Genomic DNA, 49,774 nt, shown 5'->3' on the forward strand with positions numbered 1-49,774 from the left:
CGTCGTCGTCGCCCCCACCGAGAAGGGGCTCGCGGAGCTCGCGGCGTGGCGCACCCACCTCGCCGAGGTGCTGACCCCGTGGTTCGACGACCTCGACGACGATGAGTGGGCCGCACTGCACAAGGCGGCGAGCATCCTCGAATCGCGCACGCGCACGAAGGAGGTCGCCCGATGAGCGGCGCTCCACGCAGCACCGTGTGGCGTCAGCCGGCGCAGGTCTGGGCCGTCGCCTTCGCGTGCGTCGTCGCCTTCATGGGCATCGGCCTGGTCGACCCGATCCTGCCCGCGATCGCGGATTCGCTCGACGCGACGCCGGTCCAGACGGAGCTCCTGTTCACCAGCTACCTCGTCGTCACAGGGATCGCGATGCTCGTGACGAGTTGGATCTCGAGCCGACTCGGATCGAAGGCGACCCTCCTCATCGGCCTCGCCTTGATCGTGGTGTTCTCGCTCTTCAGCGCACTGAGCGGCAGCGTCGACGCGATCATCGCGTTCCGTGCCGGATGGGGGCTCGGAAACGCCCTGTTCATCTCGACGGCGCTCGCGGCGATCGTGGGCGCTGCGAGCGGCGGCAGCGGCGCGGCGATCGTCCTCTACGAGGCGGCTCTCGGCCTCGGCATCGCGGTCGGTCCGCTCCTGGGCGGCCTCCTCGGCGAGTGGACATGGCGAGCCCCGTTCTTCGGCGTCGTCGTGCTCATGGCCATCGCCTTCGTGGCCGTGCTGACGCTCCTGCGGGGCCCGACCGAACGTCGCGCACCGGTCCCGTTCTCGGCTCCGTTCCGCGCGCTGCGGGTGCCCGCGCTCGCAGTTCTCACGATCACGGCGCTGTTCTACAACATCGGCTTCTTCGTGCTGCTCGCCTTCTCGCCCTTCCCGCTCGGCTTCGGCGCGATGGGCATCGGCCTCACGTTCTTCGGATGGGGCGTGGGGCTCGCGGTGACCAGCGTGTGGCTCGCACCCATCCTCGTCCGCCGCATGGCGCGCACGACGATCATGCTCATCACGCTCCCGCTGCTCGCGCTCGATCTCGTCGCCGCCGCGCTCGTCGTCGCGAATCCCACGGGATTGGTCGCATGCATCATCGTCGGCGGACTTCTGCTCGGCGTGATGAACACGGTGCTGACCGAATCCGTCATGGAGGCGACGGATCTCCCTCGCGCCGTCGCCTCGTCGGCGTACTCGGCCGTGCGGTTCCTCGGCGGCGCCGCCGCTCCCCCGCTCGCCGCACTGCTGTGGCACCTGTACGGACCCGCGGTTCCGTACGGCTTCGCAGCCGTCTCGATGCTGATCGCGACCGCGACCCTCCTGATCGGGCGCCGGGCTCTCGCGGGTGTCGACGAACGCGAACCGGATGACGCGGTCGAGGGATCCGCGGTGCTCCTCGGCGACGCCGCCTGACCGAGACGGGCTACGTCAACCCCATCGACGGACCCCCGCCTGCCACGCAGGCTGGGGTCCGTCGAGAGGAGCTCCCATGAGCGACAACGAGAAGAACCTCCCCGAGGGCCTCATCAACGCCGACCCGGCCGGCGGGTGGGATGAGACGGGCGACCGCGAGGCGATGGAGCGCAACGCCGCCGCAGCCGGCGACATCGAATCGGCGGACGTGACGCAGGGCGCCGACCCGGATCTCGCGACCGACCAGCAGGTCGACGACGACGACATGGAGGACTGACGGTCGGCGCCCCGATGTGACGGCGCGCCCGCGGACGCCTCAGTCGTCCGAGCCGCGCGAAGCGTCGGCGGCGGCGCGTGCACCGACGCCGGCGCCGTAGAGGACGAGCCCGAGCATCACGACGCATCCGGCCATCAGTCCGGTCGTGAGGACGGGCAGAGGGAAGGGCAGCAGCGCGAACACACCCATCGCGATCGCCGTGAAGCCCGCGATCTCGGTGGGCCCCTTCGCGCGCACATGCGCCGCGAGCCAGGCGCTGTCGCTCGCCATCGTGCTGGGCAGCCGGATGCCGGCGAAGTGATTGCGCTTCAGGCGCCCGGAAGCCGTGGCGCGAGCCATCCAGACGATGAGCACACCCGCGCCGACGAGGACGACGAGGAGCACGATCCGAACCACCGTCATGTCGTCCACCGTCGCGATGGTAGCCGACCGATCAGCACTGCTGCGGACCTGAGAGAGAGATGGTCCGCCCCCAGGGACTTGAACCCTGAACCCACTGATTAAGAGTCAGTTGCTCTGCCGATTGAGCTAGAGGCGGATGCTTCGCACGCGGCGAACCGAGGGTCAACAGTACCATCACGATTGTGTCACCGTGAAATCGGCCAGGTCGTGCGCCGCTTATCCTATCCGTGTGACTCCCCCCGCCACCCCGCCTTCTGCCGTCGCGGCCTCCGGGGGGTCCTGGCAGGTCGACCTCGACCTCGCACTGCGTCTTGCGGATGCCGCGGATGCGGCATCCGTCGCCCGCTTCGACGCCGCCGACCTCGAGATCAGCGTCAAGGCCGACGCGACGCACGTGACGGAGGCCGACCTCGCGACCGAGCGCGCGATCCGCTCGCTGCTCGAGCAGGAGCGTCCCGGCGACGGGATCTTCGGCGAGGAGTTCGGGGTCTCGGGCGGCACCGACCGGCAGTGGATCATCGACCCCATCGACGGCACCGCGAACTACCTGCGCGGCATCCCGATGTGGTCGACGCTCATCGCGCTCGCGGTCGACGGCGTGCCGCAGGTGGGCGTCGTGAGCCAGCCCGCGATCGGCCGCCGGTGGTGGGCCGCATCCGGTCTCGGCGCGTGGACGAACACTCCCGACGGCGGCGAACGCCGGATCGCCGTCTCGACGGTGGACTCCCTCGACGAGGCGAGTGTCAGCTTCCAGAGCATCGGCCAGTGGCGCGACGCGGGGCAGCTCGACGCGCTGGAGCGCCTCACGTCGTCGGTGTGGCGCGACCGCGGCTACGGCGACGCGTGGCCGTACATGCTGTTGGCCGAGGGCCGCCTCGAGCTCGTCGCCGAGTTCGACGTCAAAGAGTACGACCTCGCTGCCCTCGTCCCCATCGTCACGGAGGCCGGCGGCCGCTTCACGGCCTTCGACGGCACCCCTTCGATCTCCCGCCGGTCGTCGCTCGCGACGAACGGCGTCCTGCACCAGACGTTCCTCGACCTCCTTCACTCCCCCACCCCCGTCCCCCCGGAGAACGACCGATGAACCGCCAGCTCCCCCGACTCGGCGCCGCTCTCGTGATCGCCTCAGCCGCCCTCTTCGTGTCGGCGTGCGGATCAGCCGAGCCGGATGCCGCACCCACCCCCGATGCCAGCGAGACGTCGCCCGCGCCCGAGCCCACGCAGCCCGAGCAGACGGCCGAGCCCGTTCCGGCCGGCGAGGAAGCCGACCCGACGTGCGAGACGATCATCGACGAGACGACAGTCGCCGACTTCGAGTCGATCGGCTGGACGTCGCGGGCCGATCCGTTCTACATCGGCTCGCACGAGGTGCCCGACGGGCTCGTGTGCGTGTGGGCCGACTTCAACGCCCCCGCGAGCGACCACCTGCAGATGTTCGGATGGGCTCGCGTCGACGACTCGCTCGCGCGCACCGCGCAGGACGAGCTCGTCGGGCAGGGCTGGATCCGCGAGCAGGCGCCTGAGGGCGTCTACATCACCGAGAACCCGCAGACGACGATCGCGACCGACGCGCAGGGCTACGGCATGACGTACCTGTTCGCCGACGGCACGGTCAAGCTCGCTGACACGAAGCAGGGCCTGCTGCTCGTCACGTGGCCGAAGGGCTGATCGGACCGACGGCGCATGCCGCCGTCTCTGCACGGCCCTAGTGGGTGACGATCGCCTTCAGGAGGACCAGCACGCCGCCGAACGACGCCGTGATGAGGGCGCCGATGAGACGCGCGGTCCAGTGCGTGCTCCAGCGTGCGATCGCCCACCACCCAAGCGCCCCGAGGATGATCGTGTTGGCGATGAGAGCCAGCCAGATCGCACGATGATCGTCGAACACTCCGAGGGTGCCGAGCAGCAGGATCGTGAGCGGGACGATGCTCACGAACAGCAGACCGAAGGTCTGGCGCGCCGCCGACCCGACACTGGCACGGATGCCGGACCGCCCGCCCGATGCGGCGAGGCGCGCGAGCGCCCCGGCGAACACGTGTGCGGCGAAGAAGACGACCACGGTGAGCGCAACCGTGACGAGCGCGTTGAGCGCGGTTCCCGCGTTCGTGCCGCTGATGACGAGCATGCCCGAGACGAGGATGAGCCCGTAGACCGCCTCTTCGGTCATGAGGATGCGCGAGACGGGCGTCGCGACCTCGAGCTCGTCGTCGCCGCTCATCGCGCGGGCACCGCCTCCGCATGGGCGCGGCGGCGCGTACGCGTGCGCCGGATCCACTTCTCGAGCTCGATGACGACGGGCACGATGAGCGCGAGGCCGAGCACGAGCAGCCACTGGCGGCCGTCGAGGCTCGTCGTTCCGACGATGTTCTGCAGGAAGCCGAGCTCGACCGTCGCGATGGTCAGGACGAGCGGGATCGAGAGCCACTTGATCGCCGCGAGGATCGGCGGCTCGAGCCCCGACTCGGGATCGCGTCGCGTGACGAGGCCCGCGAAGATCGAGCCCAGCGCGGCGACCGCGAACGTCATCGTGACGGGGACGTTCGGCTCGGTCGAACTCGCCTGGTCGGCGAAGAGCAACAGCGGCAGGAGCGCCGTGAGGAAGATGAGCAGACCGTAGAAGAGCCACTGCGCGACGGCGAGCGGGTTCGCGATCGTCTTCTTCGGGTCGCGCGGCGGCTTCTGCATGATCCCCTCGGGCGCGGGGTCGACCATGATCACGATGACCGGGAAGATCGTGATGAAGAAGTTCAGGAAGAGCACCATGATCGGCGTGAGCGGCACGCCGTCGTTGATGTCGAAGAGGCTCGCGACGAGGAACAGCAGCACGAGCGAGAACAGCAGCGCCATCTGGTAGCGCACATAGCTGACGATCTTGTCGTAGATCGCGCGGCCCAGCTGCACGGCCGTCACGAGCGTGCCGAAGTTGTCGTCGACGAGGATCATCTTCCCCGCCTGCTTCGTGACGTCGCTGCCCGAGCCCATCGCGACGCCGATGTCGGCCTGCTTGAGCGCTGCGGCGTCGTTGACCGCGTCACCGGTCATCGCGACGACGGCGCCCTGCTCCTGCATGAGCCGTGCGAGGCGGAGCTTGTCTTCGGGCGTCACGCGGCCGAAGACGTGCAGGATCGGCAGCGCGGCCTTGAGCTCGTCGTCGCTCATCGCCTGGATGTCGGCTCCGCTCGCGGCCCCTTCCGCCAGGCCGAGCTTTTCGCCGATCGCGGCGGCCGTGATCGAGTGATCACCCGTGATCATGCGCACTTCGATGCCGGCCTCGCGCGCGATGCGCACCGCCTCCTTCGACGACGGGCGCAGCGGGTCGATGATCCCTACGAGGCCGACGAAGGTGAGGTCGGTGACGGCCGACATCGGATCTGCCGGCACAGGCGTGCCTTGCGGGAACCGTCGCACGGCGAACGCCAGCACGCGGAGTCCCTGCTCGGAGAGCCGGCGGTTGGCGGCCAGGATCTCGTCGCGGCGTGACGCGAGATCGACCGGGCCATCGGGCGTGAGGGCGTGCGCGCAGCGTTCGAGCACGACATCCGGTCCGCCCTTGACGATCGCGATGAGCCGCGTGCCGGCGCCGTCCGGGATCTCGTGGAAGGTCGCCATGAACTTGTACGCCGAGTCGAACGGCACCTCGGCGGCGCGCGGGAAGCGCGCGCGGGTGATCTCGGCGTCGGCGCCCATCTTGGCGGCGAGCACGACGAGCGCCGCCTCGGTGGGATCGCCGATGACGTCGCCCTCGTCCGACACGGTCGCGTCGCTGCACAGCGTGAGCCCGAGTGCGAGGTTCGTGAAGTCGGGCATCGCCCCACCCGCGACTCCGCGGATCTCACCGGATTTCTCGTACCCGGAGCCGCTGACCGAGAACCACTCCCCCGCGTAGTACAGGGACTCGACGGTCATCTCGTTCATCGTGAGCGTGCCGGTCTTGTCGGAGTTGATCGCGCTCGTCGCGCCGAGAGTCTCGACGTCGGTGAGGTTCTTCACGATGGCGTTGTGCTCGGCGAGCTGGCGCGAGCCGTACGAGAGCATCGCCTGCACGAACGACGGCATGCCCGTCGGTATCGCCGAGATCGCCATCGAGATGCCGAGCAGCAGCACCGACGCGATCTCCTGCCCGCGCAGGAGCCCCGCGATGACGATGATCGCGACGGCGCCCCACGCGATCCAGCCGAGCACGACGGTGAGCGAGTCGAGCTCGCGCTGCAGCGGCGACTTCGCGGGCTTGACGGCCGACAGCATCGATGCGATGCGACCCATCTGGGTGTTCATGCCGGTGTCGGTGACGACGACCGTCGCGGTGCCGCGCGTGACCTGCGTGTTCTGGAACACCATGTTCGCGCGGTCACCGAGGGTCGTCTCAGGGTCGTCGATCCTCCCCGCGTCCTTCGCGATCGGCGCGCTCTCGCCCGTGAGCGCCGCCTCCTGCGTCTCAAGCGTCGCGGAACGCAGGATCCGGGCATCCGCCGGCACCATGTCGCCCGCCTCGAGCATCACGATGTCGCCCGGCACGAGGCTTGTCGCGTCGACCTGCTGGAGGACGCCGTCGCGCACGACCTTCGCCTGCGGGATCTGCATCTTCGCGAGCGCGTCGACCGACGCCTTCGCCTTGAGCTCCTGCCGTGTGCCCAGCACGACGTTGAGCACCACGAGCCCGCCGACGAGGATCGCGACGCTCGTCTGGTCGATGAACAGGCTCACGATCGCGACTGCGACCAGCATGATGTTCATCGGATCGGCGAGCTGCCGCAGCGCGACCTGCCACACCGACGGCGCGGGCTCCGCCGCGATCGAGTTCGGCCCGTACGTCGCGAGGCGCTGCTGCGCCTCGGCGTTCGTCAGTCCGCGCTCGCGGTCGGTCCCGATCGCCGCGACGACGGCATCCGCGTCCTGAGTGAACCACGGCTCTGCGGGCGTGGTCTGCACTGTGCTCATGGCTCGAACGATACTGGCCTTTCGCGCGGTTCATCAGGAGTCCATCGCGCCGGATCACCCTGTCGGTATGACCTTCGCGACGCGTCCTCGCGTACTGTCGGACTCGTCGGAGCGAGGAGGTCATACGTGGCGCAGGATTACCCGAACATCGCGGACCATGGGCTCATCGGCGATCTGCAGACAGCGGCGCTCGTCGACGTCAACGGCACGATCGACTGGTTCTGTCTTCCACGGTTCGACTCGCCGAGCGTCTTCGCGTCCCTGCTCGACGCGGAGAAGGGCGGCCGGTTCAGCGTGCGGCCGCTCGTCGACGACTACGTCACGCGCCAGCTCTACCTGCCTGACACCGCCATCCTCATCACGCGCTTCATGAGCGAGGCGGGAGTCGGCGAGCTCATCGACTTCATGCCCGTCATCGAGGGTGAGGCGACCGATCGCCATCGGCTCGTGCGGATGGTCCGCGTGGTGCGCGGCGAGATGACGTTCCAGGCCGACATCCAGCCCCGCTTCGACTACGGCCGCACTCCTCACGAGATCCATCCCGTGCCCGAGTCGGGGGTCATGTTCACGACCCCCGATCTGTCGCTCACGCTCCACCGCGTCGGACCTCCCGTGATCCACGGGTCGCAGCGGGCCGGGCGGATCGAGCTCGTCGACGGCGGCATCCGCATCACCGGGACCCTCAAGGCCGGCGAGCTCACCGGCGTGATGCTCGAGTCGGGCGGCGTGCCGCCGACACAGGTGAGCGAAGAGGAGATGATCGAGCTGTTCCACACGACGCGCCGATTCTGGCGCGACTGGAACAACCGCTCGACCTACCGCGGGCGCTGGCGCGAGGTCGTCGCGCGGTCTGCGATGACGCTCAAGCTCATGACCTACGCGCCGACGGGCGCCCTCGTCGCCGCGCCCACGGCGGGGCTGCCCGAGCAGGTCGGCGGCGAGCGCAACTGGGACTACCGCTACACGTGGATCCGCGATGCGTCGTTCTCGGTGTACGCGCTCCTCGGACTCGGCTACACCGAAGAGGCCGAGGCGTTCGTGAAGTGGCTCATGGACCGCATCCGCGAGAGCGCCGGCACCGGGTCCGGGCCGCTCAAGATCATGTACCGCGTCGACGGCTCGTCCGACCTCGAGGAGGAGACCCTCCACCACCTCGCGGGGTATCGCGGCTCGACGCCCGTCCGCATCGGCAACGGCGCGGCCGACCAGCTGCAGCTCGACATCTACGGCGAGACGATGGACTCGATCCACCTCGCCGACACGCACGGGCTTCAGCTCCCGCACGCGGGGTGGGTGCAGATCGCCGAGATGCTCGACTGGGTGTGCGACAACTGGAACACCCCTGAGGAGGGCATCTGGGAGACCCGCGGCGGACGGCAGAAGTTCACGTACGGGCGGTTCATGTGCTGGGTGGCGCTGGACCGCGGCATCCGCCTCGCCCAGCTCCGGGGCAGGCCCGCCGACCTCGACCGGTGGATCCGCGAGCGCAACGCGATCTACGCCGAGATCATGGCGAGCGGCTGGCACGAGAAGCGCGGCGCGTTCGTGCAGCACGAGGGCTCCGACGTGCTGGACGCGTCGCTGCTGGTCATGCCGCTCATGGGGTTCGTCGCGCCCAACGACCCGATGTGGCTGTCGACGCTCGATGCGATGGACGACGAGCTCGTGTCGGACAGCCTCGTCTACCGGTACAACCCCGCCGCAGCGCCCGACGGCCTGCGCGGCTCGGAGGGCACGTTCACGCTGTGCTCGTTCTGGTACGTCGACGCGCTCGCGCGCTCGGGCCGCCTCGACGAGGCGCAGCTCATCTTCGAGAAGATGCTCACGTACGCGAATCACCTCGGGCTCTTCGCCGAGGAGATCGGGCTCACCGGCGAGCAGCTCGGCAACTTCCCGCAGGCGTTCAGCCACCTCGCACTCATCAACGCCGCGGTCAACCTCGACTACCAGCTCGACCACGGGTCGGGCGTCGTCGACCCGGTGCTGACGATCGGCCGGCGTCGCGGCCGATGACGGCGAGACGGATCCCACGGCTCACGCGTCGCGCGAGGCCGCGTCGTGCGTGTGGATGCGCTCTCCCTCCGCGTTGAAGATGCTGATCACCTCAGCGGGGCGCGCGCCGACGGCGCTCATGGCGTGCGGCGTGCGCGTGTCGAACTCGGCCGCCTCCCCGCGGGCGAGCACGAGGTCCTGCTCGCCGAGCCGCAGGCGCAGACGCCCGCTCAGCACGTAGAGCCATTCGAACCCGTCATGCGTCTTGAGGGGCGGGAGCTCACGAGCCGGCGAGTACGTGATCTTGAAGGTGCTCACGGGCGAGTCCTCGAGCGTGAGGGGCGCGATGACCATTCCGTTGCGACGGACCGCCGGACGCCGAACGCGAGGGTCTGCCGACTCGGGCCTGACCAGGTCGTCGATGCGGATGCCGAGCTGGCGCGTCACGGGGATCAGCAGCGCGAGCGTCGCCTGCCGTTTCCCCGACTCAAGCCGAGAGAGTGTGCTGACCGACATGCCCGACCTGCCGGCGACCGCCTCGAGCGTCAGTCCCTTCGCGAGGCGTGCTTCTCTCAGGCGCGGCCCCACCCGATCGAGCTCCTCCATGACTCACGACCCTTCTTGCTGATTTTGCAAACGCGCTTGCCATTATCCATCCTGCCATCCACGCTTGAGCCATGGAACAGTGGGATGCGATCGTGATCGGTGCCGGCGCAGCCGGCCTCAGCGCCGCGCAGATGCTCGGGAGATCGCGCCGACGCACGCTCGTCGTCGACGCCGGCGCACCGCGCAACCGGTTCGCCGAGCACATGCACGCCGTCCTCGGGCAGGACGGCACTCCCCCGCCCGACCTGCTCGCGCGCGGCCGCGCCGAGCTGGAGGTGTACGGGGTCGCGGTGCGGGCGGCATCCGTCGTCACCGTCGATGAAGGGTCGACGAGCGTCGCGGTGTCTCTCGATGACGGCACCCGGCACGCAGCCCGGACGCTCGTCGTCGCGACCGGGATCACCGACGAGCTGCCCGAGCTTCCCGGTGTCTCGGAGCGATGGGGCCGCAGCGTGCTGCACTGCCCCTTCTGTCATGGGTGGGAGGTGCGCGATCAGCGGCTCGGGGTGCTGCTGCTCTCGCCGCTGCAGCTGCACCAGGCGCAGCTCGTGCGGCAGCTGAGCGACGACGTCACCGTGTTCACGGGAGCGCTCGGCGATCTGGACCCCGCCGTCGAGCAGCGCTGGCGGGCACGCGGCATCGCGATCGAGCGCGAGCCCGTCCTCGAGCTCCTCGGCGACGCGCCGGACCTCACCGGAGTGCGACTTCGCGACGAGCGAACGATTCCGCTCGACGCGATGTTCACGATGGCCACGCCCCGGCCGCACGACGGGTTCCTCGCGGGCCTGAACCTGGTCCGCGTCGAGACGCCGCACGGCTTGTTTCTCGCCGTCGACGCCGGCGGCCGCACGAGCTCCCGCCGCATCTGGGCCGCGGGAAACGTGGTGAATCCGATGGCGAACGTCCCTCAGTCGATGGGCGCCGGAGCAGTGGCGGGCGCGGCGGCGCACGGAGCATTGGTGGAGGAGGACTTCGAGCTCGCGGTCGCGGCTTCGCTGCGGGCGTAAGGGGCGGGCTGCGGCCCGTCTGGCGGGACCGCGGGTTTGCATCTGCTCGCTGATGCGTGAGAGTGTCGAAGGCGGCCCGAAAGGGCTTACCCGACCAGTCCGCGGCCGCTGGTGATTCCCGGGGAAGGGATCAGACCGGCGGGCGTACGGTCGGCGGTCTTTGCTCGGATCCGAAATCCGCAGCCGGAGCGCCGTTTCCGAACGAGCGCGAGTGATCGCCACCCGGGCGTTACCGATGCAGCCCTCTGCACCGGGCTGCCGAGGTTGCACAGTGACCGCTCCAGCAATCCGGGTCGAGCACGTCTACAAGGTGTTCGGCCGCCACCCCGAGAGAGTCGTCGAGCGCCTGCGCGCAGGCGCGACGCGCGCGGAGGTCGCCGATGCCGGCACCGCGGCGGTCATCGACGCGAGCTTCGACGTCCACCCCGGCGAGATCTTCGTCATCATGGGCCTGTCCGGCTCGGGCAAGTCGACCGTGATCCGCATGCTCAACGGTCTGCACGACGCCACCACGGGGACGATCACCGTGCAGGGCGAGCCGATCACCGGCGTCGGCGCGAGCCGTCTGCGCAGCATCCGCCGTGACCGGATCGCGATGGTGTTCCAGCACTTCGCGCTGCTCCCTCACCGCACGGTCGCCGACAACGTCGCCTACCCGCTTGAGCTGCGCGGAGTCGCGAAGGACGCGCGCCGGGCGAAGGCCGAGGAGATCCTCGAGCTCGTCGGCCTCGGCGGGTGGGGCGACAAGCTCCCGTCGGCGCTGTCGGGCGGCATGCAGCAGCGCGTGGGGATCGCGCGCGCCCTCGCCGCCGACACCGACATCCTCCTGATGGACGAGGCCTTCAGCGCCCTGGATCCGCTCATCCGGCGCGAGATGCAGGAGCAGCTGCTCGAGCTGCAGCAGAAACTGCGCAAGACGATCGTGTTCATCACCCACGACCTCAACGAGGCGATGCTGCTCGGCGACCGGATCGCCGTCATGCGCGACGGGCGCATCGTGCAGGTCGGCACGCCCGAGGACATCCTCACCGACCCCGCGAACGACTACGTCGAGCAGTTCGTGCAGGACGTCGACCGCGCCCGCGTCCTCACAGCCGCGAACGTGATGGAGCGCCCCCGTCCGGTCGTCTCGGAGACCGCGGGGCCGCGCACGGCCCTCCGCCAGATGCGCGACAGCTACACCTCGGCCGCGTACGTCGTCGGGCGCGATCGCACGCTCGTCGGCATGATCACGGATCGCGACGCCGTCAAGCTCGCGCGCGCCGGCGCCGTGTCGATGGCGCCCGTCCTGCGTCCCGTGCCGCAGAGCGTGCGACAGGACGAGATCCTCATGAACCTGTTCGTGCCGGCCGTCGAGTCGCCCCTCCCCCTCGCCGTGACCGACGATGACGGGCATCTCGTCGGCGTGATCCCGCGCGTCACTCTCCTCGCGGCGCTCGGACCCGGCCCCGGTGCGACGGAGGAGATCCCGGTCCAGCCGCAGCCGATCCCGGTCTCCGTGATCGACGAGGTGCTCGCCGGGGGCGAAACGCCACCGGGATCGGGTGGCATCGACCGAGAGGCGGTGCACTGATGGACGGCTTCCGCATCCCCCTCGGCACGTGGGTCGAAGACGCCGTCGCGTGGCTGCGCGACAACCTCGACGCGCTGTTCGACGTCATCACGGTCGTCGTGCGCTTCCTCGTCGACGGACTCACCGACGGCCTCCTCGCGATCCCAGTGCCGCTCGCGATCCTGCTGTTCGCGCTCATCGGATGGGCGGTCCGGTCGTGGCAGATGGCGCTCGGCACCGCGCTGACGTTCACGCTGATCGTGGCGATGGACCTGTGGGAGGCGTCCATGCAGACGCTCTCGCTCGTCCTCATCGCGACACTCGTCGCGGTGGTGATCGCCATCCCGCTCGGCATCTGGTCGGCGCGCAACGACACCGTGCGGGCGATCCTCAAGCCGGTGCTGGACTTCATGCAGACCATGCCGGGGTTCGTCTACCTGATCCCCGCGATCACGTTCTTCAGCATCGGGGTCGTGCCCGGCGTCGTCGCGACGGTGATCTTCGCGCTCCCGCCGGGCGTGCGTCTGACCGAGCTCGGCATCCGCGGAGTCGACGCGGAGACCGTCGAGGCCGGCAACGCGTTCGGCGCGAAGCCCGGCCAGATCCTGCGGGGCATCCAGCTCCCGCTCGCGATGCCCACGATCATGGCCGGCGTCAACCAGGTGATCATGCTCGCCTTGTCGATGGCGGTGCTCGCCGGCATCGTCGGCGCCGACGGCCTCGGAAAGCTCGTCGTGCAGTCGGTCTCGACCGCGCGACTCGCGATCGGCGTGGAAGCCGGACTCGCGGTGGTGATCATCGCGGTCTACCTCGATCGCGTCACCGCGGCCCTGGGTACCCCGACCGATCACCCCTCGTCCCTCATCGGGATCGCCGCTCGCCGACGCGCGGCCGCGCGCACGGCGCAGCCCGCGTCCGCGCAGTCACGAGGGAATCAGACTCAGGCGAAGGAGAACGACGCTTCGTCCATGAGGCAGCCGGTCAAGACCGGCTGACGGCCGCGCGCGGGCATGCGACCCGCGCCGCCACACCGAGAGAGAAACGAAACGAGTGAAGAACATGCGTGACCGAATGAATCACATGACGAAGCGAAACCTCACCGGCGTCCTCGCCCTGGGCGCCGCCGCGACGCTGGTGCTGACCGGCTGCGGTGCGAACGACGGCGGATCGGATGCCGCGGACGGCGGCTCCGGTGAGAGCTGCGACACGATCACCCTCGGCTTCCTGCCGTCGTGGACGGACGGCCTGAGCACGGCCTACCTGCTGGAGAACCGGCTCGAGGCGCTCGGCTACGACGTCGAGATGGAAACGCTCACCGAGGCGGGCCCGCTCTACACGGGTCTCGCGCAGGGCGACGTCGACATCTACCCGTCCGCGTGGCCCGAGCTGACCCACGCGTCCTACATGGAGCGGTACGGCGACTCGATCGAGGATCTGGGCGCGTACTACGACAACGCGAAGCTCACCATCGCCGTCCCGAGCTACGTCGACATCGACTCGATCGAAGACCTGGCCGGCAACGCCGACCGCTTCGGCGGCCGCATCGTCGGCATCGAGCCGGGCGCGGGCCTCACGGCGCAGACGCAGGACTCGATGATCCCGGCATACGGCCTCGAGGACGAGTACGAGCTCATCACCTCCTCCACCGTCGCGATGACGACCGAGCTGTCGAACGCCGTCGCCGCTCAGGAAGACATCGTCGTCACGTCGTGGCGTCCGTTCTGGGCGAACGACGCGTACGACCTGAAGGACCTCGAAGACCCGAAGGGCGCGATGGGCGAGCCCGAGTCGCTCCACTTCCTCGGCACCGAGGGCTTCTCGGCGCGCTGCGCCGAGGCCGCGGACCTCATCGGCGGCATCCGTCTCGACGACGCCGAGTACGGCACGCTCGAGGACCTCGTCGTGAACGAGTACGGCGAGGGTCGCGAGGCCGAGGCCATCGAGGCCTGGCTCGAGCAGTACCCCGACGTCGTTCCCGTCGACGAGAGCTGACGATCCGACGAAGGCCCGGTCTCGCCGATCGGCGGGCCGGGCCTTCGTCGCAGTCAATCACCGCCGAGCCGCAGGAAGAGCCCCGGATACCGAGAGCTCGCCGAACGGTCCGAGTTCGGCTCGTCGACGCCGATCCATCGAAGAGTGGTCACGGCCCCATCATCCGCGAGCGTGCGGGCTCTCAGAAGCATAAAAGACCGATGAAAAGGGCCCGACCCCCACCGAATCGGCGGGAGCCGGGCCCGAAACTCCTGTGACAGCGGCACCGTGGAGATGGGGGGAATCGAACCCCCGTCCATCGCTGAGAGCCTGCGGCTTCTCCGGGCGCAGTCTGTGAAGGCGTTCTGCTCGGCTCCGACCTTTGTCACAGACACCTAAGTCGACGAGCCCAGCCTGATGAGAGTCCCGCGTGACGCTCAGGCGTCGTCACGCAGCAAGATCCCTAGATGACGCCAGGAACCGTGACGGGATCAATCACGGACTGACGGACTCGGGCTCGCTGCTCAGGCAGCGAGGGCGAAGTCAGACTGCTTCTGTTCGGCAGTTATTGGTTTGCAGGGGGCGTTCACGAGATAACCCTGCATCCTCGGCCCGCTTCACGCAGATTCACAGGCGATGTCGAAACCGATCATCCCCGTGCCCTGAAGTCAGGGAGTGCTCCTCATGGAGCGGCCGCTGTCACACTGTGGAGTTGTCAATGCTCGATGCCGGGGCATCCGAGCATCACAGGATACAACGGATGCCGCACCCGCGCCATTCCCGCTCACATGACCGCATCCGGCCGCCCTGTCAATACCCTGTGCCCCATGTCGCGGCGGGTGCTCGACTGGACTCATGACGCAGTCAGCTCCGCAGAACACGCCCCAGCAGCGGGCGAAGCAGCCTCGCACACCGCTGGCCGGCCCGTACGGGCATCCGTTCCATCCGATCCTCGTGACGATCCCGATCGGGGTGTGGGTCGCGAGCCTCGTGTTCGACATCATCGGCTTCGCGGCGGAGGACCCCACTCCGTACGTGACCGCCGCGTGGATCCTCATCCTCATCGGCCTCATCGGCGCGGTGCTCGCGGCGATCTGGGGGTTCCTCGACTTCCTGCAGCTCCCCCGCGGCAGCGCCGCACACCGCACCGCGCTGATCCACATGTCGCTCAATCTGGGCGTCGTGGTGGTATTCCTGATCAACCTCATCGTGCGGCTCAACTCGGACGACGACGAGGTGAGCATCGTCGGGTTCATCCTGAGCATCGTCGCCCTCGCGGCGCTCGGCGTCTCGGGGTGGCTGGGCGGCAAGCTCGCCTATCGCTACGGGGTGCGCGTCGCCGACGAGCGCACGCAGCTGGAGGGTTACCGCTGACCCGCGCGTGAGACGAGCCGACCGCCCGCGACGAGCAGCGCGAAGATCGCCGACACGGCGGCGGCCGCGCCGATCCTCGCGCCGACGGATCTCCATCCGCCGGTGACCCCGCCGGCCGCGGACGGCGGCTCGAATACGGTGCCCACCGTCAGATCCGCATCCGTCCCCCGCAGCTCGACCCTCTCCTTGGAGAGCCTCACTGCGGTGTCGTAGACCCTCGGGGCCATCCGGTGCGGCAGGAGCGCCACGGTCTGGACCCGTCCCACGAATCGGACGGTGCGCCGCGTGTCCGGCGCACGCACGATCGCCCGTGCGACGCGCCGGGGAGAGCTGGCCGGCGGAAGCGGGTGCACGTGCCGGCCGGTCACATTGGCGGCGTTCTGGTAGATAGGCGTGTCGACCGTAGCGGGCAGGATCACGCGAACCCGGATGCCGCTCCCCCGCAGCTCCTGCCTGAGCGACTCCGCGAACCCGAGCACGCCGAACTTGCTCGCCACGTACGGCGAGATCATCGGCGAGCTCACGCGCGAGTACAGCGAACCGACGAGCACGAGCGTGCCCGAGCCCTGCCGCCGGAAGTACGGCAGCACCGCCCGCGCGCCGTGCACCTGGCCCATGAGGTTGGTCTCGATGACCTGCCGGAACACGGCCTCGGAGAGCTGCTCGAACGACCCGTATGCGAAGACGCCGGCGTTGCCCACCCACACGTCGATGCGCCCGAACTCGGCCACGGCGCCCACCGCGAGCGCATGCACGTCGGATTGCTGCGAGACATCCGTCGGGATCACCCGCACCTCGGCGCCGAGAGCCCGGCACTCCTCGGCGACCGTCTCGAGCGAGTCCTCGTTGCGCGCAGCGAGCACGAGCCGCGCACCGCGTCGCGTGCTCGTGCGCGGTGGCGCGTCCGATGCCGCTCGATGCCCCGGTGATGACGACGACGGGCCCTTCCTCGCTCATGACGAGCCTCCTGTGCGCGGCGAGAGGTCGGGCAGCGCACGCGTGCCGAACTCGTGCCGCAGCGCGCTGCGCGCCGCGTACCAGCCGGGGAGACCGTGCACACCGGGCCCGGGAACGGCGGATGCGGACGCGAGGTATACGCCGGGGATCGGCGTGCGCCACGGGTCGGTGCTGAGCACCGGCCGGCGCACCATCTGCCACAGCGTGGGGGCTCCCGCCGCGATGTCGCCACCGGGATAGTTCGGGTTGTGCCGCTCGACGTCGACCGCGGTGCGCGAGCTCACCGCGAGGATCGTGTCGCGGAAGCCCGGCGCGAAGCGCTCGATCTGCCGGATCACCGCCTCCTGCCGGTCGGCGGTGCTGCCGGCCGGAACGTGCGTGTACGTCCACAGCGTGTGCTTGCCGTCGGGCGCACGACTCGGGTCGAAGAGCGACGGCTGCGATACGAGCACGTACGGGCGATCGGGCAGGCGCCCGCGGTCGACCTCGTTCTCGGCATCCGCGACCTCGGCCCGTGTGCCGCCGAGGTGCACGGTCCCCGCCCGCCGCACATCGGGATCGGCCCATGGAACGGGCTCGCTCAGGGCGAAGTCGACCTTCGCGACGCCGCCGCCGTAGCGGAAGCGCTCGAGCGCGCGGCGGTAGCCGTCGGGCATCGCATCGCCCGCGAGGCGCACGAGCGCGCGCGGCGTGACGTCGAGGAGCGTCGCGTGAGCGCTCGGCAGCTCCGCGAGGGCCGTGACCGGATGCTCCAGCACGACGTCTCCCCCGTGCGCGCGGAGGTCGTCGACCAGCGCGTCGATGATCGACTGGCTTCCGCCGATCGGGATCGGCCAGCCGCCCGCGTGGGCGTACGTCGTGAGAGCGAGTCCGGCGCCCGCGGCCGCGAGGCTCGGAAGATGCAGGATCGTATGCGCCGCGACGCCTACGAGCATCGCGGGGGCCGCGTCTTCGCGGAAGCGCGCGTTCCACACGGGCGTTCCCTGTTCGAGTGCCCGCAGGCCGAAGGCGACCGCCGTGACGGGGTCGGGCGGAATCCGCAGGAGCGACGAGCCCGTGAAGTCGGCCACGCGCGTCGAGCGCTCGACGAGTGGACCCAGCAGTCCGGCATATGCGCGGCCGTCGGCACCGAGTGCCTCGGCCGTGCGATCGAGATCGCGATACGCGATACCCGCACGACCGCCGTCGAGCGGATGCGCGAACGACACCTCCGGGATGGCGAACTCCACGCGCCGGCGAAGGCCGAACTCGCGGAAGAAGCGGGATTCGAAGGCGAGCGGATGCACCGCCGAGCACACATCGTGGTGGAAGCCCGGCAGCGTGAGCTCGCGTGTCGACGCGCCGCCGCCGGCCTGGTCGGCCGCTTCGAACACCCGCACGCGGAGCCCTGCGCGCGCGAGCGTGACCGCCGCCGCGAGTCCGTTCGGACCCGCGCCCACCACGACCGCGTCGAATTCCGTCGATCCGCGGCGCGCCGCCATGCTCACCCCTTCTTCGGCCCCTTCTGCCCGTTCGCCTGCATCTCGCGCTCCCCCGTGCTCTGCTCGGCGCTGCGCTGACCCATGCCCTCGGCCAAGTATGCGAGACGGTGCAGGGTCTCGTCGTTTCGCCAGTGCAGGAGGACATCCATGATCGGTGTGGGCACGAGCATCCCCGGCCCCGCGATCGGCTCTTCCTGGATGCGCACGACGCACCTCTCGCCGCGCGGCTTGACGTCGATGGTCACGCGCGCCTCGCCGAGCGGCCAGCCGTGGGCGCGAAGGACCAGTCGACGGGGCGGGTCGCATTGCTCGACGACCGTCTTGTCGTTGATGAGCAGGGGCCACACGCCCACCGAGTGGTGCAGTTCCGCGCCCTCCTGCGGCCAGGCCTCGTCGACCTCGCGCATGCGCGACGCGCCGACGACCCAGGACGGGTAGAGCCAGCCGTCGCCGAGCACGCGGAACACGTCCTCGGGGGTGCAGCGCAGCTCCCTCACGTTGCGAGACATCGTGCCTCCCGGACGAACTCGTACGTTCCTCTGCGACCGACGCTAGAGCACCCGGCGCGGCCGCGGGTCGGGGTTGCGCCGACGCGGGTGGTGTGCCACCCCCGCGCGGCGACGGCGGGCCGCGGCATCCGGAACGGTTACGCTCGATCGGTGACGACCACCCGCCTCTGGATCATCGCCGGCGGCGCTGCCGCCGCCGTGGCCGCGCTCGTGCTGATCCTCGTGTTCGCCGTGCCCCGTCCGACGCCGACCGCGACGCCCACGGCGACCCCGACCCGCACGACGTCGCCGTCGCCGACGCAGACGCCGACCACCAGTTCCTCACCCACACCGACGACGGCACCGACGCCCGCGGCGGCGACGTGCGAGAACACGTCGACGTCGGAGTTCCAGGCACTCGCCCGCTCCAACGGCTGGATCTCGTGGAGCACGGTCGACGAGCCGATCGGCGCGCGTCCCTTCGACGACTTCCCCGGCGGCACGCCGGAGGGTTTCATCGTGTGCCGGTGGGGCGCCGGCCCCGAGGTCGCGACCGACAACGTCATCGACCTCGCTTGGGCCCGCATCGACTCCTACAACGCCGTGAGCGCGATGCTCCACCTCGAGGAGACGGGGTGGACGAGGAGTGAGACGGATGCCACGGGCTCGACCCTCTTCACGAGCCGGACGAGCGGTCCCGGCGGCGCATTCCTGTTCACGCCCTTCGCCGTGCGGTGGGCCGCCGAACCCGAGTACCTCGACTACATCACGTCGCCCGACGCCGGCCGCTGACACGCCCCCCGCCGCGTAGGCTCTCGTCCATGAGCGAAGTCACGATCTCGGTGCGCGGTGAGCACGAGACACGCCTGCAGCCCGAGCGCGCGGTCGCGCACCTGACCGTGCGCGCGGAAGGCCCCGAGCGCGGAGCCGTCGTCGAGCGCATGGCCGCGCTGAGCGAGCCCGTGCGCGACGACCTCGCCACGCGCAAGGCGGACGGGACGGTCGAGGAGTGGACGAGCCGGCGCGTGTCGGTGTGGTCGGAGCGGCCGTGGCATCCGGAGGGCCGACGCCTCGCGCCCGTGCACCACGCATCCGTCGACTTCACCGCCACCTTCCGCGACTTCACCGCGCTGTCGTGGTGGGCGGGCGAGGTGGCCGAGCGCGAGGGCGTCCAGCTGGGCTGGATCGAGTGGCAGCTCACGCCCGAGACCCGCGCTGCGGTCGAGCGCGACACCGCCGCCGAAGCCGTGCACGTCGCCGTCGCGCGAGCGACCGCATACGCGTCGGCGCTGGGCCTCGGCACGGTGTCGCCGCTGCAGATCGCCGACGTCGGGCTCCTCGCGCGTGAGGAGTCGCAGCCCATGGCGAAAGGACCGCTCATGGCGCGGGCCGCGTTCTCGGCGGCGGATGCGGGCGGCGGCGCACCGGCCATCAGCCTCCAGCCCGAAGACATCGTGGTGACGGCGGCGATCGAGGCTCGGTTCAGCGCGCGCTGATCCCGCCTGCGCGGATGCCGCGCCCCGCGTCACTCGCCCAGGCGGTTGCGGGTGCGCATCGCGCGCTCGGCCTCGCGCTTGTCTTCTCGCTCGCGGATCGTCTGGCGCTTCTCGTACTCGCGCTTGCCCTTGGCGACGCCGATCTCGACCTTCGCGCGACCGTCTGAGAAGTACAGCTTGAGCGGCACGAGCGTGTAACCGCCCGCAGAGACCTCGTGCGAGAGCTTGATGATCTCGTCCTTGTGCAGCAGGAGCTTGCGCGTGCGCTTGGCGGCGTGGTTGGTCCAGTGACCCTGGGCGTACTCGGGGATGTGCACCGCGTCGAGGAACGCCTCGCCGCCGTCGATGTAGGCGTACCCGTCGTTGATGTTCGCGCGACCCTGTCGCAGCGACTTGACCTCGGTGCCGGTGAGCACGAGCCCCGCCTCGTACGTCTTCTCGATGGTGTAGTCGTGCCGCGCGCGACGGTTGGTCGCGATGACCTTCTCACCGCGTTCCTTGGGCATGACGTGACTCCTTGATCGAGTGCCGCACCGGGCGCACGGCAGCGTGTCAGTCTAGCCGACGCGCGAGTCCGGTCAGGCGCGCAGCCAGCGCCGGATGGCGAAGCCCGCCGAGAACGCCGCCAGCACGACACCGATCAGGATGAGGACGGGAACGACGAGCCAGGCATCGGACAGCCCCACCCACGTCGTGACGAACTCGATGCGCCCGCGCAGGTAATCCTCGACGCCGAACCGCACGCCGGCGAGGACGGCGGCGCTCGCGAGCACCGAGCCGAAGAGCGCCGCGAAGACGCCCTCGAGCACGAACGGCGACTGGATGAACCCGTTCGACGCGCCGACGAGTCGCATGATCCCGATCTCGCGCCTTCGCGCGTACGCCGACAGGCGGATCGTCGTGGCGATCAGCAGTACCGCCGCGATGAGCATGAGCGCCGCTATCCCGACGGCGATGTAGGTCGCCACGGTGAGGGCCGAGAACAGCGGATCGAGGTACTGCAGCTGGTCCTGCACCTCTTCGACGCCCGGCTCTCCGCGGAACGCCTCGACGATGACATCCGATTGCGTCGGGTCCACGAGCGTGATGCGGAAGGTCTCGTTGACCTGATCGGGGGTGAGCACGCTCGCGTTGTCCTCGCCGACGAGCTCGAGCAGCTCCTCATACGCCTCTTCGTGGTTGAGGAAGCGCATCTCGCGGATGAGAGGTGACAGCGCAGGCCCTTCGAGCTTCTCGCGCACGGCGGCGATCTGCTCCTCGCCCGCGGCGCCGTCGACGCATGTGGTCGCCTGCGAAATCGACGTGCACATGTACACCGCGACCTGCGCGCGATCAACCCAGTAATCGCGCATCGTGCCGATCTGCATCTGCATGAGCATCGCCGCGCCGACGAACGTGAGCGACACGAACGTGACGAGCACAACGGAGATGACCATCGAGGCGTTGCGGCGGAGGCCGGTCAGCGCCTCCGTGATGACGAGTCCGACCCTCACGTCGTGGGACCCACTTCCTCGTCGTTCTCGGCATCCGCGAGCCCCAGGCGATCGGCGAGCCCGAGCTCGGCGACCTCGACCTCGGGGATGTCCGCGACCGGCACGGGCGCGGTGCGCGGTGCAGGGGCGGTTGCCGCATCCGTCTCCTCTTCGGCCGTCTCGGCCTCGGGAGCGGGTGCCGGCCGACCGCGGGACGCGACGGATGCCGCACCTTCCGGGTCCACGACCGGCTCGGCCTCGATCTCGGGCTCGAGCTCCGGCTCGGGCGTGAGGATCTCGGGGGCCGCGGCCTCCGCGGCGGCCGTCGCGGCCGCCTCGGCGGCCGGCTCGAGGTCGACCACCCCACTCTCGTTGATCTCACGCTGGAGCTCGAGCACCGCGGTGAGCGCGGCGACGGCGGCGGCTCCCCGCTCGGGCATGGGCGCGAGGCTCGGCAGGCTCGACGTGTCGCCGTACCCGCCATGACGCTCGTCGCGCACCATCTCGCCGTCACGCAGCTCGATCACGCGGCGCTGCATCTGGTCGACGAAGCCGGCCTCGTGCGTCGCCATCACGACCGTCGTGCCGCCGTCGTTGATGCGCGCGAGCAGCTGCATGATGTCGACCGAGGTCGCCGGGTCGAGGTTTCCGGTCGGCTCATCGGCGAGGAGCACCTGCGGCCGATTCGCGAGCGCCCGGGCGATCGCGACGCGCTGCTGCTCGCCGCCGGACAGTTCGTGCGGGAAGCGCTTCTCCTTGCCGGACAGGCCCACGAGCGCGAGCACCTCGGGCACGGCCTGGTGGATGAACCCGCGCGACGACCCGATGACCTGAAGGGTGAACGCGACGTTCTGGAAGACGGTCTTGTTCGGAAGAAGACGGAAGTCCTGGAACACGGCGCCGATGTGGCGCCGGAAGTACGGCACCTTGCGGTTCGACAGTGTCCTCAGGTCTCGGCCGAGCACGACCACGCGGCCGTCGCTCGGGGTCTCTTCGCGCAGGATGAGGCGCAGGCACGAGGACTTGCCGGAGCCCGAAGCACCGACGAGGAACACGAACTCCCCGCGCTGCACTTCGAAGTCGACCTTGCTGAGGGCGGGCTTCGACGTGCCGCGATAGCGCTTCGTGACGTTTTCGAACCGGATCATGGCCTAACGAGCCTAAGCGCGCAGGCCGAGCGGTCGCCCAGCGACACCCGCCGGGGCGGCATCCGTCTCATCCCGGCGATCGGGACTCGGTGTCAGTCCTCTTCGGACTTGCGCTTGCGCCAGCGGATGCCGGCCGAGATGAAGCCGTCGAGGTCTCCGTCGAAGACCATCGCGGGGTTGCCGACCTCGTAGCCGGTGCGCAGATCCTTCACGAGCTGCTGGCCGTAGAGGAAGTACGAGCGCATCTGGTCGCCCCAGCTCGCGGTGATGGTGCCGGCGAGCTCCTTCTTCTTGGCGGCCTCTTCTTCGCGCTTGAGCAGCAGGAGGCGCGTCTGCAGCACGCGCATGGCGGCCGCGCGATTCTGGATCTGCGACTTCTCGTTCTGCATCGACACGACGATGCCGGTCGGGATGTGCGTGATGCGCACGGCCGAGTCGGTCGTGTTGACGGACTGGCCGCCGGGGCCCGACGACCGGAAGACGTCGACGCGGATGTCGCTCTCGGGGATGTCGACCTCCTGCGCCTCCTCCATCACGGGGATGACCTCGACGGCGGCGAACGACGTCTGGCGCTTGTCGGCCGAGCCGAACGGGCTGATGCGCGCGAGGCGATGCGTGCCGGCCTCCACCGAGAGGGTGCCGTACGCGTAGGGCGCGTCGACCTCGAACGTCGCGGACTTGATGCCCGCACCCTCGGCATACGACGTGTCCATGACCTTGACGGGGTACTTGTGACGCTCGGCCCACCGCAGGTACATGCGCAGCAGCATCTCGGCGAAGTCGGTCGCGTCGTCGCCGCCCGCGCCGGAGCGGATCGTCACGACGGCGGCGCGGTCGTCGTACTCGCCGTCGAGCAGCGTCTGCACCTCGAGCTGACCGACGATGTCTTCCAGCTCGGCGATCTCGCGGCGCGCCTCTTCGGCGGCATCCTCGTCGTCCATCTCGTTGGCGAGCTCGACGAGCACGTCGAGGTCGTCGAGACGCCGCTCGACGTCGGTGATGCGCTTGAGCTCGGACTGCCGGTGGCTCAGTGCGCTCGTGATCTTCTGCGCCTTCTCGACGTCGTCCCACAGATCGGGGGCGCCGGCCTGCTCGCTGAGCCGCGCGATCTCGGCCTCGAGCGCGGGCACGTCGACCACCGCCTTGATGTCGGCGAACGTGGAGCGCAGGGCCTGGATGTCGTCGGACGGATCGAATTCGAGCATGACACTCCAGACTAACGTGGATGGTCGTGACCGAACGCCCAGCTGACGATGCACGGAAGCTGCTGTGGCAGTTCGCGCCGATGATCTACGGTCCGACCCTCCTCTACGGCATCGGTCAGGGCGCGGTGCTCCCCCTCATCCCGGTGATCGCCGCCGATCTGGGCGCGAGCGTCCCGGTGGCGGCGCTCGTGGCATCCGCCCTCGTCGTCGGCCAGCTCATCGGCAACCTCCCGGCCGGATGGGCGGTCGCGCGCGTCGGCGAGCGGCTCACGATGATGATCGCCGCCGGTGTCTCGCTCGTCGGCGTCGTCGCGATGGCGCTCGCCCCTGTGCTGGGGGTGTTCGCGGCATCCGTTCTGCTCATCGGATTCAGCGCCGCCGCCTTCGGACTCGCGCGCCACTCGTTCATGACCACGCGCGTGCCGCTGTCGTTCCGCGCGCGATCGCTGTCGCTGCTCGGCGGCAGCTACCGCCTCGGCGTGTTCGTCGGGCCGTTCATCGCGGCGGGCCTGCTCGCACTGTTCGGCGACCCGCACGCGGCGATCTGGTTCTTCGGCGTGTGTCTGCTCGCGACCGGGCTCCTCGTGACGTTCGGGCGCGACCCCGAGACAGCGTTCATGGCGGATGCGGCCCCCGCCGCCCCGCCGCCGGCGATGCACACGCCGGCCGACGACACCATCAGCGAGGACACGGGCGAGGCGGTGACGGGTTCGATCCCGACGGCGGATCGCGTCGGGGTGTTCCGCACGATGTGGCGGCACCGGACCGTGCTGTCGCGCCTGGGGCTGGCCGCGGCGTCGCTGTCGGCCGTGCGTTCGGCGCGCCAGGTCGTCCTGCCGCTGTGGGGCGTGTCGCTGGGGCTCGACGCCCAGACGATCGCGCTCGTGGTGGGAGTCGCGGGCGCCATCGACTTCGCCCTCTTCTACGCGAGCGGCCAGGTGATGGACCGCTTCGGCCGCCTGTGGGCGGCGCTTCCGGCGATGGTGCTCATGGGCGCCGGGTTCCTCGCGCTGGCCTTCACGCACGACCTCGACTCGGCGGCGATGTGGTTCGCGATGTTCGGGGCGGTGCTGGGCGTCGGGAACGGTCTGTCGAGCGGCATCCTGCTGACGCTGGGAGCGGATGTCGCGCCACCGGCCGACCCTGCGCCGTTCCTGGGCTCGTGGCGCACGCTCACCGACGCGGGCGGCGCGCTCGCGCCGCTGCTCGTGTCGGGCATCGCCGCCGCGACGTCGCTGTCGATCGCGACGGGCGCGATGGGCGTGATCGGGCTCGTCGGTGCGTACGGGTTCGTGCGGTGGGTGCCGCGGTTCGTTCCGCGGGTGCGGTAGCCCGCAGCCCGGGAGGGGTCGTCTACGCGCTCGCGCTGCGGTTTCCTGCATCCGCGGCATTTCGCGACGACCGCGCGTGCGGGTTTCGACAGCGCGAGGGACCTGTGCTGTCGTGTCGGTGGTCGCGTCCTATCCTGGTGTCGTCGGCCGGAGAAAGGGGAACTCCGGTTGGTCGGCGATTGGCATCCTGTTCTCGCTGCGGTCGAGGGTCCGACGGGCACGTGGCGCATGATCGCTCCCGACGGCACCGAGTACGGCACGATCGAGATCCGGCGCGTCATGAACGGGCAAGAGGTCCGCTATCGCGCGGTGTGGCGCGGCGAGGTCATCGGCTGGGCGACGACGCTGCGCGAGGCGGCGCAGCGCATCCACATGGCGTACGTGCGCTCGCACGGCCCGGGCATGCGATCGGGGGCGCCGATGCCGTGGGAGCTGCGCAAGCAGCCGCCACGCGGGTCCGGTCCCGTCGCGCGCTCTGGGTGAATGGCGCAGTGTCGCGCGGCGGGGCAGGCGTCAGGTGATCGTCTGTGCGATGTGCTCGAGGATCGCGGAGAGCTCGGCACGGCTGGGACGCGGATACACGGACCCCGCGGCGATGAGGTTGTGGATCGCACCTGTGATGAGGAAACCGAACGCTTCCGCATCGACGTCGGTCCGCACGCGCCCTCGCCGCTGCTCGAGCCGCAGATACTCGGGCACGGCGGTGTGAAGCGATGCGATGAACGCGGAGTCGCGCGTGGCCGCGGCGAGACGGTCGTCGACGACGCGAGCACCCATGAGCTCCGCGTGCACCAGCGCCGCCGCCGGGGAATCGAGCAGGATGGTCGCGTAGCGGTCGAGGTTCGCGGAGACCGAGTGCTGCTCGCTCCCTGCGAGCCACTCGTCGAACTGCGCGACGAGGTCGTCGAGTTCGAGCTTGATGAGCTCGATCACGATCTCTTCCCGGTCGGCGAAGACCTTGTACGGGAGTCCGACCGCGCAGTCGGCCTCCTGCGCGAGCGCCCGCATCGTGAGCGCCGAAGGTCCGTCGCGGCGCACGAGCGTGCGTGCGTGCCCGAGTAGATCCGCGCGCAGGCGCGAGGTCGCCTCAGTCGAGCGCGGGGCGGGCACGACGCCGACCTGTCGATGTGAGCTGATGCATGACGTAGACAGGCTAGCGCCGCCCCGACCCGCGACCGATCGCACGCTCAGCCGGCGAGCGCCGGGATGCGATCGAATCCGAAACCGGGCTGTGCGAACACCGCGACGGTGGTACCGGCAGCCGCATTGCGCTCGAGCGCGCCCTGCAGCCGCGGGCCGGGCTCGCCGATGACGATGAGCTGCTCCGCCACGAGGTCGTCGGCCGAGCCCTCGATGAACGGGGCCACGAGCGCGAGATGCGACTCCATCGCATCCGAGTCGCGCATCTCCGCCAGATGGACGAATCGTGATCCGTCCTCGCTGAAGTGGAGCCGGAGGCTGATGCACCGCGGCTCCTCCCGCTCGACGAGGTCGGCGTACTCGGCTGCGAGTGCGCGCACGGCGTCGAGGTGCCCGTCGTGCACGCGGTACGAGGCGATGAAGGTGAGCGTCGTCATGGTTTTTCTCCCATCGGGGTTGTGAATCGATGTTCACGAGCGTATCGTGAACGCTTGTTCATGGCAAGCCACACCAGAGGAGGTCCCCCGTGAGCACCCAAAGACCGGCCGGCCGCACGTCACCCGACTCTTCCCCGGCCGTCCCGACGACCCGCGATTGGGTCGTGCTCGCACTGCTGTGCGTCGCGCAGTTCATGCTCGTGCTCGATGTCACCGCCGCGAACATCGCGCTTCCCTCGATCGGCCGCGACCTCGGTCTCGACACGGGCGCTCTGACGTGGGTCATCACGGCATATGCCGTCGCGTTCGGCGGCCTCATGCTGCTCGGCGGCCGGCTCGCGGACGTCCTGGGTCGGCGGCGACTGCTCGTGAGCGGCTTGGCCGTCTTCACGATCAGCTCGGCCCTGTGCGGTCTGGCGCCCGATGGCGGTCTGCTCATCGCCGGCCGCGCCGCTCAGGGCGTCGGCGCGGCGCTCATCTCGCCCGCGGCGCTCGCGTCGGTCTCGGCACTGTTCACCGGAGCCGCGCGCACGCGCGCGCTCGGCGTGTGGGCGGGCATCGGCGCATCCGGTTTCGCTGTCGGGCTCATGGCGAGCGGACTGCTCGCCTCAGGTCCGGGGTGGCGATGGATTTTCCTCGTCAACGTGCCGATCGGCGTGGCGCTCATCGCGCTGCTGTCGGCGATGCTGCCGGCGTCACGCGGAATCGGAGGGCGGATCGACGTCGTAGGCGGCGTGCTCGCGACGGTCTTCGCGGCGGCGCTCGTCGTCGCGCTGAGCGGACTCGGGGCCGGCGATGACGCGGAGGGTCTCGCCGCGGCGTGGTCGACCGCACTGGGGCTCGGCGTCGCATTCCTCGCGCTCGTGCTCTTCGCCATGCAGGAGCGACGGCATCCGGCGCCCCTCATGCCGCTCGGCGTGCTGCGTCAGCGACCGGTCGTGACCGGGCTCGCGCTCATGCTGCTCGCGAGCGCAGCGATGCTGTCGATGTTCTTCCTCGCGTCGATGTACCTGCAGCAGGTGGTCGGGCTCGATCCGTTCCAGGCGGGTCTCGCGTTCCTGCCGTCGGCGATCGCAACGGTGATCTCGGCGCACCTCGCGTCGCGCGCGCTCGCCCGCTTCTCGGTGCGCCTCGTGGCGGCGGTGGCGTTCGCGATCACCGCCGCGGGCGGGCTCGTGCTCACACAGCTCGACGGTTCGTCCACGCTCTGGTACCCCCTCATCGCGGGACTCGTGCTCGTGTCGTTCGGGCTCGGGCCTGCGTTCCTCACCGCGACCGCGAGCGCCCTCGCGCGCGTCGACGTGCACGAGGCGGGACTCGCGTCGGGCATCGTCAACACCGGCCACGAGATCGGAGGTGCGTTCGGCGTGGCCGCCGTGGCATCCGTCATCGGCGCCGCATCGGCACCGCTGCTCGACGCGGGCGCTTTCGGCCGCGGATTCGGCGCGCTCGCGATCGCCGCGATCGGAGCGGCTGCCGTGTCGCTGATCTTCATCGCACCGGGTCGCATCGACTCGAGTGCGCTGCCCGAGGGGCCGCTGCATTGAACGGGGCGGCCATGAGCGACGTGTCCCCGCGCGGGCAAGCCGGCGACGCGATACGCCGGATCCTCGTGGTGGGCGGATCGGGTCGTGTCGGGTCGATCGCGGCGGAGCGCCTCGCGGGCGATCCCCGACTCCGCGTGCTGGTGGGCTCGCGGCATCCGTCGCAGCAGGGACCGCACACCGCGGTGCGCGTGGATGTCACCGACGCTTCGAGCGTTCGGGCCGCGCTCCGCCGCTGGCGACCGAGCGTGGTCGTGCTGTGCGTGGACGTGCCCGACGGCTCGCTCCACGCGGTGTGCCTCGAGGAGGGCGTTTCCGTCGTCGACGTGACCGCGTCGGCCGAGCAGTTCGCGAACGTCGAGGCGCTCGCGCCGATCGCGCGGAAGCGTGGTGCGAGCATCGTCTTGAGTGTCGGCGTCGCGCCCGGCCTCACGAACGTGCTCGCACGACAGGCGGTCTCGGCTCTCGGCGGGCACGCCGAGAGCGTCGACCTCACGGTGATGGTCGGAGCACGCGAGGAGCACGGTGCCGAGGCGGTGCGCTGGACGATCGACGGGATCCTCGAACCGGATGCGGCGCACCACAGCGCCCGCCGCGTCGACGTGCCCGGCATCGGGCGGCGAACCGCCCACGACATGCCGTTCGCCGACCAAGTCTCGCTCCGACGGACACTGGGTGTGCCGAGCGTCACGACGCGCCTCTGCCTGGACTCGCGAGTGCTGACGTGGCTGCTCTTCGGCTTCGGGCGCTCGCAGCTCGGACGGCGCGTGCTCAGGAGCCGTGCCGTGCGGGCCGCACTTACGGGCGCGAGCGGGCGTCTGCCGATCGGCGGCGAGGACTTCGTCGTGCTCGCGGAGGCCGAGGACGCCGGCCGGCGCGCAGCGTGGTGGGTGCGCGGCCGAAGCCAGAGTCGGGCGACCGGGTTGGTCGCGGCCCTTGCGGCGCGGCACGTCGCTCGCGGTGGCGCGCCGGCAGGGGTCTGGCACCTCGATCAGCTGCCGGCGCTGCTCACCGATCTGGCTGAGCTCGAGAACGACGGTCTTGTCTTCGATGGGCTCAGCGCAACGCCGTGCGACTCGTCGCGGTCGATTCGAGCGGAACGCCGTCCGGCACGAACAGCGCGAGAATCGGCGGACGCCACGTGTCCGCCACCGTCACGCGCGCCGACACCCCGTCGGGAGTGCCGGCATCGACGAGGACGGCCGTCGTCCCGACGTCGGCGACGACGGCTTCCGCCTGTGAGCGCACTCCTGCGGGTGTGAGGCTCGCGACCGGAGCGCCGTCGACCACGTCGAACATGAAGCCGTCCGCGCCCGCGAGCGCCGCGGCATCCGCCAGACCGTCGAGTCGCTTCTGCGCGAGGTAGAGGCTTGTCGCGTCGGCGCAGACCAGCACGACCACGAGCGCGAGCACGCCGTAGCCGAGCGTGAGCGGGAGAACGCTCCCCTCGTCGTCGTGCGCAGCGGCGGCGCGCACGCGGGCGAGGAACTGACGGATGCCGCTCACGTGCCATCACCCCACGTGCGGGACACCTTCTGCACCGCCGTCGCCTCGATCGGGATGCTCGCGAACCGTTCGAGGCCCAACACGGGAGGCACGAGCGGGAGGCTCACCCGGCCGGCGATCGTCACGTGCAACATCGCGCCCGCGCGAGGGCACGCACCCCCGGCCGGAAGACACTCGACGTCGACGACCACGGTCGCGCGCTCGAGCCCGTACTCGGCCGCCACGGAATCGAGTACGCGCTCCGCACGGCGGTCGGCGTCGGCGGTGTCACCGGCCGTGGCGACGGCACGGGCGAGGTGTCGCGCCCCGGCTTCGGCGCCGAGCGCCTGCGACTGGATGAGACCGAGCGCGACGACGAGGTACACGAGGGGCACGAGCATCAGGAGACCCACGAGGATGAACTCGAGCGGGGCGGACCCGCGCTCGGGATCGTCGGGCGGGACTTTGATCGCCGTGACCTCAGTCGAAGGACTCGACGGGTGCATGTGCGGTCACCTCCAGCATCCGTGGTGCACCGAGAAGACCGATGAGCGGAAGGGTTGTTCGCACTGTGATCTCGACCGCGGGATACCCGAAGCGGTCGGTCTCTCGCGCCGCGAGGTCGTCGGCGAACTCGGCGCCGACCGCGCGCGTCACGATCTCGCGCGTGCGATCGACGCCGTCTCGGAGCGACGTGTCGGCGAGCGCCGCATGGAACGCGCCGTCGACGGCGGCGTCGTGCACGACGTTCCGCACGTACACCGCGAGTCCGAACTGCAACACGGCGAGCGTGACGACGGTGAGCAGCGTCCCGACGAGCACGAACTCGACCGGGCTCGCGCCGCGGTCATCGAGGTCGAGGCGCCTACGCACTCGATCGACGACCACCGCGAACGCTTGCCGTCCGCTCGCACGTACGTCGGACATGCTCAGAAGCCGGAGACGCGCTCGATCGCCTGCTCGAACAGTCCGGCGAGGGCCGGGCCCGCGAGCATCCAGATCGCGACGACCAGACCCGCGGTCATGAGAGTGATCAGGACCCAGCCGGGCACGTCGCCGCGTTCGTCGTCGACGACGACGCGCAGACGAGTCGCCGCGCGTGAGATGAGACTCCGGATCATGAGTGGTCTCCTTCCGACCTAGCCGATTCCGAGGCGAAGCATGAAGATCCCCGGGAACACCGCGAACAGCACGCTCAGCGGCAGAATCAAGAAGACGAGCGGCACGAGCATGTAGATCTCCTTGCGGCCCGCCTGTTCGATGAGGGCGCGCTTGGCGTCCTCGCGCGCGTCGAGCGCCTGCGCGTGGAGAACATCCGCGAGAGGGGCGCCGCGTTCGATCGCGGCGATGAGCTGATCGACCGACCGCGTGAGCGCGGGAATCTCGAGGTCACGCGACAACCGGTTGAGCGCATCGGTGAGCGACGAGCCGGTGCCGACCGCGACGACGACCGCGCGGAGTTCGGCACTCAACTCCCCCGCTCCGGTGCCGGCGACGCGGCGGAGCGAGTCGAAGATGCCCTCGCCGGCCGACAGGCACAGCGCGAGGAACTCGAGCAGGGTCGGCAGCTCGTCCTGGATGCGCTCGATCCGCTTCCGTGCCGCGAGCGAGAGAAGCTGATCGCAGCCGAGCGCGGCGATCGCTCCGGACAGCGGCGGAAGGAGCGCGGCGGCCGGCGCCGCGCGACCGAGCAGCACGAGCGCGACGACGAGCACTCCCCCGGCTGCGACACCCGCCACGGCCCACACGAGCTGACGGCCGCGGAAGGCCGTGGCATCCGTCTCCCATCCCGCTTGGCGCACGCGGCGCTCGATCGATGCCGACCCGCCCAGCCGGGCCGCCCACCGGTCGCGCTCCTCTCGCAGGAGCGCACGGAGACCGAAGGGCTCCGGCACGAACGCCATACCGCGAGGATCGGTGATGTCGCGCAGGTACGGGGCGACGCGGCGCGTGAGCGACGGCGCGCCCCATCGCGGCACCAGTGCGAGCAGGAGACACACGCCGACCCCGAACGCACTGCCGAGCACGACCGCGAGAGCGAGGTCGGTTGCAAGGACGGTCACGAGAACCACCGCCGTGGCTCCGGGAGGCGCCCCACCCGGATCATGAGGCGGTACGCGACGAGCGAGACGACCGCGCCGCCGAGGATGAGCGCGACGCCCTCCGGGCTGCCGTACGCGCGAGCCCCCTCGGGCCGCATCGCGAGGAGCGCGAGGATGATCCACGGCGCCGCGACGCCGAGCACGGCCGCCCCGCGCACCCACGACTGCCGGGCCTCGACTTCTGCGCGCAGCAAAGCGTCGGCGCGTACGGATGCCGCGAGCGCACGCAGCACGGTCGTGAGCTCGGTGCCGCCGACCTGGCGTGCCATGCGGAGCGTCTCGACGATGCGGTCGGCCACGGGGTCGCCGAGCGCCGTCTTGAGCCGCTGCGCGCTCGAGTCGAAGTGACCGGATGCCGCAAGGTCCCGTGCGAACTGCTCGAACGGTGCCCGCAGAGAGGTCGGCGCCGAATCGGCGAGGCTCGCGAGGGCGTCGGGCAGCGACATGCCCGCTCTGACGGATGCGATGAGCAGGTCGCATACGTCGGGCCACAGTCCGCGGCGCGTTCGCAGGAGGCGCAGTCGGCGAGCGCGCAGCCATGCGAGCGGCACGGCAGCGCCGCCCACGGCCGCCACCAGCGCGAGCGCCCACACCTGCGTCGCGAGCCACGCGGTCGCCCCGCCGAGCGCCGCGCCCGCGGCGCATGCGACGAGCAAGGTGCCCGGAGCGACACGCGACAGTCCGGCGGACTCGAGCAGGCGCGCGAGGCGACCGGGCGGGGCATCCGTCTGCTTCTCGCGGACCGGCCACAGCCACGGCGACAGGACCATCACCAGTCCCGCGCCGAGCACCGCTCCCCACACGAGCGTCATGCGGCCGAGTCCCCGCGGCTCTCAACCGTCGCACCGCACGTGTACACCGTGCGGCACTCGATCACGCCGTCGACCACGCCGATGGGCTCCACGATCTCGACGACGCGTCGCCGTCCAGCGGAGTCGCGTTCGCAATGCGCGACAAGGTCGACGGAACCCGCGACGGCGGGAAGGACGAATCCCGAGTCGATGTTGCGGCCGGCCAGCAGCGGCAGGGCGCTCAGCTTGGTGAGCGCTTCGCGCGCGGAGTTCGCATGGATCGTCGCGGCGCCCGGCACGCCCGTGTTGAGCGCGAGCAGCAGGTCGAGGGCCTCGGCATCGCGCACCTCGCCGACGACAAGGCGGTCGGGGCGCATCCGCAGCGCTTCCTTCACGAGCCGGCGGAGCGTGACCTCCCCCGTTCCCTCGAGGGACGGCTGACGCCCCTGCATCGCAACGAGGTCGGGCGCGTCGACGAAGAGCTCGAACGTCTCCTCCACCGTGACGATGCGGTGGAGCGGCGGACACGCGGCGATCAGCGCGCCGAGGAGTGTGGTCTTGCCTGCGTGCGTGGCGCCGGACACGAGGACGCTCCGTCCGTCCCCCATCGCATCGCGCAGGACTCGCGCGGCCTCGGGCGCGAGCGACCCCGCTGCGACGAGGCTCGCCAGGTCGCCGAAGGCGGGGAGGAACTTGCGGATGTTGACGGACCAGTGCCGCCGTGTGATGAACCATCGCGTGTTGCAGTGAATGCAACTGTTCACGTTTGCAAACGACGCCTATTCGTCTTGTTCGGTGCCGAACTGCTCTGACCATAACAGCGCGATCTTGCGGATGCCGAGTCCTGAGTTGACATGGTGATGCACTGTCCCATACTTTGTTGCATCTAATGCAAGACTTTGGGGCTTCTCCAGCGGCGCTTCGACTGATCACTTCAGCTTCGAACGTCGCGCTGGCGAACCCTGAGGAGCAGGTATTCAACGCGATGATCGAGGGCTGGCGGAACCAGCAGTTGTCACGGGGGCTTCGTGATCAGACGATCCGAAATCGGACGGCGACGGTGACCCGGTTCCGTGATTTCGTGGACAAGCCGCCGTGGAAATGGACGGTGGCGGATGTGGATGAGTTCACTGCGGAGTCCGGTGGCCGGACTCGGACGCTGTCGACGATGCGCGCCAATCATGGGTCGATCCGTGGGTTCTGTGACTACCTCACGAACCCGTTGTACGACTGGATGGAGATCTGCGATCGCGAGTTCGGGGACGTCCCCTCGCAAGTGTGTCTGCCGTGGAACACAGTGGCGCACCGGTTCGAGTTCGAAGGCGATGGGAAGCGTCGCCCGTTCACGTATGACGAGGTGGAGCGCCTGTTCGACACGGCCGACGCCCGCGTTGAGCTGCTCGTGGCGTCGGGCCGCAAGGGCGCGCTCGGCGCGCTGAGGGATGCCCAGTTGCTGAAGACGGTGTACGCGTTCGGTCTGCGCCGCACCGAGGCGGTGATGCTCGATACCGTCGATCTGCACCACAACGCGAAGATGCGCCAGTGGGGGCGCTTTGGTGCGATCCATGTGCGGTGGGCGAAGGCCGCGGGCGGCGGCGCACCACGACGGCGCACGGTGCTGCTGGTGCCGGAGTTCGATTGGTGGGTGCCCGGCATGCAGCAATGGCTCGAGCAGGCCCGGGAGCGCTTCGCGCCCGGAGATGACCTCGACGCGCTCTGGGTGACCGAGCGCCGCACGCGTCTGTCCGCCGGTTATCTCGACCGAAGATTCGCGGAGCTGCGGGACGAGGCCGGCCTGTCGAAGGATCTGACGCTGCACAGCCTCCGGCATTCCTATGTGACGCACCTGCTGGAGTTCGGCTACGCCGATCGATTCGTCCAGGAGCAGGTCGGGCACATGCACGCGTCGACGACCTCGATCTACGCCTCTGTCAGTTCGGACTACAAGAACCGGGTGCTCGCCGAAGCCCTGAAGGCCCTCATCGAAGGAGAAGCTGATGACCATTGAGCTCGATACCGGATGGAATCTGCGCAGTGTGATGGCCTCGCGCGGGATCTTCCAGACCTCCAAGCTGAAGCCTCTGCTCGAGGACCGCGGCATCGACCTGTCCCGAGAGCAGGTGTATCGGCTGGTGACGCAGCCACCCCAGCGGGTGCGTCTCGACGTCCTCGCTGCTCTGTGCGATGCGCTGGAGTGTTCACTCGACGATCTCGTGACGATCACTCGCCGGGAGGCCTCGGCCCCGGTTGCCGTGGGCGAAGAAGCGACGCGCGGGTCGATTGGCGATCTCCGCCCCGTTCGCGCGACGATCCGCCGGCCGCGGACGAAGTAGCCGCGGTGGCGAAGCCTCCGCAGCAGCCGCGAGTCGCGGAAGTCGTCGACCTCGTACGCCCCCTTGTTCCCGAGATCTCGCCCGAGCGTCTCGTCGAGATCGTGCATTCAGTCGCGCCGGTGCCGCTGACGCAGCGGCTTCTTGAGCTTGCGCTGATCAAGCAGCCGGGGGTCCTCGAGGGGCGGCATGCGAACGTGCCGGTGACTGTTCAGGACCTGGCCCGTGCGCTCGTCGACGACGGAGCAGGCATGGTCGTCCTGCCGACGTGCGAGTCGTGTGGCCGCGCGGTCCGTCTGCCACACAAGACACCGAACGGTGGTCGGCACTGCTCCCGATGCGAGCGGAACGCCCGGTCGGTTTCCTGCGCTTCCTGTGGCCGGGTCCGACCCGTGCAGCGCACGATCGACGGGCAGCGCTTCTGCCGCGACTGCTGGCGAGCCGACCCTCGATCGTTCGGCGACTGCTCGCGGTGCGGTCAGCATGCGACGATCATCGTCCGCCGCCCGGAACTTGTCTGCCTGGCCTGTTACACCGCACCGATCAAGACCTGCGGTCTCTGCGGAGAGCCTGGCCGCGTCGCCTCCCACCTTGACGGGCGACGGGTCTGCGCGCGTTGCTACTACGCGATGCGCAGACCCCAGCCCTGCCCCGAGTGCGGGCGCAGGGTGTTCCTCACCGGGTTCATGAATGATCAGAAGGTCTGTGCTGACTGCGCGGGTGCGCCGGTAACGATGGCTTGTCCTGGCTGCGGCTCGATCGAGGAGATCCGCAAGCATCACCTCTGCGTCGAGTGCCGCAGGCCCATCGCGATCCAGCAGCTGCTCGCCGACGACACGGGAGAGATTCGGACGGATCTTCACCCTCTTGCGGACTACCTGCTCACGCATCACAGCAAGGCGGCGTCGCTGGAACGCTGGCTGCACAAGAGTAAATGCGCGAGCGTACTCCGCGAGCTCGCGGACGGAGCCCTGCCGCTCACCGCCGAGGCGATCATTACCCGAGCCCAGTCAGGACAGGCCGTCGCGTTCCTCCTCTCGCTTCTGGTCCGCTCAGGAGTGCTCCCGGCGCTCGACGTCGAAGCAACACGCTTCAACCACTGGCTCAACGACTGGCTCGACGACATCGACCACCCCGAGGACCGGCTGATCCTCCGCCGCTACTGCACCTGGGAGCTCCTCCGGTCCACTCGAACCCGCAGCCAATCCAGCCCCGCCGCCGGCTTCCAGAGGCAACGAGCCGCGCTGAAGTACTGTGCCGCGCTCCTTGGGGAGATCCGGGCGCAACAGGAGACACCGGCGACGTTCCCGCAGCGCCGGCTCGACGCCTATCTGACCGGTTCGCCCAGCCAACGCGACGCGCTGGCACCGTTCACTCGCTGGCTCCGAAAGCACCGGCTGAGCACCCTTCGGGTCGAATTCCGAGCCCACCGCCTCGAAGGGCGAGACTACGCCTCCGACCACCGCTGGCAGATGGCCCGCAGGTTCCTGTCCGATCCTGACCTGGACCCGAAGACCCGGGCCGCAGGTCTCCTCGTGCTGCTCTACGGAATACAACTGACCCGCATCGTCACGATCACACGGACACAGGTCAATACGAGCTCGCAGCCCGTAACACTCACCGTCGGAGCCGAGCCGATCGAGCTCCCCGAGATCCTCGGCGACGCCATCGTCGAACTTGTCGATGCTGCCCAGCACCACCCAGAAGGATGGCTGTTCCCCGGCAGGAACCCCGGCCGTCACCTCACCCCGGGCCCGCTGAGCCGCCGTCTTCGCACCGAAGGTTTGCTTGCCGGGAGCGCCCGCACGACAGCGCTCATCGAGCTCACCCGGCAATTGCATCCCCGGATCGTCTCGGATCTCCTCGGCATCACGACGGCGTCCGCTGCATCATGGTCGCGTCTCGCCGGCGGTGAATGGTCCGACTACCCGGCGCTTCGTTCCACCCACGCCTGAACGAGCATCACACGTCCGAGCCGGGGCCGGAAATCGCTTCGCGCAGCTGATCGACGGTCGGTGACCCTGCCAGCCCGGCAGGGGTGCGGAACACTCGACAGGCGAGCCCCACCGGCGCACCCTCCTCCGCGAAGGGGTCCACGCCGTTGACGAGGACGGTCGGAGACCCGTGAAACCCGAGGCGGGCGGCGTCCTCGGCGGTCTCGACTCGCTGATGGGCGACGCGGACATCCGCTCGACCCTCGACGACCTGAGCAAGCCGGTGATCGAGCACCTCCCAGTTCGGGCAGCCGTCGAAGTACTGCAGTGTGATCTCCATGAAGGTCCTCTCAGTTCTCGGTGCCGCGGATCATCAACAGCGCTCCGGCGATCGCGGCGGTGACGATCACGATGTCGGCGACGTTCCCGATGAACCAGTTGCCATAGGCGAGGAAGTCCACGACGTGCCCCCGAGCGAATCCTGGGGCACGGAAGAGCCTGTCGCCGGCGTGCGAGGCGGCGGCCCCGCCGAGCGCGCCGATGACGATCGCCCACCCAGGGCGTCGGACGCGGAACGCGAATACGATCGCAGTGACGGTGGCCGCGACGGCGATGAGAGCGAACACCCAGGTGGAGCCCTCGCCGAAGGAGAACGCCGCTCCGGGGTTGTACGCGAGCTGCAGGCCCAGCAGGTCGCCGACCAACGGGATCCGCTCGTGCTCCGACAAGGCGGCCTCGGCCCACGCCTTCGTCCCCTGGTCGACCAGGACGACGAGGACGGCGATCAGCAGCGCCCAGGCCGTGAGCCGCCAGCGCCCTCTCTGCGACTGCTCTTCCGACGCCCGCTCAACGTCAGTTTTCGCGTCCGGGGTCATGCGAGGACCTCGAAGAGGCGGACAATGACGCCGGATTCGATCAGGATGAACAGGCCCAGGCCGATGAAGACGACGGGAACGAGCCAGTGCTCGACGCGCTCGAGCGTCTCCGTGACGGCCTTGTGGGTCCCGATCAGTCGGCCAGCGGCGCACCAGACGGCGACGAGGATCAGGAACACGACGATCATGATCGCGACGTCGCCGGGGGTGCTGGTGCGGAAGATCGGCGTGTAGAGGGAGATGTTGTCCGCCCCGTTGGCGATGGTGATCCCCGCTACGCCCCACAGCCCGACCGCAGTGATCTTGTGGTCGTCGTCATCGTCGTCTCCGTTGCGGCGCAGGCCGCGCACGAGGGTCCAGATGCCGATGCCGAGCGGGATCAGGCCGAGGAACCCGACCCATTCGTCCGGGACGATCGTCAAGCCGAGGGCGGCGACCACGCTGATCACGACCAGGGTGATGAACCCGAGGTACTGGCCCGCGACGATCTGCCAGGGTCGTGGGCTCCCGCGCCGGGAGGCGAGGAAGAGAACGGTGAGCACGACGATGTCGTCGATGTTGGTCGCCGCGAACAGACCGATCGCGGAGCCGATGGTCGCGAGCATCAGCTCTCCAACCGTGGGGTGCGGGTGCGGGCGGCGCGCAGCCCGTTGAGGATCACGATGACCTCGGCGATCTCGTGGACAAGGACGACGGCGGCGAGACCCAGGACCCCGAACAGGGCGAGCGGGAGCAGCGCGGTGATGATCAGCAGCGACAGGATGATGTTCTGGTTGATGATCCGCCGTCCCCGGCGGGCGTGGTCGAACGCCCGCGGGATGAGGCGCAGGTCGTGGCCGGTGAAGGCGACGTCGGCGGACTCGATCGCGGCATCGGAGCCGGTCGCGCCCATCGCGATGCCGATGTCGGCGGCCGCGAGGGCCGGAGCGTCGTTGATGCCGTCGCCGATCATCGCGACCGATCCCGCCTTCGACAGCTCGCCGATCGCGGTCGCCTTGTCCTCAGGACGCAGTTCCGCGCGCACGTCATTGATCCCGGCCTGCGCAGCCAGTGCACGAGCGGTGCGGGCGTTGTCGCCGGTGAGCATGGTCACCTCGATGCCCTGATCCGCGAGGGTGCGGACGACTTCGGGGACTTCTGGTCGCAGTTCGTCACGGACGCCGATCGCGGCAACAGGTGCCCCGTCACGGTGCACGATCACGACAGTCATCCCTTTCTCCTCGAGAACCGCCACCCGGTCGCCGAGCCCAGCGGCGTCAAGCCAGCGGGGGCTGCCGACTATGATCCTCGCCCCGTCGACGGTGCCTTCGATGCCGTGCCCCGCCTGCTCGGTCACGCCGGCAGCCGCCGGAACACCCGGCGCTGCCGCGGTGATCGCCGCAGCGAGAGGATGCGTGCTGTGCTGTTCCAGCGCTGCCGCCCAGGCGAACGCCTGCGTCTCGGTCACGCCGTCGGCGGTAAGGACGGCGGTAACCGTCGGCTCGTTGCGGGTCAGGGTGCCGGTCTTGTCGACAGCGACGTGCCGGACAGCACCGAACCGCTCGAACACCGCACCCGACTTGATGATCACGCCGAACTTGCTCGCCGCGCCGATCGCGGCCACGACCGTCAGCGGCACCGAGATCGCCAGCGCGCAGGGAGAGGCGGCGACCAGCACGACGAGCGCGCGGGTGATCCACACCTCCGGGTCGCCCAGCAGCGACCCGATCAGCGCAACCAGCGCAGCGAGAATCAGCACGCCCGGCACCAGCGGGCGCGCGATCCGGTCCGCGAGACGCGCCCGCTCGCCCTTCTCCGTCTGCGCCTGCTCCACCAACTCGACGATGGTCGTGAGCGAGTTGTCTGTGCCCGCCGCCGTCGTCTCGACCTCCAGCGCGCCGGAGCTGTTGATCGCGCCGGCCGACACCGCATCCCCGGGCCCGACCTCGACCGGGATCGATTCCCCGGTGATCGCCGACGTGTCCAGGCTGGAACGCCCCGCACGAACGATCCCGTCGGTCGCGATCCGCTCGCCCGGACGAACGACCATGACCTGGCCGACCGTCAGCTCCTTCGCCTGCACCTCCACGGACCCGCCGTCGCGCAGCACGGTCGCGGTCTCCGGAACGAGCTTCAGCAACGCCCGCAGACCCCCGCGGGCCCTGTCCATCGCCTTGTCCTCCAGGGCCTCAGCAATCGAATACAGGAACGCCAGCGCTGCGGCCTCCTCCACGTAGCCGAGGATCACCGCGCCGACAGCGCTGATCGTCATCAGGAGTCCGATGCCGAGCTTGCCCTTGAACAGCTTCCGGATCGCACCGGGCGTGAACGTCGACGCACCCAGCAGGAGACCGATCCAGAACAGCACCAGCGCCGGGATCGCGAGGCCGGACCATTCAAAGACCAGACCGGCCAGGAACGCGACACCGGAGAACACCGGCACCATGACCCTCCGGTCCCTCCACCAGGGCCGCTCGGCCTCCTCGTGTTCCTCGCCCGCCGTGGCGGCAGGCTCATGCTCGCAGCCGCACGCCGCGCTCACGCGTCAGCCCCCGCTCCGCAGCACCCCGGCACCGTGCACGCCGAGTCCACGCACGGAGCGTGCTCGTCGACAGCCAAGGTGACATCCACCAACGCGACAAGCGCGGCGGCGAGGTGCGGGTCGGCGATCTCGTAACGGGTCTGACGACCCTCCGGTTCGCCGACCACGATCCCGCAGTCACGCAAGCACGTGAGATGGTTCGACACGTTCGAGCGCGTCAGCTCCAGCTCGCGCGAGAGCACAGCCGGGTAACTCGGGCCATCGAGCAGGGACATCAGGATCCGGGAACGCGTCGGGTCTGCCATGGCCCGGCCGAGCCGGTTCATGACATCGAGGCGTGAAGCAATGGTCAGCATGCACTGAACTATACAGTATGCGCTGATCAATCACGGATCGGCCGGTGGCCAGCCACCACCCGGAAGCCAGCCGACATCTGGTCAATTCGCGACTCAACAACAATCGGCGCTACCAGTATCGGGGATCACGACGTGGAGGCGCGAGCCGTCGGGCAGCGACGCATCGACGAACGGCTGGCTCAGGTCGACGCGGCGCCCGGTCGCGTGGAGCATGCGCTCGACGAGGTCGCGGATGGCGGCATCCGTCAGCGCCAACGGCACGCGCTCCGACACGCCGCCCCGCGCGATGAAGATGCGGTCGGGCGCGTTGATCCACACTTCCTCGGATGAACGTACGTAATAACATTCTCGGCATGCCGAGACAAGAGGTTGATCGCAAGTCCTTAGTCGACCTGTACCTGCGCCTGTCCATCGACAAGGAGGGCAAGGACTCGCTGGAGCGCCAGGAGGCCGACCTCCGCGCGTGGGCCACCCGCGAAGGCCTCACCGTCCGCGAGGTATGGCGCGATCCAGGGAAATCAGGCTACAAGCGCGGCGTGAAGCGACCCGACTTCGACGCCGCGATCCGCGCCGTCACGTCCGGCGAGGTCGGCACCCTCGCCGTTTGGAAGCTTGATCGGCTCAGCCGCCAGGGCGCCGGACAGGTGGGCACCGTGCTCGACGATGTCGACGCCGTCGGAGGACGCCTCTTCTTCCTCAAGGACTCGCTCGACTCGTCGATCCCCGGTCACCGCATCGTCATCGTCATGGTGTCCGAGCAAGCACGCGCCGAGAGCGCGAACACCTCGCTACGTGTGCGAGCCAAGAAGGAGGCCAGCCGGAAGGAGGGCAAGTACCTCGGCGGCACGGCGCCGTGGGGCTACATCGTCGACGAAGACCGAAAGCTCCGCCAGCATCCCGACGAAGCGCCACTCGTCCGCGAGCTCGTCGACCGCGTCCTCGCGGGCGACTCGCTCCTCACTGTCTGCCGAGACTGGAACGCTCGCGGCATCCCGACTCGGCGCCAGGGTGGCACGTGGCGCACGTCGACCCTCTCCGCGGCGCTCCGCTCTCCCGCCCTCGCTGGCCTGATGCCCGAGAAGCGCCGCGTCGAGGGCAAGTGGTCAACAAGCACGGAGGCATGGCGCGACCCGGATACAGGCGAGACTGTCTCCCTGATGGCGCCCGGCGAGCGGGCCATCGTCACAGAGAGCGAGCGTCAGCGACTCCTCGACCTCATGGACTCCCGACTCCGCGCCTACGGGCGTGGTCGCATGCCCGTGCGCCAGCCGAAGAGCCTCTTGGGCGGGCTCCTCCGGTGCGCGTCGTGCAAGCGGCCCGCGCACACCTTCGGCAGGTCGTACCGCTGTCGCAAGTGGCACGTGGGAGGCAACGACTGCGAGCGCCCGCTCAACGTCTCCATCGACGTCATCGAGCCCGCGGTCCGGCGCGCGTGGGCCTTCGGTCTTGCCGCCCACGATCCCGAGTCGCCGATCCTCGCCGCGGTCGCCGAGCACTGGCTCCAGACCTACGACCCTGCACCGCTCCGCGAGCGCGAGGAGCTCGCCGAGCAACTCGACGAGGCGCGCGCACGACTCGCGGCGGCTGACGAAGACCACTACGTCCGCGGCACCCTCGACGCCGAGCGCTACGCCCGCGTGTCCCGCGCGCTCAACGAGCGCATCGCCACCCTAGCGGCACGCCTCGCCGACCTCCCCGAGCCAGCCGTCGACCTCACGGCGCTCCTCGACCCGGAGCTCTCACTACCGGCAATCGAGAGCGCCCCGGTGAACGAGGCGCGAGCGCTCCTCCGCCTCGCGATCAAGCGCATCTACGTCACGGCGGCGCCGAAGCCGGGCGCGCGATTCCTCCCCCACGAGCGCATCCGCATCGTCTGGCACGGCCAACCCGACCCCTTCGGCGAAGACTAGCCACCTATCGTGGGCGGCATGGATGCCGAGCAGATCCGCGCCTCTGTGGCCGCGCGCCCGGACTCCGAGACGCTCCAGGAGTCCTACGCCCAGGCCGCCTACGAGGCCTCCCTAGAGGCGCAGAGGGCCGGTGCGCCATCGTCCGAGCGTGCGCGCATCCTCGTCGCCTACGCCGAGGAGTGGGCGAAGGTGCAGGCGGAGCTCGACGCCCTCGTCCACGAATAGGAGCCCGCCTCAGCGGGCGGCGCAACGCCCCGCCGCGTCGGGGACGACGCAGTCGCCGAGCGGGTGGAGCGCCGGAGCGGGCGGCGGTGCCACAGAATGCGTCATGAAACGGTCACGATTCCGATTTGGGCTTGATCTTCTTTATTCCGACAAGAGCGAGACGACGACTAGTAAGAGATATATAGATTCGGCGCTCCGAGTGAATCGTGACCGTTTCATGACGCACTAGGGCCGCCGCCGCCCTGCCCGGCGCGACCCCGCCCCGCGAAACCTGCACCATCTGCACCCACGCGCGACGAGTCTGGGCAGCCGGCCCCTCGCCGGCCACCCGGCGGAACGAGCTCGCCCACGCCAAACGACTTCTGGGCAGGCGTGGGCACCCAGGCGGCATATATCCACACAGGAGGAGACCATCATGCCCGCCCACGTGGCGGGCGCTCTTCTTCGGCCTCATCCCGTTGCGAACACGAGAGGACAGCCGCACATGACCTACGAGATTGACTGCGCTGTCTGCGGACGCCGATTCACCGCGGCCCGTTCCTACGCCGAGACCTGCGGCACGACCTGCCGCGTCCGCCGCTTCCGCGAGCGCAAGGCTCAGCACGCCGTCACCGCCGCGGCGCTCCTCGCCGAGCAGGCTCGCCTCGCTCGCGAGGCCGCGGCCAGCCTCCGGCCCACAGACCCCGAGCGCGAGCGCCTCATCGCCGAGCTCCGCCGCCTCGCCGACGTCGCCGAGCGCACCGCCCCAGCGCTGTAACGGCCCCACAGATGTGGAGGGCTCGCCCCTTCACGTGTCGAATCTCGAAGCCACGACACGACGAGCGCCCCGCCGCACACGCCCTAGCCCGGATCGTGCACGAGCGGAGGCGTTCACAAGACCGCGGCGCTATCCGCGCCCACCCAAGCCGCGTCTGAACGCGCAACCGCGACGGCCTGAGCACCCGTCACGGTCAACGCCCAGTAGGCCCACCCTCGTTATCCGGTCCGAGGGCTGGGCCTACTGGCGTACCTGCCCGTGCTCCTACCTCCCGCGAGACCGGATCGCCGACACGCTCAACGGCGCGCACAAGATCGGATACCCCATGCGAGACGTCCCCGACGCAATCCGCCTCTACGCCCGCGCCCACCGCGGCGTGAACCCCCGCGACGACCGCGCCCGCTACATCGAGCTCTACAACCCCGAGACCGCCTGGACGCACCACTACCGCGTCCCCTCCCCGGCTCACGTCGCGCGCTACTTCTTCGCCCGGCACCTCGACGACGAGGCGCCGACCTTCCACTCCGCCGATGGCGACGTCGTCCGCCTCGTCGAGGGCGAGCCCCAGCCAATCCCCCGCGAGGCGCTCGCGGCGTCCCTCCGCAACCTCGTCGCTTCAATGCCCGAGCGCGTCCGCGGGCTCCGCGAGCTCAGCCAGAGCGACCTCTACCGCGGCCTCCGCGCCTACACGCGCTTCGCCACCGCCGACGAGGTCGACACCTACCTCGCCGCCGTCCTCGACGCGCTCCCCGGCGCCCTCAAGCCCGTCCCAGCCCCCAAGGCTCCCCGCGAGCCACGCCCGGCGCCGATGACGCCCGCCGAGCGCCAGCGCGCCTGCCGCGCACGTCGCCGGGAACGCGAGCTCGCCACCGCCCGCGCCTACCTGGAGATGTGGCGCGAGGAGGACGGAACCTTCCCCGCCGACGCGATCACCCGCGCCGAGCTCGTCGACGGGCTCGTCAACTTCGCCGACGAGGCTGTCGAGGCTCGTGAGGACGCCGAGCGGCAATACGTCATGGCCCTCGGCGCGTGGAACCGGGCCCGCTTCGAGAAGCGACAGGGCGCGGCGCCTCAACCAGTGAACGAGTGGCCCGAGATCGCCGAGGAGATGGGCTACCCGGAGCATCCCGTCACCATCACGCCCCGCCGCGCCGTCGCCCTCTTTCGCGAACTCGGCCTCGTCGAGACGCGCTCCGGCAACGAGCGCCGCTACCGCCTCCCTCAGCCGGAGGCACGAGAGGAGAACTCCATGCCGACCATCCCCGACGACCAGATCCTCGCCGACGCCATCCTCGACCGCGTCGCCACCCTCGCATGGGCCGAACAACGCGAGGTTCTCCTCGGCGTCCTGGCCCGGCGCCGCGACGCCGAGGAACGGCCATGCGAGCGCCTCGCCGCCACCGGAACGGACGGCGCCGTCATCCACGCCGCCGAGAGATTCCGACGCGAATAGGAGCCCCGATGAGCACGAAGCACGGCCTCCACTTCGCCGCCCTCGACGGGCCGACGCAGAGCCGGATCCTGACGAGCCTCCACGACTGCCGCTTCCGCGACTGCCCCAACACCCCCGAGGACGTCGCCCGCGACGTCCTCCGCACTCGCGCTCGCGAGCCGCGACGCCTCCCTTCGTGGATGCTCGCCCACATCTCGACTTCATAGCTTCGCCCGCGCACCCCGCGCCGGGCGTGCGCTCCCGCGTCTCGCTGACGAGCGACGACGCCGGAGCGACCCGGAGCCCGTCCCCGACGGCTCCAGCGAGCATCGCTCGCGATCCCTCACGCTCCGCGGCGTCACAGCGGCGCTCACACACGCAAACCGGGCAGGCCCGGCATGGCGACGTGAGCGCCCGGACAACGCCGCTGGACGCAATCCCAGGCACCCGCCCTACGGCGCACGTGAGCACGCCAGGCGCGCGCTCGTGGCCCGATGGCTGGTGCCCGTCGACACCCTGCCCAGGCGGCAGGACGTCAACCCCGCAGGCCGGTTTCCTCCCAGTCCACCCCCGGCGCATCACCGCGCCGAACTGATCGAAGGAAACGCCTTCATGTCTGTTTTCACCACCGACAGCGTCGCCGTCGGCGACGTGACGATCCGCCTTGCCGTCCGCGACTTCCACCTCGCGGCGGTCGCGCACCGCTTCGACAAGAGCGACTTCCAGGCCGGTCGCGGCAACACGGTCTACCTGACCCGCGGCGGCGCCCTCGTCGCGCACGGTCGCAAGCTGGACGACGTCACGAACGCGATCATCTCGGAGAACATCAACGAGCTCCGCGAGCCCATCTCGCTCGATGTGCACGCCTACAGCTCCGTCCTCCTCTCGGAGGCCGACCTCTCGCTGAACATCACCGACCTCGCGAAGCAGGTTCTGAACCCGCAGGCGGCGGCGGTCACGGCGAAGATCGAGTCGGCACTCGCCGACGTGATCGACGGCCTCACGGTCGACGACACCATCGTCTACGACCCGCAGAAACCCGTGGGCGTGTTCACGAAGGCACGCGCCGCGATGCGAGCCAAGGGCGTCGACATCGCCCAGGAGCCGCTCGTCGCGCTCGTGGGCACGACGGCCTATGACGCGCTCCTCGACAGCGGCGCCCTCGACGCCCCCGCCCTCGGCGGCGACCCGTCGGCCCTGACGAAGGGCGCCATCGGCAAGATCCGCGGATTCGATGTCGTCGAGTCCTCGGCCATCGGCGACACGGAGATCGTCTTCCTGACCCGCGACAACAGCCTGTACCTTGCGAGCCGCGCTCCCGAGGTGCCCGCGGGCGTGGCAGGCGCCGTGTCCAACTTCGAGGGCTTCGAGCTCCGCACGCTCCAGGACTACGACGCGGCATACACGGCCCAGCGCTCCGTCGTCTCGACGATGGTGGGCGTCGGCATCCTCCCGGCGTACAAGGTGACTCGCACCGAGGACGCCAAGCGCCAGGGCGAGGCCGACTACACCCCCGGCACCGCCCAGATCGAGGAGATCGACGAGGGCCTGACGGTCAAGGCCGATATCGAGAATGTCGACTCTGGCGACGCGTAAACCGGACAGCGCACCCTGCTAGACGCTACGGCGCTAACACACCGGGCCGCCTACCCCTCACCGGGCGGGCGGCCCGGCACCCCGACCCTGACAATCCCTGACCCCGGAAGGACGCCATGCGACTCCGCAAGAAGACCAAGACGACCCGCGACCCCCGCCACATCGAGTACCTCCGCCGCGTGCGCGAGGAGGACATCCTCCTCACGTTCAAGACCACGCCCGACGACCTCCTCATCGAGGTCGGCGCCGGCCTGGCGGTCGCCGCCTACGAGGGCCAGTACGAGAACGTCACCTACGCGGCCCAGGCCTTCTACGGCCTCCGCCGCGACGACCTCGACCTCCTCGCCGCGGCGTACCTCGCGACCGTCCTGCCGAACATGGGCCGCGTGATTCTCTCGCGCCCGAATGAGGGAACGGTCCTCGCGGTGCGGTCCTTCCTCCGCCGCCACGGCATCGACGCCCGCGTCGAGCCGCCCCGCCTCGCACGCGACGCCGAGGCCGCCATCCTCGGCGGCTGAGGCCCCTAGATTCCTCGCCGTGCTCGCGCCATGGCACGACGAGAGCTCGCGGTCCCGGACCTTTCACCCTTCCGGGTGGGACGCGGCGAGACATTGCGGCGGCCTTGTCACCCGCGCGGCAATGAGCGTGTGGCCGGGTTTGGGGTTTCCCGGCGCGACACGCACGGCCCCGCGCTCTGTCTGCGACGATGCGGACGGGCGCGGGGCTGTCGGTCCCCCTCGGTACGCTCGCCACATGGCCAGCGACAGCGCCGCGTACCGCGGCGTGCATCTCCAGCGCGGATCGCGTCTGCGAATCGCCGAGCTCACGATCAGTCTCGACGGCGGCCAGCACACGCTCCGCCTACAGGTTCAGTGGGATATGTTCGCCGCCTGGCTGGACATCGCCGAGCGGGCTCGAGACGCCGCTGTCGCGGCACGCGCGGCGAACCCCGGCCCCGACCATCCCGAGGAATTCACGACGTCGCTCGATGAAGAGCTCCGCTACGCGATGACCAGCATTTGCGCTTCGGCGTTCGCTTTAGAGGCGTTCTCGAACTCCGTTCGTGTCCACCTTCCCGAGACTCCCCAGCTTCCCGACGGCGCGGCTCGTCGTGTGCGCCACGTTCTGCACACGGGGTTCGACCTTCCGAACGAGACGGCCAAGTCTCTCCGGGCGCCGTTCGCAATGATTTTCCGGCTCCGTAACGACGCCGTGCACCCCCCAGCGGGGTTCGTCGACCCGATCCGCCACCCTGACTTCCCCCTGTCCATCGAGCCGTCGTATGTGAAGTTCAGGGAGGAGAACGCGCGGAACGCGCTACAGGTCGCGCGAGACATCATCACGTTTGCCCTCGCACGCCCGCGTCGGAAGTATCCCGAGCTCGCGAGGTGGGCCGAGAGCGCACTCAACAACCTCAACGGACAGACGACGACCGAAGCGGCGACCCCGCCGCCCGGTTCTGACGTCGCCTCCGCCATCTGACACCGCCCGACAAGCGCGCTCGCTCTCCTGCGATGACGTCGCGCCGCATCGTCGAGGCGCGCCCCCTTTCGCCGTTCGCCACCTGTCCGCGGCGTGGCCCGAGCCGAACTCGACTTCATTTCAACGGGGCCGGCCAGGTCGTAAGGCCGGAGCGGCATAGGGCCAGAGGCTCTATGCGTAGGCGGCCCCCGTTTTTTGACAACCCCCGCCCCGACTCCCGTCCCAGAGCACCATGCCCACAACAGACAGCACCCCTTACGACGCCCTCCCCGGCGACTGGAGCGACTCCGCCCGCACGACGTACATCGAGGTAGCCGAAGAGAACCCGACCGCCTCCGCGGCCCAGCTTGCGGCGCTCTTCGAGGCGTGCGCGATGATCGCGCTCGCCGACGACCTCGCGGCGACGATCCCCGAGCACGGACTCATGACCACCGGCTCCACCGGCCAGCTTGTCGTCAACCCCGCCGTCGCCGAGGTCCGCGCCCTCCGGCGCGATGCCGTCACCACCCTCCGCGCCGCTGGCCTCACCGTGCCCCCGAAGGCGGCGACTTCCGCCTCCACCGCTGGCGCTCAACTCGCCGGATCGAGGTGGCACCGCCGATGATCCCGCGTCCGAATCGACCGGCGCCCGGCCTCCGGCCCCGCCTCGACCTCCGCATCGCCGACGACGTCGACCCACTCCCCGAGTGGCGGCCCCGCACCCCCGCGGGCGGCTGGACCCCAGCGAGCGCCCGCACAGCCGCCGCCCACTACGCAGACGACGTCGCCGCGACGCAACCGGACCTCGACCCGGCGCGTGTCGCCCGTGCGGCGCATCACGCGCTCTTGAGCTCTGTCACCGGCCTGCGCGAGGCGGACCTCCTCGACCGCCTCACCATCTCTCGCGCCGCAAAGGGCGAGGGCTGACTCTCCCCGCAACAACCCCCGTCGCGCGCGTCTCTGCGTCAGCCACCGCCCTGCCGATTGCTGTTCGTGAAGCCTCGGCTCGCGGCCCGGCCCACCTCGTCCGAGTTCGACGAGATGACCTCAAGGACCGCCATCTCGAACTTGCGCGCTTGCTCCGGCGATGGCTCTTGCCCGATGGCTTCAAGGAACTCTTCGATTCTCGACATGCGCCGATGCTAGCGGCGCGCCCCGTCGATTGGTTTGCAATGGCATCTGTGACCGTCCCGCTCGCAAGCGAGCCCGTCCTCGTCGACCTCTCTGCCCCAGGCGCCTGGCGCGCTCTCTACCGCCGAGAGCTCGTCTCGTGGGCGCGCCTCGCAACGGGCCGCGACTTCGACGTCATCTCCGCCCAGTCTCTCGCACGCGACGCCTGCCGCGCGTTCCTCGCCGCATCCTGAACGAAGGCCCCTGCCTCATCCCGAGGTAGGGGCTTTTTCGTTTGAGTCGGGCGTGTCTGCACTACGGTTCTGCCGGCCGCCAACCTGCTTGCCCGCGGTCGCCGGGTTCGTCGCCCTGCTTCTCGATGACGAGCGAGACCTGATAGCGACCCAGCCGAGCCAGGACCCCAACGACGCGCTCGAATTGACGGAACGTCAAGCTGTTGAGTTGCGCGTTCCGTTCGTTGAAGAGTGCGGAGGCCTCGGAGAATGCTTCGTCGACCGCATTGTCGACGTCCGGCACTTCCTGCCTCATTCTCGCGAGACGCTCTTCCTTGGCGCCGAGCATTTGCTCGATCAGTAGTCCTGCCTCCGCGTCCGCCCGCCGCGCCTCCGCATCCGCCCGCCGCGCCTCCGCATCCGCCCGCCGCGCCTCCGCA

55 protein-coding genes, 1 tRNA gene, 1 other RNA gene and 3 pseudogenes are annotated in these 49,774 nt (G+C 69.8%); 30 read left to right on the top strand and 30 right to left on the bottom strand.

Annotation, left to right across the window (positions count from 1 at the left end; translation table 11 throughout):
* Window positions 1–171 precede the first annotated feature (171 nt).
* Together VNR19_RS10875 and VNR19_RS10880 are read left to right on the top strand one after the other, a co-directional pair.
* Window positions 172–1,398, top strand: a complete 1,227-nt coding sequence (locus VNR19_RS10875) for an MFS transporter (protein ID WP_325726658.1) — start codon at window positions 172–174, stop codon at window positions 1,396–1,398.
* Between the two features lie 76 nt (window positions 1,399–1,474).
* A complete protein-coding gene (locus VNR19_RS10880; protein ID WP_325726660.1) occupies window positions 1,475–1,675 on the top strand; it encodes a hypothetical protein in 201 nt (66 codons plus the stop codon).
* 39 nt (window positions 1,676–1,714) lie between these two features.
* On the opposite strand, the gene VNR19_RS10885 is transcribed toward VNR19_RS10880, so the two are convergent.
* Together VNR19_RS10885 and VNR19_RS10890 are read right to left on the bottom strand one after the other, a co-directional pair.
* Window positions 1,715–2,077: an SdpI family protein gene (locus VNR19_RS10885; protein WP_325726757.1), complete on the bottom strand. Its 363-nt coding sequence runs from the start codon at window positions 2,075–2,077 to the stop codon at window positions 1,715–1,717.
* Between the two features lie 60 nt (window positions 2,078–2,137).
* Window positions 2,138–2,213: transfer RNA gene (locus VNR19_RS10890), tRNA-Lys, on the bottom strand.
* Window positions 2,214–2,306: 93 nt separating this feature from the next.
* Between VNR19_RS10890 and VNR19_RS10895 the strand changes: the two genes are divergently transcribed.
* Window positions 2,307–3,161: an inositol monophosphatase family protein gene (locus VNR19_RS10895; protein ID WP_325726662.1), complete on the top strand. Its 855-nt coding sequence runs from the start codon at window positions 2,307–2,309 to the stop codon at window positions 3,159–3,161.
* Entirely contained in the window at window positions 3,158–3,745 is a 588-nt protein-coding gene (locus VNR19_RS10900; RefSeq protein WP_325726664.1) for a hypothetical protein, read from the top strand. Before VNR19_RS10895 ends, VNR19_RS10900 begins: the two co-directional genes overlap by 4 nt.
* 37 nt (window positions 3,746–3,782) lie before the next feature.
* On the opposite strand, the gene VNR19_RS10905 is transcribed toward VNR19_RS10900, so the two are convergent.
* Complete coding sequence (locus VNR19_RS10905) at window positions 3,783–4,295, bottom strand: hypothetical protein (RefSeq protein WP_325726666.1); 513 nt, start codon at window positions 4,293–4,295, stop codon at window positions 3,783–3,785.
* Window positions 4,292–7,015, bottom strand: coding sequence for a cation-translocating P-type ATPase (locus VNR19_RS10910; RefSeq protein WP_325726668.1), 2,724 nt, complete (start codon window positions 7,013–7,015; stop codon window positions 4,292–4,294). Before VNR19_RS10910 ends, VNR19_RS10905 begins: the two co-directional genes overlap by 4 nt.
* Before the next feature lie 126 nt (window positions 7,016–7,141).
* Between VNR19_RS10910 and VNR19_RS10915 the strand changes: the two genes are divergently transcribed.
* Window positions 7,142–9,028: a glycoside hydrolase family 15 protein gene (locus VNR19_RS10915; protein WP_325726670.1), complete on the top strand. Its 1,887-nt coding sequence runs from the start codon at window positions 7,142–7,144 to the stop codon at window positions 9,026–9,028.
* 21 nt (window positions 9,029–9,049) lie between these two features.
* Here the strand turns inward: VNR19_RS10915 and VNR19_RS10920 are convergent, their stop codons facing one another.
* Window positions 9,050–9,613, bottom strand: coding sequence for a helix-turn-helix domain-containing protein (locus tag VNR19_RS10920; RefSeq protein ID WP_325726672.1), 564 nt, complete (start codon window positions 9,611–9,613; stop codon window positions 9,050–9,052).
* Window positions 9,614–9,684: 71 nt separating this feature from the next.
* Here VNR19_RS10920 and VNR19_RS10925 point away from each other — a divergent pair, with 71 nt between their 5' ends.
* From VNR19_RS10925 to VNR19_RS10940, 4 genes are all read left to right on the top strand, one after another.
* Window positions 9,685–10,620, top strand: coding sequence for an NAD(P)/FAD-dependent oxidoreductase (locus VNR19_RS10925; protein ID WP_325726674.1), 936 nt, complete (start codon window positions 9,685–9,687; stop codon window positions 10,618–10,620).
* A gap of 235 nt (window positions 10,621–10,855) precedes the next feature.
* The gene (locus VNR19_RS10930; RefSeq protein ID WP_414684149.1) at window positions 10,856–12,193 is read left to right on the top strand and encodes a quaternary amine ABC transporter ATP-binding protein; all 1,338 of its coding nucleotides are present in this window, start codon (window positions 10,856–10,858) and stop codon (window positions 12,191–12,193) included.
* The gene (locus VNR19_RS10935) at window positions 12,193–13,167 is read left to right on the top strand and encodes an ABC transporter permease (protein WP_325726678.1); all 975 of its coding nucleotides are present in this window, start codon (window positions 12,193–12,195) and stop codon (window positions 13,165–13,167) included. Before VNR19_RS10930 ends, VNR19_RS10935 begins: the two co-directional genes overlap by 1 nt.
* A gap of 85 nt (window positions 13,168–13,252) precedes the next feature.
* Window positions 13,253–14,164 carry a glycine betaine ABC transporter substrate-binding protein gene (locus VNR19_RS10940; protein WP_325726680.1) on the top strand — a complete coding sequence of 304 codons (912 nt, stop codon included), beginning with the start codon at window positions 13,253–13,255 and terminating at the stop codon, window positions 14,162–14,164.
* Between the two features lie 265 nt (window positions 14,165–14,429).
* On the opposite strand, the gene ssrA is transcribed toward VNR19_RS10940, so the two are convergent.
* Window positions 14,430–14,800: a transfer-messenger RNA gene (gene ssrA / locus VNR19_RS10945) on the bottom strand.
* Window positions 14,801–14,998: 198 nt separating this feature from the next.
* Here ssrA and VNR19_RS10950 point away from each other — a divergent pair.
* A complete protein-coding gene (locus VNR19_RS10950; protein WP_325726682.1) occupies window positions 14,999–15,517 on the top strand; it encodes a DUF2231 domain-containing protein in 519 nt (172 codons plus the stop codon).
* Here the strand turns inward: VNR19_RS10950 and VNR19_RS10955 are convergent.
* The 3 genes and pseudogenes from VNR19_RS10955 to VNR19_RS10965 form a co-directional block, all read right to left on the bottom strand.
* A pseudogene (locus tag VNR19_RS10955) lies at window positions 15,508–16,389 on the bottom strand (SDR family NAD(P)-dependent oxidoreductase); the annotation flags it as partial. The gene VNR19_RS10950 and the pseudogene VNR19_RS10955 sit on opposite strands and share 10 nt — an antisense overlap.
* Before the next feature lie 81 nt (window positions 16,390–16,470).
* Window positions 16,471–17,955, bottom strand: a complete 1,485-nt coding sequence (locus tag VNR19_RS10960) for a phytoene desaturase family protein (RefSeq protein WP_325726684.1) — start codon at window positions 17,953–17,955, stop codon at window positions 16,471–16,473.
* Between the two features lie 2 nt (window positions 17,956–17,957).
* Window positions 17,958–18,464 (bottom strand): SRPBCC family protein, encoded by a 507-nt coding sequence (locus VNR19_RS10965; RefSeq protein ID WP_325726686.1) that lies wholly within the window; start codon window positions 18,462–18,464, stop codon window positions 17,958–17,960.
* 150 nt (window positions 18,465–18,614) lie between these two features.
* Here VNR19_RS10965 and VNR19_RS10970 point away from each other — a divergent pair, with 150 nt between their 5' ends.
* Together VNR19_RS10970 and VNR19_RS10975 are read left to right on the top strand one after the other, a co-directional pair.
* Window positions 18,615–19,235: a hypothetical protein gene (locus VNR19_RS10970; protein WP_325726688.1), complete on the top strand. Its 621-nt coding sequence runs from the start codon at window positions 18,615–18,617 to the stop codon at window positions 19,233–19,235.
* A 29-nt stretch (window positions 19,236–19,264) separates the two neighbouring features.
* Entirely contained in the window at window positions 19,265–19,939 is a 675-nt protein-coding gene (locus VNR19_RS10975) for an SIMPL domain-containing protein (RefSeq protein WP_325726690.1), read from the top strand.
* Window positions 19,940–19,968: 29 nt separating this feature from the next.
* Here VNR19_RS10975 and smpB read toward each other — a convergent pair whose 3' ends face one another.
* The 4 genes from smpB to prfB form a co-directional block, all read right to left on the bottom strand.
* On the bottom strand, window positions 19,969–20,445 hold the full coding sequence (gene smpB / locus VNR19_RS10980; RefSeq protein WP_325726692.1) for an SsrA-binding protein SmpB: 477 nt from the start codon (window positions 20,443–20,445) through the stop codon (window positions 19,969–19,971).
* 72 nt (window positions 20,446–20,517) lie between these two features.
* Window positions 20,518–21,432 (bottom strand): permease-like cell division protein FtsX, encoded by a 915-nt coding sequence (gene ftsX, locus VNR19_RS10985; protein ID WP_325726694.1) that lies wholly within the window; start codon window positions 21,430–21,432, stop codon window positions 20,518–20,520.
* The gene (ftsE, locus tag VNR19_RS10990) at window positions 21,429–22,559 is read right to left on the bottom strand and encodes a cell division ATP-binding protein FtsE (RefSeq protein WP_325726696.1); all 1,131 of its coding nucleotides are present in this window, start codon (window positions 22,557–22,559) and stop codon (window positions 21,429–21,431) included. Before ftsE ends, ftsX begins: the two co-directional genes overlap by 4 nt.
* 92 nt (window positions 22,560–22,651) lie before the next feature.
* Window positions 22,652–23,764 carry a peptide chain release factor 2 gene (prfB, locus tag VNR19_RS10995; protein ID WP_325726698.1) on the bottom strand — a complete coding sequence of 371 codons (1,113 nt, stop codon included), beginning with the start codon at window positions 23,762–23,764 and terminating at the stop codon, window positions 22,652–22,654.
* A 20-nt stretch (window positions 23,765–23,784) separates the two neighbouring features.
* Between prfB and VNR19_RS11000 the strand changes: the two genes are divergently transcribed.
* Both VNR19_RS11000 and VNR19_RS11005 read left to right on the top strand, forming a co-directional pair.
* Complete coding sequence (locus VNR19_RS11000) at window positions 23,785–25,095, top strand: MFS transporter (protein WP_325726700.1); 1,311 nt, start codon at window positions 23,785–23,787, stop codon at window positions 25,093–25,095.
* 168 nt (window positions 25,096–25,263) lie between these two features.
* Window positions 25,264–25,578, top strand: coding sequence for a hypothetical protein (locus VNR19_RS11005; protein ID WP_325726702.1), 315 nt, complete (start codon window positions 25,264–25,266; stop codon window positions 25,576–25,578).
* Window positions 25,579–25,608: 30 nt separating this feature from the next.
* Here the strand turns inward: VNR19_RS11005 and VNR19_RS11010 are convergent, their stop codons facing one another.
* Together VNR19_RS11010 and VNR19_RS11015 are read right to left on the bottom strand one after the other, a co-directional pair.
* Window positions 25,609–26,205, bottom strand: a complete 597-nt coding sequence (locus tag VNR19_RS11010) for a TetR/AcrR family transcriptional regulator (protein WP_325726704.1) — start codon at window positions 26,203–26,205, stop codon at window positions 25,609–25,611.
* 77 nt (window positions 26,206–26,282) lie between these two features.
* Entirely contained in the window at window positions 26,283–26,672 is a 390-nt protein-coding gene (locus VNR19_RS11015) for a putative quinol monooxygenase (protein WP_325726705.1), read from the bottom strand.
* 89 nt (window positions 26,673–26,761) lie between these two features.
* Here VNR19_RS11015 and VNR19_RS11020 point away from each other — a divergent pair, with 89 nt between their 5' ends.
* Window positions 26,762–28,219 carry an MFS transporter gene (locus tag VNR19_RS11020; protein ID WP_325726706.1) on the top strand — a complete coding sequence of 486 codons (1,458 nt, stop codon included), beginning with the start codon at window positions 26,762–26,764 and terminating at the stop codon, window positions 28,217–28,219.
* 11 nt (window positions 28,220–28,230) lie between these two features.
* Window positions 28,231–28,542: pseudogene (locus tag VNR19_RS17310) on the top strand (NAD-dependent epimerase/dehydratase family protein); the annotation flags it as partial.
* A 730-nt stretch (window positions 28,543–29,272) separates the two neighbouring features.
* Here VNR19_RS17310 and VNR19_RS11025 read toward each other — a convergent pair.
* Genes VNR19_RS11025 through VNR19_RS11055 form a run of 7 tightly spaced genes read right to left on the bottom strand, consistent with a single transcriptional unit; the run spans window position 29,273 to window position 33,358 of the window.
* Entirely contained in the window at window positions 29,273–29,722 is a 450-nt protein-coding gene (locus VNR19_RS11025; protein WP_325726708.1) for a pilus assembly protein TadG-related protein, read from the bottom strand.
* Complete coding sequence (locus VNR19_RS11030; protein WP_325726710.1) at window positions 29,719–30,207, bottom strand: TadE/TadG family type IV pilus assembly protein; 489 nt, start codon at window positions 30,205–30,207, stop codon at window positions 29,719–29,721. The genes VNR19_RS11025 and VNR19_RS11030 overlap by 4 nt, the downstream gene beginning before the upstream one ends.
* The gene (locus tag VNR19_RS11035) at window positions 30,182–30,628 is read right to left on the bottom strand and encodes a TadE family protein (RefSeq protein WP_325726712.1); all 447 of its coding nucleotides are present in this window, start codon (window positions 30,626–30,628) and stop codon (window positions 30,182–30,184) included. Before VNR19_RS11035 ends, VNR19_RS11030 begins: the two co-directional genes overlap by 26 nt.
* A gap of 2 nt (window positions 30,629–30,630) precedes the next feature.
* The gene (locus VNR19_RS11040) at window positions 30,631–30,822 is read right to left on the bottom strand and encodes a hypothetical protein (RefSeq protein ID WP_325726714.1); all 192 of its coding nucleotides are present in this window, start codon (window positions 30,820–30,822) and stop codon (window positions 30,631–30,633) included.
* An 18-nt stretch (window positions 30,823–30,840) separates the two neighbouring features.
* Complete coding sequence (locus VNR19_RS11045) at window positions 30,841–31,764, bottom strand: type II secretion system F family protein (RefSeq protein WP_325726716.1); 924 nt, start codon at window positions 31,762–31,764, stop codon at window positions 30,841–30,843.
* Window positions 31,761–32,615 (bottom strand): type II secretion system F family protein, encoded by an 855-nt coding sequence (locus VNR19_RS11050; RefSeq protein WP_325726718.1) that lies wholly within the window; start codon window positions 32,613–32,615, stop codon window positions 31,761–31,763. Before VNR19_RS11050 ends, VNR19_RS11045 begins: the two co-directional genes overlap by 4 nt.
* Complete coding sequence (locus VNR19_RS11055) at window positions 32,612–33,358, bottom strand: TadA family conjugal transfer-associated ATPase (RefSeq protein WP_414684150.1); 747 nt, start codon at window positions 33,356–33,358, stop codon at window positions 32,612–32,614. The genes VNR19_RS11050 and VNR19_RS11055 overlap by 4 nt, the downstream gene beginning before the upstream one ends.
* 125 nt (window positions 33,359–33,483) lie before the next feature.
* On the opposite strand from VNR19_RS11055, the gene VNR19_RS11060 reads away from it, so the two are divergent.
* The 3 genes from VNR19_RS11060 to VNR19_RS11070 are packed head-to-tail and all read left to right on the top strand — an operon-like array spanning window position 33,484 to window position 36,879.
* Complete coding sequence (locus tag VNR19_RS11060; RefSeq protein WP_273190858.1) at window positions 33,484–34,602, top strand: tyrosine-type recombinase/integrase; 1,119 nt, start codon at window positions 33,484–33,486, stop codon at window positions 34,600–34,602.
* Entirely contained in the window at window positions 34,592–34,927 is a 336-nt protein-coding gene (locus VNR19_RS11065; protein WP_056207187.1) for a helix-turn-helix domain-containing protein, read from the top strand. Before VNR19_RS11060 ends, VNR19_RS11065 begins: the two co-directional genes overlap by 11 nt.
* Before the next feature lie 5 nt (window positions 34,928–34,932).
* Entirely contained in the window at window positions 34,933–36,879 is a 1,947-nt protein-coding gene (locus VNR19_RS11070) for a site-specific integrase (protein WP_253247341.1), read from the top strand.
* Window positions 36,880–36,886: 7 nt separating this feature from the next.
* Here VNR19_RS11070 and VNR19_RS11075 read toward each other — a convergent pair whose 3' ends face one another.
* The 6 genes and pseudogenes from VNR19_RS11075 to VNR19_RS11100 all read right to left on the bottom strand — a co-directional run.
* Window positions 36,887–37,198, bottom strand: a complete 312-nt coding sequence (locus VNR19_RS11075; RefSeq protein WP_056207192.1) for a DsbA family protein — start codon at window positions 37,196–37,198, stop codon at window positions 36,887–36,889.
* A gap of 10 nt (window positions 37,199–37,208) precedes the next feature.
* Window positions 37,209–37,733 (bottom strand): signal peptidase II, encoded by a 525-nt coding sequence (locus VNR19_RS11080; RefSeq protein WP_082483053.1) that lies wholly within the window; start codon window positions 37,731–37,733, stop codon window positions 37,209–37,211.
* A complete protein-coding gene (locus VNR19_RS11085) occupies window positions 37,730–38,338 on the bottom strand; it encodes a cadmium resistance transporter (protein WP_056207194.1) in 609 nt (202 codons plus the stop codon). Before VNR19_RS11085 ends, VNR19_RS11080 begins: the two co-directional genes overlap by 4 nt.
* The gene (locus VNR19_RS11090; protein WP_056207196.1) at window positions 38,338–40,254 is read right to left on the bottom strand and encodes a heavy metal translocating P-type ATPase; all 1,917 of its coding nucleotides are present in this window, start codon (window positions 40,252–40,254) and stop codon (window positions 38,338–38,340) included. Before VNR19_RS11090 ends, VNR19_RS11085 begins: the two co-directional genes overlap by 1 nt.
* On the bottom strand, window positions 40,251–40,610 hold the full coding sequence (cmtR, locus tag VNR19_RS11095; protein WP_056207198.1) for a Cd(II)/Pb(II)-sensing metalloregulatory transcriptional regulator CmtR: 360 nt from the start codon (window positions 40,608–40,610) through the stop codon (window positions 40,251–40,253). The genes VNR19_RS11090 and cmtR overlap by 4 nt, the downstream gene beginning before the upstream one ends.
* A 117-nt stretch (window positions 40,611–40,727) precedes the next feature.
* Window positions 40,728–40,934: pseudogene (locus VNR19_RS11100) on the bottom strand (CpaF family protein); the annotation flags it as partial.
* A gap of 29 nt (window positions 40,935–40,963) precedes the next feature.
* On the opposite strand from VNR19_RS11100, the gene VNR19_RS11105 reads away from it, so the two are divergent.
* The 10 genes from VNR19_RS11105 (at window position 40,964) to VNR19_RS11150 (ending at window position 48,918) form a co-directional block, all read left to right on the top strand.
* Complete coding sequence (locus VNR19_RS11105) at window positions 40,964–42,520, top strand: recombinase family protein (protein ID WP_325726731.1); 1,557 nt, start codon at window positions 40,964–40,966, stop codon at window positions 42,518–42,520.
* 18 nt (window positions 42,521–42,538) lie between these two features.
* Window positions 42,539–42,745 (top strand): hypothetical protein, encoded by a 207-nt coding sequence (locus VNR19_RS11110; protein ID WP_325726733.1) that lies wholly within the window; start codon window positions 42,539–42,541, stop codon window positions 42,743–42,745.
* 484 nt (window positions 42,746–43,229) lie between these two features.
* On the top strand, window positions 43,230–43,502 hold the full coding sequence (locus VNR19_RS11115; protein WP_325726735.1) for a hypothetical protein: 273 nt from the start codon (window positions 43,230–43,232) through the stop codon (window positions 43,500–43,502).
* 325 nt (window positions 43,503–43,827) lie between these two features.
* A complete protein-coding gene (locus VNR19_RS11120; protein WP_325726737.1) occupies window positions 43,828–44,955 on the top strand; it encodes a hypothetical protein in 1,128 nt (375 codons plus the stop codon).
* 8 nt (window positions 44,956–44,963) lie between these two features.
* Complete coding sequence (locus VNR19_RS11125; protein WP_325726739.1) at window positions 44,964–45,161, top strand: hypothetical protein; 198 nt, start codon at window positions 44,964–44,966, stop codon at window positions 45,159–45,161.
* A 385-nt stretch (window positions 45,162–45,546) separates the two neighbouring features.
* Window positions 45,547–46,530 carry a major capsid protein gene (locus VNR19_RS11130; protein ID WP_325726741.1) on the top strand — a complete coding sequence of 328 codons (984 nt, stop codon included), beginning with the start codon at window positions 45,547–45,549 and terminating at the stop codon, window positions 46,528–46,530.
* Between the two features lie 116 nt (window positions 46,531–46,646).
* The gene (locus VNR19_RS11135) at window positions 46,647–47,048 is read left to right on the top strand and encodes a hypothetical protein (protein ID WP_325726743.1); all 402 of its coding nucleotides are present in this window, start codon (window positions 46,647–46,649) and stop codon (window positions 47,046–47,048) included.
* A 235-nt stretch (window positions 47,049–47,283) separates the two neighbouring features.
* A complete protein-coding gene (locus tag VNR19_RS11140) occupies window positions 47,284–48,012 on the top strand; it encodes a hypothetical protein (RefSeq protein ID WP_325726745.1) in 729 nt (242 codons plus the stop codon).
* A gap of 232 nt (window positions 48,013–48,244) precedes the next feature.
* On the top strand, window positions 48,245–48,616 hold the full coding sequence (locus tag VNR19_RS11145; protein ID WP_325726747.1) for a P27 family phage terminase small subunit: 372 nt from the start codon (window positions 48,245–48,247) through the stop codon (window positions 48,614–48,616).
* Window positions 48,613–48,918 (top strand): hypothetical protein, encoded by a 306-nt coding sequence (locus VNR19_RS11150; protein ID WP_325726749.1) that lies wholly within the window; start codon window positions 48,613–48,615, stop codon window positions 48,916–48,918. Before VNR19_RS11145 ends, VNR19_RS11150 begins: the two co-directional genes overlap by 4 nt.
* 38 nt (window positions 48,919–48,956) lie before the next feature.
* Here the strand turns inward: VNR19_RS11150 and VNR19_RS11155 are convergent, their stop codons facing one another.
* Complete coding sequence (locus VNR19_RS11155) at window positions 48,957–49,124, bottom strand: hypothetical protein (protein ID WP_325726751.1); 168 nt, start codon at window positions 49,122–49,124, stop codon at window positions 48,957–48,959.
* Between the two features lie 48 nt (window positions 49,125–49,172).
* Here VNR19_RS11155 and VNR19_RS11160 point away from each other — a divergent pair, with 48 nt between their 5' ends.
* On the top strand, window positions 49,173–49,355 hold the full coding sequence (locus tag VNR19_RS11160) for a hypothetical protein (RefSeq protein ID WP_325726753.1): 183 nt from the start codon (window positions 49,173–49,175) through the stop codon (window positions 49,353–49,355).
* A gap of 61 nt (window positions 49,356–49,416) precedes the next feature.
* Here VNR19_RS11160 and VNR19_RS11165 read toward each other — a convergent pair.
* A partial coding sequence (locus tag VNR19_RS11165) for a hypothetical protein (protein ID WP_325726755.1) occupies window positions 49,417–49,774 on the bottom strand: 358 nt, incomplete at its 5' end.

The organism is Microbacterium sp., assembly GCF_035556355.1.
In the GTDB taxonomy this organism is placed as follows: domain Bacteria; phylum Actinomycetota; class Actinomycetes; order Actinomycetales; family Microbacteriaceae; genus Microbacterium.

Coding starts and splice junctions, on each gene's coding strand:
- VNR19_RS10875 (WP_325726658.1), top strand. CDS start 172: ATGAGCGGCGCTCCACGCAGCACCGTGTGGCGTCAGCCGGCGCAGGTC.
- VNR19_RS10880 (WP_325726660.1), top strand. CDS start 1,475: ATGAGCGACAACGAGAAGAACCTCCCCGAGGGCCTCATCAACGCCGAC.
- VNR19_RS10885 (WP_325726757.1), bottom strand. CDS start 2,077: ATGACGGTGGTTCGGATCGTGCTCCTCGTCGTCCTCGTCGGCGCGGGT.
- VNR19_RS10900 (WP_325726664.1), top strand. CDS start 3,158: ATGAACCGCCAGCTCCCCCGACTCGGCGCCGCTCTCGTGATCGCCTCA.
- VNR19_RS10905 (WP_325726666.1), bottom strand. CDS start 4,295: ATGAGCGGCGACGACGAGCTCGAGGTCGCGACGCCCGTCTCGCGCATC.
- VNR19_RS10910 (WP_325726668.1), bottom strand. CDS start 7,015: ATGAGCACAGTGCAGACCACGCCCGCAGAGCCGTGGTTCACTCAGGAC.
- VNR19_RS10920 (WP_325726672.1), bottom strand. CDS start 9,613: ATGGAGGAGCTCGATCGGGTGGGGCCGCGCCTGAGAGAAGCACGCCTC.
- VNR19_RS10925 (WP_325726674.1), top strand. CDS start 9,685: ATGGAACAGTGGGATGCGATCGTGATCGGTGCCGGCGCAGCCGGCCTC.
- VNR19_RS10930 (WP_414684149.1), top strand. CDS start 10,856: ATGCAGCCCTCTGCACCGGGCTGCCGAGGTTGCACAGTGACCGCTCCA.
- VNR19_RS10935 (WP_325726678.1), top strand. CDS start 12,193: ATGGACGGCTTCCGCATCCCCCTCGGCACGTGGGTCGAAGACGCCGTC.
- VNR19_RS10940 (WP_325726680.1), top strand. CDS start 13,253: ATGACGAAGCGAAACCTCACCGGCGTCCTCGCCCTGGGCGCCGCCGCG.
- VNR19_RS10950 (WP_325726682.1), top strand. CDS start 14,999: ATGACGCAGTCAGCTCCGCAGAACACGCCCCAGCAGCGGGCGAAGCAG.
- VNR19_RS10960 (WP_325726684.1), bottom strand. CDS start 17,955: ATGGCGGCGCGCCGCGGATCGACGGAATTCGACGCGGTCGTGGTGGGC.
- VNR19_RS10965 (WP_325726686.1), bottom strand. CDS start 18,464: ATGTCTCGCAACGTGAGGGAGCTGCGCTGCACCCCCGAGGACGTGTTC.
- VNR19_RS10975 (WP_325726690.1), top strand. CDS start 19,265: ATGAGCGAAGTCACGATCTCGGTGCGCGGTGAGCACGAGACACGCCTG.
- smpB (WP_325726692.1), bottom strand. CDS start 20,445: ATGCCCAAGGAACGCGGTGAGAAGGTCATCGCGACCAACCGTCGCGCG.
- ftsE (WP_325726696.1), bottom strand. CDS start 22,559: ATGATCCGGTTCGAAAACGTCACGAAGCGCTATCGCGGCACGTCGAAG.
- prfB (WP_325726698.1), bottom strand. CDS start 23,764: ATGCTCGAATTCGATCCGTCCGACGACATCCAGGCCCTGCGCTCCACG.
- VNR19_RS11000 (WP_325726700.1), top strand. CDS start 23,785: ATGGTCGTGACCGAACGCCCAGCTGACGATGCACGGAAGCTGCTGTGG.
- VNR19_RS11015 (WP_325726705.1), bottom strand. CDS start 26,672: ATGACGACGCTCACCTTCATCGCCTCGTACCGCGTGCACGACGGGCAC.
- VNR19_RS11030 (WP_325726710.1), bottom strand. CDS start 30,207: ATGCACCCGTCGAGTCCTTCGACTGAGGTCACGGCGATCAAAGTCCCG.
- VNR19_RS11035 (WP_325726712.1), bottom strand. CDS start 30,628: ATGTCCGACGTACGTGCGAGCGGACGGCAAGCGTTCGCGGTGGTCGTC.
- VNR19_RS11040 (WP_325726714.1), bottom strand. CDS start 30,822: ATGATCCGGAGTCTCATCTCACGCGCGGCGACTCGTCTGCGCGTCGTC.
- VNR19_RS11050 (WP_325726718.1), bottom strand. CDS start 32,615: ATGACGCTCGTGTGGGGAGCGGTGCTCGGCGCGGGACTGGTGATGGTC.
- VNR19_RS11060 (WP_273190858.1), top strand. CDS start 33,484: ATGCAAGACTTTGGGGCTTCTCCAGCGGCGCTTCGACTGATCACTTCA.
- VNR19_RS11065 (WP_056207187.1), top strand. CDS start 34,592: ATGACCATTGAGCTCGATACCGGATGGAATCTGCGCAGTGTGATGGCC.
- VNR19_RS11075 (WP_056207192.1), bottom strand. CDS start 37,198: ATGGAGATCACACTGCAGTACTTCGACGGCTGCCCGAACTGGGAGGTG.
- VNR19_RS11080 (WP_082483053.1), bottom strand. CDS start 37,733: ATGACCCCGGACGCGAAAACTGACGTTGAGCGGGCGTCGGAAGAGCAG.
- VNR19_RS11085 (WP_056207194.1), bottom strand. CDS start 38,338: ATGCTCGCGACCATCGGCTCCGCGATCGGTCTGTTCGCGGCGACCAAC.
- cmtR (WP_056207198.1), bottom strand. CDS start 40,610: ATGCTGACCATTGCTTCACGCCTCGATGTCATGAACCGGCTCGGCCGG.
- VNR19_RS11105 (WP_325726731.1), top strand. CDS start 40,964: ATGCCGAGACAAGAGGTTGATCGCAAGTCCTTAGTCGACCTGTACCTG.
- VNR19_RS11110 (WP_325726733.1), top strand. CDS start 42,539: ATGGATGCCGAGCAGATCCGCGCCTCTGTGGCCGCGCGCCCGGACTCC.
- VNR19_RS11115 (WP_325726735.1), top strand. CDS start 43,230: ATGACCTACGAGATTGACTGCGCTGTCTGCGGACGCCGATTCACCGCG.
- VNR19_RS11120 (WP_325726737.1), top strand. CDS start 43,828: ATGCGAGACGTCCCCGACGCAATCCGCCTCTACGCCCGCGCCCACCGC.
- VNR19_RS11125 (WP_325726739.1), top strand. CDS start 44,964: ATGAGCACGAAGCACGGCCTCCACTTCGCCGCCCTCGACGGGCCGACG.
- VNR19_RS11130 (WP_325726741.1), top strand. CDS start 45,547: ATGTCTGTTTTCACCACCGACAGCGTCGCCGTCGGCGACGTGACGATC.
- VNR19_RS11135 (WP_325726743.1), top strand. CDS start 46,647: ATGCGACTCCGCAAGAAGACCAAGACGACCCGCGACCCCCGCCACATC.
- VNR19_RS11140 (WP_325726745.1), top strand. CDS start 47,284: ATGGCCAGCGACAGCGCCGCGTACCGCGGCGTGCATCTCCAGCGCGGA.
- VNR19_RS11145 (WP_325726747.1), top strand. CDS start 48,245: ATGCCCACAACAGACAGCACCCCTTACGACGCCCTCCCCGGCGACTGG.
- VNR19_RS11150 (WP_325726749.1), top strand. CDS start 48,613: ATGATCCCGCGTCCGAATCGACCGGCGCCCGGCCTCCGGCCCCGCCTC.
- VNR19_RS11155 (WP_325726751.1), bottom strand. CDS start 49,124: ATGTCGAGAATCGAAGAGTTCCTTGAAGCCATCGGGCAAGAGCCATCG.